General features: G+C 64.4%; 53 protein-coding genes and 3 pseudogenes (2 of these 56 cut by a window edge). 40 read left to right on the top strand and 16 right to left on the bottom strand.

Annotation, left to right across the window (positions count from 1 at the left end; genetic code table 11):
* Positions 1-146 carry the 5' portion of a type II toxin-antitoxin system RelE/ParE family toxin gene (locus AC13D8_RS05150; protein ID WP_482967937.1) on the bottom strand. 136 nt of this gene lie to the left of the window's left edge, so the window shows 146 of its 282 coding nt (coding positions 1-146); it begins with the start codon at positions 144-146; the stop codon falls past the left edge of the window.
* A gap of 83 nt (positions 147-229) precedes the next feature.
* Here AC13D8_RS05150 and AC13D8_RS05145 point away from each other — a divergent pair, with 83 nt between their 5' ends.
* Together AC13D8_RS05145 and AC13D8_RS05140 are read left to right on the top strand one after the other, a co-directional pair.
* Entirely contained in the window at positions 230-2,473 is a 2,244-nt protein-coding gene (locus tag AC13D8_RS05145; protein ID WP_482967936.1) for a phage tail tape measure protein, read from the top strand.
* Positions 2,466-3,659, top strand: coding sequence for a hypothetical protein (locus AC13D8_RS05140; RefSeq protein WP_482967935.1), 1,194 nt, complete (start codon positions 2,466-2,468; stop codon positions 3,657-3,659). The genes AC13D8_RS05145 and AC13D8_RS05140 overlap by 8 nt, the downstream gene beginning before the upstream one ends.
* Before the next feature lie 98 nt (positions 3,660-3,757).
* On the opposite strand, the gene AC13D8_RS05135 is transcribed toward AC13D8_RS05140, so the two are convergent.
* Positions 3,758-4,666 carry a pirin family protein gene (locus AC13D8_RS05135; protein WP_482967934.1) on the bottom strand — a complete coding sequence of 303 codons (909 nt, stop codon included), beginning with the start codon at positions 4,664-4,666 and terminating at the stop codon, positions 3,758-3,760.
* Positions 4,667-4,850: 184 nt separating this feature from the next.
* Here AC13D8_RS05135 and AC13D8_RS05130 point away from each other — a divergent pair, with 184 nt between their 5' ends.
* From AC13D8_RS05130 to AC13D8_RS05085, 10 genes and pseudogenes are all read left to right on the top strand, one after another.
* Positions 4,851-5,711, top strand: a complete 861-nt coding sequence (locus AC13D8_RS05130; RefSeq protein WP_482967933.1) for a phage BR0599 family protein — start codon at positions 4,851-4,853, stop codon at positions 5,709-5,711.
* A 100-nt stretch (positions 5,712-5,811) separates the two neighbouring features.
* A complete protein-coding gene (locus AC13D8_RS05125) occupies positions 5,812-6,060 on the top strand; it encodes a hypothetical protein (protein ID WP_336429224.1) in 249 nt (82 codons plus the stop codon).
* On the top strand, positions 6,057-6,317 hold the full coding sequence (locus AC13D8_RS05120; protein ID WP_482967932.1) for a hypothetical protein: 261 nt from the start codon (positions 6,057-6,059) through the stop codon (positions 6,315-6,317). The genes AC13D8_RS05125 and AC13D8_RS05120 overlap by 4 nt, the downstream gene beginning before the upstream one ends.
* Positions 6,304-9,435: a phage tail protein gene (locus tag AC13D8_RS05115; RefSeq protein ID WP_482967931.1), complete on the top strand. Its 3,132-nt coding sequence runs from the start codon at positions 6,304-6,306 to the stop codon at positions 9,433-9,435. The genes AC13D8_RS05120 and AC13D8_RS05115 overlap by 14 nt, the downstream gene beginning before the upstream one ends.
* Positions 9,436-9,457: 22 nt before the next feature.
* Positions 9,458-10,207 (top strand): DUF2793 domain-containing protein, encoded by a 750-nt coding sequence (locus AC13D8_RS05110; protein WP_482967930.1) that lies wholly within the window; start codon positions 9,458-9,460, stop codon positions 10,205-10,207.
* Positions 10,207-11,112, top strand: coding sequence for an SPRY domain-containing protein (locus tag AC13D8_RS05105; protein ID WP_482967929.1), 906 nt, complete (start codon positions 10,207-10,209; stop codon positions 11,110-11,112). Before AC13D8_RS05110 ends, AC13D8_RS05105 begins: the two co-directional genes overlap by 1 nt.
* Positions 11,113-11,115: 3 nt before the next feature.
* On the top strand, positions 11,116-12,114 hold the full coding sequence (locus tag AC13D8_RS05100) for an FscB (RefSeq protein ID WP_482967928.1): 999 nt from the start codon (positions 11,116-11,118) through the stop codon (positions 12,112-12,114).
* Entirely contained in the window at positions 12,111-12,524 is a 414-nt protein-coding gene (locus AC13D8_RS05095; RefSeq protein ID WP_482967927.1) for a hypothetical protein, read from the top strand. Before AC13D8_RS05100 ends, AC13D8_RS05095 begins: the two co-directional genes overlap by 4 nt.
* A gap of 78 nt (positions 12,525-12,602) precedes the next feature.
* Positions 12,603-13,274 (top strand): annotated as a pseudogene (locus tag AC13D8_RS05090) (YcbK family protein).
* A gap of 29 nt (positions 13,275-13,303) precedes the next feature.
* A pseudogene (locus tag AC13D8_RS05085) lies at positions 13,304-14,053 on the top strand (IS630 family transposase); the annotation flags it as partial.
* Between the two features lie 10 nt (positions 14,054-14,063).
* On the opposite strand, the gene AC13D8_RS05080 reads toward AC13D8_RS05085, so the two are convergent.
* Both AC13D8_RS05080 and AC13D8_RS05075 read right to left on the bottom strand, forming a co-directional pair.
* Positions 14,064-14,921, bottom strand: coding sequence for an alpha/beta fold hydrolase (locus AC13D8_RS05080; protein WP_482967926.1), 858 nt, complete (start codon positions 14,919-14,921; stop codon positions 14,064-14,066).
* 12 nt (positions 14,922-14,933) lie between these two features.
* A complete protein-coding gene (locus tag AC13D8_RS05075) occupies positions 14,934-16,412 on the bottom strand; it encodes an aldehyde dehydrogenase family protein (protein ID WP_482967925.1) in 1,479 nt (492 codons plus the stop codon).
* A 207-nt stretch (positions 16,413-16,619) separates the two neighbouring features.
* Between AC13D8_RS05075 and AC13D8_RS05070 the strand changes: the two genes are divergently transcribed.
* The 11 genes from AC13D8_RS05070 to tcuB all read left to right on the top strand — a co-directional run bounded on the left by AC13D8_RS05070 (position 16,620) and on the right by tcuB (position 29,488).
* Positions 16,620-17,777 carry an acyl-CoA dehydrogenase family protein gene (locus AC13D8_RS05070; protein WP_482967924.1) on the top strand — a complete coding sequence of 386 codons (1,158 nt, stop codon included), beginning with the start codon at positions 16,620-16,622 and terminating at the stop codon, positions 17,775-17,777.
* 1 nt (position 17,778) lies between these two features.
* On the top strand, positions 17,779-18,555 hold the full coding sequence (locus tag AC13D8_RS05065; RefSeq protein WP_482967923.1) for an enoyl-CoA hydratase-related protein: 777 nt from the start codon (positions 17,779-17,781) through the stop codon (positions 18,553-18,555).
* 32 nt (positions 18,556-18,587) lie between these two features.
* On the top strand, positions 18,588-20,624 hold the full coding sequence (locus AC13D8_RS05060; RefSeq protein ID WP_482967922.1) for a CaiB/BaiF CoA-transferase family protein: 2,037 nt from the start codon (positions 18,588-18,590) through the stop codon (positions 20,622-20,624).
* The gene (locus AC13D8_RS05055) at positions 20,621-21,412 is read left to right on the top strand and encodes an enoyl-CoA hydratase/isomerase family protein (protein ID WP_482967921.1); all 792 of its coding nucleotides are present in this window, start codon (positions 20,621-20,623) and stop codon (positions 21,410-21,412) included. The genes AC13D8_RS05060 and AC13D8_RS05055 overlap by 4 nt, the downstream gene beginning before the upstream one ends.
* 25 nt (positions 21,413-21,437) lie before the next feature.
* Positions 21,438-22,409 carry a TRAP transporter substrate-binding protein gene (locus tag AC13D8_RS05050; protein ID WP_482967920.1) on the top strand — a complete coding sequence of 324 codons (972 nt, stop codon included), beginning with the start codon at positions 21,438-21,440 and terminating at the stop codon, positions 22,407-22,409.
* A 21-nt stretch (positions 22,410-22,430) separates the two neighbouring features.
* Positions 22,431-23,012, top strand: coding sequence for a TRAP transporter small permease (locus AC13D8_RS05045; protein ID WP_482967919.1), 582 nt, complete (start codon positions 22,431-22,433; stop codon positions 23,010-23,012).
* Positions 23,002-24,303 carry a TRAP transporter large permease gene (locus AC13D8_RS05040; RefSeq protein ID WP_482967918.1) on the top strand — a complete coding sequence of 434 codons (1,302 nt, stop codon included), beginning with the start codon at positions 23,002-23,004 and terminating at the stop codon, positions 24,301-24,303. Before AC13D8_RS05045 ends, AC13D8_RS05040 begins: the two co-directional genes overlap by 11 nt.
* 14 nt (positions 24,304-24,317) lie before the next feature.
* Positions 24,318-25,490 (top strand): CaiB/BaiF CoA transferase family protein, encoded by a 1,173-nt coding sequence (locus AC13D8_RS05035; RefSeq protein ID WP_482967917.1) that lies wholly within the window; start codon positions 24,318-24,320, stop codon positions 25,488-25,490.
* A complete protein-coding gene (locus AC13D8_RS05030; protein WP_482967916.1) occupies positions 25,487-26,851 on the top strand; it encodes an MmgE/PrpD family protein in 1,365 nt (454 codons plus the stop codon). The genes AC13D8_RS05035 and AC13D8_RS05030 overlap by 4 nt, the downstream gene beginning before the upstream one ends.
* A 149-nt stretch (positions 26,852-27,000) precedes the next feature.
* A complete protein-coding gene (tcuA, locus tag AC13D8_RS05025) occupies positions 27,001-28,368 on the top strand; it encodes an FAD-dependent tricarballylate dehydrogenase TcuA (protein WP_482967915.1) in 1,368 nt (455 codons plus the stop codon).
* A complete protein-coding gene (gene tcuB / locus AC13D8_RS05020; RefSeq protein ID WP_482967914.1) occupies positions 28,355-29,488 on the top strand; it encodes a tricarballylate utilization 4Fe-4S protein TcuB in 1,134 nt (377 codons plus the stop codon). The genes tcuA and tcuB overlap by 14 nt, the downstream gene beginning before the upstream one ends.
* On the opposite strand, the gene AC13D8_RS05015 is transcribed toward tcuB, so the two are convergent.
* Positions 29,485-30,162, bottom strand: coding sequence for a GntR family transcriptional regulator (locus AC13D8_RS05015; RefSeq protein ID WP_482967913.1), 678 nt, complete (start codon positions 30,160-30,162; stop codon positions 29,485-29,487). The genes tcuB and AC13D8_RS05015 overlap by 4 nt on opposite strands.
* Before the next feature lie 211 nt (positions 30,163-30,373).
* Here AC13D8_RS05015 and AC13D8_RS05010 point away from each other — a divergent pair.
* Positions 30,374-30,604, top strand: a pseudogene (locus tag AC13D8_RS05010) (IS6 family transposase); the annotation flags it as partial.
* A gap of 438 nt (positions 30,605-31,042) precedes the next feature.
* Here AC13D8_RS05010 and AC13D8_RS05005 read toward each other — a convergent pair.
* The 8 genes from AC13D8_RS05005 to AC13D8_RS04970 all read right to left on the bottom strand — a co-directional run bounded on the left by AC13D8_RS05005 (position 31,043) and on the right by AC13D8_RS04970 (position 39,778).
* A complete protein-coding gene (locus AC13D8_RS05005; protein WP_482967912.1) occupies positions 31,043-33,643 on the bottom strand; it encodes a DEAD/DEAH box helicase in 2,601 nt (866 codons plus the stop codon).
* Positions 33,644-33,646: 3 nt separating this feature from the next.
* Positions 33,647-35,785 (bottom strand): site-specific DNA-methyltransferase, encoded by a 2,139-nt coding sequence (locus AC13D8_RS05000; protein ID WP_482967911.1) that lies wholly within the window; start codon positions 35,783-35,785, stop codon positions 33,647-33,649.
* A 338-nt stretch (positions 35,786-36,123) separates the two neighbouring features.
* Entirely contained in the window at positions 36,124-36,891 is a 768-nt protein-coding gene (locus AC13D8_RS04995; protein ID WP_482967910.1) for a hypothetical protein, read from the bottom strand.
* Positions 36,830-37,345 (bottom strand): DUF488 domain-containing protein, encoded by a 516-nt coding sequence (locus tag AC13D8_RS04990; RefSeq protein WP_482967909.1) that lies wholly within the window; start codon positions 37,343-37,345, stop codon positions 36,830-36,832. The genes AC13D8_RS04995 and AC13D8_RS04990 overlap by 62 nt, the downstream gene beginning before the upstream one ends.
* Before the next feature lie 57 nt (positions 37,346-37,402).
* Entirely contained in the window at positions 37,403-37,726 is a 324-nt protein-coding gene (locus AC13D8_RS04985) for a hypothetical protein (RefSeq protein ID WP_482967908.1), read from the bottom strand.
* Between the two features lie 83 nt (positions 37,727-37,809).
* Positions 37,810-39,135 (bottom strand): recombinase family protein, encoded by a 1,326-nt coding sequence (locus AC13D8_RS04980; protein ID WP_482967907.1) that lies wholly within the window; start codon positions 39,133-39,135, stop codon positions 37,810-37,812.
* A complete protein-coding gene (locus AC13D8_RS04975) occupies positions 39,132-39,587 on the bottom strand; it encodes a DUF2924 domain-containing protein (RefSeq protein WP_482967906.1) in 456 nt (151 codons plus the stop codon). The genes AC13D8_RS04980 and AC13D8_RS04975 overlap by 4 nt, the downstream gene beginning before the upstream one ends.
* A complete protein-coding gene (locus AC13D8_RS04970) occupies positions 39,584-39,778 on the bottom strand; it encodes a hypothetical protein (protein WP_482967905.1) in 195 nt (64 codons plus the stop codon). The genes AC13D8_RS04975 and AC13D8_RS04970 overlap by 4 nt, the downstream gene beginning before the upstream one ends.
* A gap of 95 nt (positions 39,779-39,873) precedes the next feature.
* Here AC13D8_RS04970 and AC13D8_RS04965 point away from each other — a divergent pair, with 95 nt between their 5' ends.
* From AC13D8_RS04965 to AC13D8_RS04940, 6 genes are all read left to right on the top strand, one after another.
* Positions 39,874-42,018 carry a hypothetical protein gene (locus AC13D8_RS04965; protein ID WP_482967904.1) on the top strand — a complete coding sequence of 715 codons (2,145 nt, stop codon included), beginning with the start codon at positions 39,874-39,876 and terminating at the stop codon, positions 42,016-42,018.
* An 86-nt stretch (positions 42,019-42,104) separates the two neighbouring features.
* Positions 42,105-42,338, top strand: coding sequence for a hypothetical protein (locus AC13D8_RS04960; protein ID WP_482967903.1), 234 nt, complete (start codon positions 42,105-42,107; stop codon positions 42,336-42,338).
* 92 nt (positions 42,339-42,430) lie between these two features.
* Positions 42,431-43,132, top strand: coding sequence for an RNA polymerase sigma factor (locus tag AC13D8_RS04955; protein ID WP_482967902.1), 702 nt, complete (start codon positions 42,431-42,433; stop codon positions 43,130-43,132).
* A 79-nt stretch (positions 43,133-43,211) separates the two neighbouring features.
* The gene (locus AC13D8_RS04950; protein WP_482967901.1) at positions 43,212-43,403 is read left to right on the top strand and encodes a hypothetical protein; all 192 of its coding nucleotides are present in this window, start codon (positions 43,212-43,214) and stop codon (positions 43,401-43,403) included.
* On the top strand, positions 43,396-43,623 hold the full coding sequence (locus AC13D8_RS04945; RefSeq protein WP_482967900.1) for a helix-turn-helix transcriptional regulator: 228 nt from the start codon (positions 43,396-43,398) through the stop codon (positions 43,621-43,623). Before AC13D8_RS04950 ends, AC13D8_RS04945 begins: the two co-directional genes overlap by 8 nt.
* Positions 43,620-45,929, top strand: coding sequence for a phage/plasmid primase, P4 family (locus tag AC13D8_RS04940; protein ID WP_482967899.1), 2,310 nt, complete (start codon positions 43,620-43,622; stop codon positions 45,927-45,929). The genes AC13D8_RS04945 and AC13D8_RS04940 overlap by 4 nt, the downstream gene beginning before the upstream one ends.
* A gap of 424 nt (positions 45,930-46,353) precedes the next feature.
* Here AC13D8_RS04940 and AC13D8_RS04935 read toward each other — a convergent pair whose 3' ends face one another.
* The gene (locus AC13D8_RS04935; RefSeq protein ID WP_482967898.1) at positions 46,354-46,695 is read right to left on the bottom strand and encodes a hypothetical protein; all 342 of its coding nucleotides are present in this window, start codon (positions 46,693-46,695) and stop codon (positions 46,354-46,356) included.
* 511 nt (positions 46,696-47,206) lie between these two features.
* Between AC13D8_RS04935 and AC13D8_RS04930 the strand changes: the two genes are divergently transcribed.
* From AC13D8_RS04930 to AC13D8_RS04900, 7 genes are all read left to right on the top strand, one after another.
* Positions 47,207-48,481 carry a site-specific DNA-methyltransferase gene (locus tag AC13D8_RS04930; RefSeq protein ID WP_482967897.1) on the top strand — a complete coding sequence of 425 codons (1,275 nt, stop codon included), beginning with the start codon at positions 47,207-47,209 and terminating at the stop codon, positions 48,479-48,481.
* Positions 48,478-48,798 (top strand): DUF7220 family protein, encoded by a 321-nt coding sequence (locus tag AC13D8_RS04925; RefSeq protein WP_482967896.1) that lies wholly within the window; start codon positions 48,478-48,480, stop codon positions 48,796-48,798. Before AC13D8_RS04930 ends, AC13D8_RS04925 begins: the two co-directional genes overlap by 4 nt.
* Before the next feature lie 14 nt (positions 48,799-48,812).
* The gene (locus AC13D8_RS04920; protein ID WP_482967895.1) at positions 48,813-49,295 is read left to right on the top strand and encodes a phage terminase small subunit P27 family; all 483 of its coding nucleotides are present in this window, start codon (positions 48,813-48,815) and stop codon (positions 49,293-49,295) included.
* Between the two features lie 9 nt (positions 49,296-49,304).
* Entirely contained in the window at positions 49,305-49,847 is a 543-nt protein-coding gene (locus AC13D8_RS04915; RefSeq protein ID WP_482967894.1) for a phage terminase small subunit P27 family, read from the top strand.
* A gap of 208 nt (positions 49,848-50,055) precedes the next feature.
* Positions 50,056-50,262 carry a cold-shock protein gene (locus tag AC13D8_RS04910; protein ID WP_482967893.1) on the top strand — a complete coding sequence of 69 codons (207 nt, stop codon included), beginning with the start codon at positions 50,056-50,058 and terminating at the stop codon, positions 50,260-50,262.
* Positions 50,263-50,504: 242 nt separating this feature from the next.
* Positions 50,505-51,203, top strand: a complete 699-nt coding sequence (locus AC13D8_RS04905; RefSeq protein ID WP_482967892.1) for a recombinase family protein — start codon at positions 50,505-50,507, stop codon at positions 51,201-51,203.
* Positions 51,204-51,249: 46 nt separating this feature from the next.
* Positions 51,250-51,387: a D-Ala-D-Ala carboxypeptidase family metallohydrolase gene (locus AC13D8_RS04900; protein WP_482967891.1), complete on the top strand. Its 138-nt coding sequence runs from the start codon at positions 51,250-51,252 to the stop codon at positions 51,385-51,387.
* Positions 51,388-51,431: 44 nt separating this feature from the next.
* Here AC13D8_RS04900 and AC13D8_RS04895 read toward each other — a convergent pair whose 3' ends face one another.
* Complete coding sequence (locus AC13D8_RS04895) at positions 51,432-52,604, bottom strand: thiolase (protein WP_482967890.1); 1,173 nt, start codon at positions 52,602-52,604, stop codon at positions 51,432-51,434.
* On the bottom strand, positions 52,604-52,978 hold the full coding sequence (locus AC13D8_RS04890; protein ID WP_482967889.1) for a Zn-ribbon domain-containing OB-fold protein: 375 nt from the start codon (positions 52,976-52,978) through the stop codon (positions 52,604-52,606). Before AC13D8_RS04890 ends, AC13D8_RS04895 begins: the two co-directional genes overlap by 1 nt.
* An 843-nt stretch (positions 52,979-53,821) precedes the next feature.
* Between AC13D8_RS04890 and AC13D8_RS04885 the strand changes: the two genes are divergently transcribed.
* From AC13D8_RS04885 to AC13D8_RS04875, 3 genes are all read left to right on the top strand, one after another.
* Positions 53,822-55,045 (top strand): TRAP transporter substrate-binding protein, encoded by a 1,224-nt coding sequence (locus tag AC13D8_RS04885; protein WP_482967888.1) that lies wholly within the window; start codon positions 53,822-53,824, stop codon positions 55,043-55,045.
* A 71-nt stretch (positions 55,046-55,116) separates the two neighbouring features.
* Entirely contained in the window at positions 55,117-55,707 is a 591-nt protein-coding gene (locus tag AC13D8_RS04880) for a TRAP transporter small permease (protein WP_482967887.1), read from the top strand.
* A protein-coding gene (locus tag AC13D8_RS04875) for a TRAP transporter large permease (protein WP_482967886.1) crosses the window boundary here: on the top strand, positions 55,704-56,806 show its 5' portion. 196 nt of this gene lie beyond the right edge of the window; the window shows 1,103 of its 1,299 coding nt (coding positions 1-1,103); its start codon is at positions 55,704-55,706; the stop codon falls past the right edge of the window. Before AC13D8_RS04880 ends, AC13D8_RS04875 begins: the two co-directional genes overlap by 4 nt.

Raw genomic sequence — 56,806 nt, 5'->3', positions numbered from 1 at the left:
GGAAACCGGAGATCCTCGAGGACCACGGCGGCATCGAGCGCCGACAGCATCGCCCGCGTTCGCTTGACCAGGTCGGCCGGGAAGCCCTTGCCGAACCGGTTTGCCACCGCGTTCGCCGCGCGCTTGCCCTTCGTGCTGACGATCATGAGGGCATGTATCACGCCGTGATACATAATTCAAGGGGGCGGTAAGCCGCTCTGAAGCCTGACATCATCTCGGGAGGACCGGAATGGCGGAAAAACGCGTCTCCGTGCGGCTTGCGGCCGTGGGCGGGCGGCAGGTCCGCCAGGCGCTGGAGGGGATCGGCACGGCCGGGCAGCGCGGGCTGGGGCGCGTCCGGCGCGAGATCGACGCGGCCAACAAGCGGCTGGACCGGTTCGGCCGCCAGCTGCAAAGGGTCGGGCGCATCGCGGCGGCGGCGCTCGGGGCGGCGGCCACGGCGATGGTGCGCTCGGGGCTGCAGACCGTCGACGCGCAGGCCAAGCTCGCGCAGTCGCTGGGCACGACGGTCGCCTCGATCCAGACGCTGGAACGGGCGGGCGAGCTGGCCGGCGTTGCGATGTCGGGCATCGAGCAGGCCACGAAAGACCTGACGCGGCGGCTGAGCCAGGCGGCGGCGGGTGGCGGTCCCGCGGCGCAGGCGCTCGAGCGGCTGGGCCTCTCGGCCTCGGAGCTACTGGCCCTGCCGCTGGATCAGCGCGTGGGCGCGATCAACGCCGCCATCGAGGATTTCGTGCCGGCGGCCGAGCGCGCGGCGGTCGCAGGCCAGCTCTTCGGCGAGGAAGGCTCCATCGCCATGAGCCGGATCGACAGCGCGATCCTGCGCCAGGCGACCGAGGACGTGCGCGCCTTCGGCGTGGTGGTCTCCGAACGGGACGCCGACCAGATCGAGCGGACCAACGACGCCCTCTCCCGGCTGGGGCTGGTGTGGCGGGGGCTGTCGAACCAGCTCGCGGTCGCGCTCGCCCCGGCGCTCGAGCGCATGGCCGGGTTCATGACGCTTCTTGCCGAGACCTCCGGCCCGCTCGGGCAGGCCATCGAGTGGCTCGGGCGCAACTTCGAGCGTGTGGCCGCCCATGCCGGCGCTTTCGCCAGCGTGATCGGGGCGCGCCTCCTTGGCCGGGTCGCGGCCTTTGCCCTCGGGCTGCGGGGGGCGGCTACGGCGCTGGTGGCGCTCAGGCGGGTGCTGGTGCGGCTGCCCTTCATCGGGCTTGTCGTCGCCGCGACCGAGCTTGCGCTGCAATTCCCCAGGCTGGTGCGTGGGGCGGGCAGCTTCGGGGAGGCGATGACGCTGCTGGGCGATCTCGCGGCCAGGGTATGGGAAGGCATCGGGACCGGGGCCAGCGCGCTCGGCCCGGCGCTCAAGGCGGTCTGGACACGCATCCAGGCGGGGTTTGCCGCGATGATCGCCGCGCTGCAACGCAGATGGGCGGGCTTTCTGCGCGACATGGCCGGGGCGGCGGGCAATATTCCCGGCATCGGTCAGGGGCTGCAGGAAAGCCTTCATGGCGCGGGCGTGCGGGCGCAATCGCGCAGCTACGAGACCGATCTCGCGGCCGAGGCCCTGCGCGGTAAGGCGGCAGCGCAGCGCGCCGAGGCCGGCAGGCGCCTTGTCGCCGGTGGTGCGGAGATCGCGGCGGCCTGGGAGCGGCTGCGCGCAACCGTTGCGGCGGGGGCGACGGCGGCCGAGGACGGGCTCGACGGTGCCGCCGAGGCGGCAAGGACGCTCAGGGACGCGATCGATCAGGCCGGCGGCCTCGGCACCGGCGATGGCCGGAAGGGTGGCACCGGCGGCCCGCTCGGCAAGCTGGGCGAGGCCGCGCGCGCGACGGGGGCTGCCATGTCGCAGGCCGCGGACCGGAGCAAGCAGTCCTGGCAGGACGCCATGCGCGAGATCGGGCGGCAGGCGGAGCGGCAGCGCGCGACGGCGCAGCGGCTCGCGGAAGACATCACCGGGCCGCTCAAGAACGCGCTTGCGTCGGGCGAACTGTCCTGGCGCAGCTTTTCCGACGCGGTCTCGCAGATCGCGCAGAGCCTGGCCACGCGGCTCATCAATCTTGCCTTCAAGCCGATCGAGACCGCGCTGCTGAACGCCTTTTCCGGCGGGGGTGCCGGGGGCGGTGGGGGCGGCTTCCTGGCCAACCTCTTCGGCTTTGCGCGCGGGGGCGTGTTCGACCGCGCGGGCGAGGTCCATGCCTTTGCCCGGGGTGGCGTGGTGGACCGGCCGACGCTCTTTCCGATGGCGCGCGGTGTGGGGCTGATGGGCGAGGCCGGGCCCGAGGCGGTGATGCCGCTGCGGCGCGGCCGCGGCGGCCGGCTGGGCGTCGAGGCGGGCGGTGCGGTGCGCGAGACCCCGACCCGCATCGTCAACGTGCTCGACCCTTCGGTGGTGGGCGACTACCTCGCCACACCCTCCGGCGAGCGGGCCATCCTGAATGTCATCCGCCGCAACCGGAACGCCCTGAATGCCTGAACTCTGGCCGTTTCCAGCGGCGCAGGATGTCACGGAAGTGCTGGAATGGCGCACCGATGTGCTGCAGGCCCAAGAGGGCGAACAGCGCATCGCGCTCCGGCCCCGGCCGCGCGAGATCGTCACGCTCCGCCACCGGCTGGGCGCGCTCGGCATGGCGCGCGCGGCGGAACTGGCGCGCGCCGGGTTTGCCGGCGCGTGGCTCCTGCCACTCTGGCACCTGGCGCTGCAGCCGGGGACCGATCTGGCGCAGGGGGCGACCGAGATCCCGCTCGACACCGGGCTGTCGGATTTCCGGGCGGGCGAGCTGGCCGCGATTGCGGTGGATGGCGGTGTGGCGATGCCGTTCGCCATCGCCAGCGTTCAATCCGACCGGCTGATCCTGGCCGAGCCGCTGGACGCGCAGCTGCCCGGCCCGTCCGTCGCCGCCGGGCGCATCGCGGTCACGCCCGTGCGCGACGGCCTGCTGACCGCGCCCGTCGATATCGCGCGGCGCAGGCAGGGCGACGGCACGGTCACGGCAAGCCTGCTGCTGCGGGATGCGCCGGAGATCGCACCGCTGGTGCTGCCCGTCTATCTCGGCCGCCCGGTCCAGACCGACCCGAGCCTTGTGCGCCGCCCGCTCACCGCCGGCCTGCGGCGGGTGGTGGAATACGTGGACAACGGCTTCGGGCCGGTCGTGGTGGAGCCCGTGCGCGATGTCTTCGAGCGCAGCGAGACGATCACGCTCAAGGCGCACGGACCAGCCGCAGGCTGGGCACAGCGCCGCTGGCTCTGGTCCCTGCGCGGTCGGCAGGCGAGCTTCTGGCTGCCGACCTGGGGGCACGAGCTGCAGCTGCAGAGTCCCATGAGTTCGGGATCGGTGCTGATGCGCGTGGCGCCGATCGCAACGCTCGAGGCGTATGTCGGGCGGCGGATCATGCTGGAGATGCCGGGGGCCTTGCGGTTCCGGACGATCACCGCGGCCATCGAGGAGGGGGCGAACCACAGGCTGACCTTGTCATCGCCCCCTGGCGAGCCGGTGCCGATAGGTACGAAGGTGCATTTCCTGACGGCGGTGCGATCGGCGGCCGACCGGATCGAGATCCAACATGGCCCGGTGGCGAGCGAGGTGACCGTGCCGGTGGTCGAGGTTGGGCATGCAGATGACGGGCAGAGCACCCCACCCGCTCCGGAGGCGCCGCAATGATCGCCCATTGCCTCCGGACTGTGCCTGCGGAGAGTGGCTGGTGCGCGGCGCAGGAATTTGGTGGCAGGATCGGGCGAAGCCGATCGACAGAATCCCGCTCAGCCCTGCCTGATGAATGTACCATTCTGCAGCTCACGAAAGGCGGCACGCAGCTCGTCCTGCGTATTCATGACGATCGGCCCGTGCCAGGCCACGGGTTCGCGGATCGGGTGCCCGATCATGAGCAGGAACCGGATGCCGTCATCGCCTGCCTGGACGGTGATTTCATCGCCTGCGCCAAAGCGCACCAGGGTCCGGTTGCCGCTCATGTCCCGGATGTTCAACTCCGTCCCGCGAAACTCCTTCTCGACCCTGATCCCCGTCGGGGCGCTCGAGTCGCGGAAGGAGCCGGAACCTGCGAACACGTAGGCGAGGGCGTTTGCCCGCGTATCCACCCCAAAGACCTTGCGCCGGCCGGGCGGGACCGAGATGTCCAGCAGCATCGGATCGGCGGCAATACCGTCCACGGGACCGGTTTTGCCCCAGAAGGAGCCGATGATGACTTTCACGATCGTGCCGTCGTCGTCGCCTTCCACCGGGATATCGCCTTGCGGGACATCCTGGTATCTCGGCGTTGTCATCTTCAGCATCCCGGGAAGATTGGCCCAGAGCTGGAAGCCGTGCATCCGGCCCTGAGCGTCGCCCGAGGGCATCTCCTGATGCACGATGCCCGACCCCGCCGTCATCCACTGCACGCTACCGGGGCCGAGCAGCCCCCGGTTGCCCAGGGAATCCGCGTGTTCGACCTGGCCCTCGAGGACATAGGTAATCGTCTCGATCCCGCGATGGGGATGCCAGGGAAAGCCGCGGGAATAGAGTCGCGGATCGTCGTTGCGGAAATCGTCCATCATCAGGAACGGATCGGTCAGCGCGGGATCGTCGAAGCCGAAGACGCGTTGCAGATGGACACCGGCTCCCTCGATCGCGGGTTGCGCCGTGGTGGTAGCAGCGACTGGTCTGAACGTCATTTGAAGCTCCATGCCTGTTGAATGCGTATATGGGCGATCCGGAGCCATCGGCAAAGACAGGCGTGCTCCGCATGAACTGTGCGCACGCGCACAGACAGGTCGCGCATGACGCCGCGGGCCTCGCAATCCTGACTTCGGGGATACCCGGGCGCCTTCTCATGAATCCTGTTCGGGAGCCCGCCCCATGACCTACGCCTCCATCGACTCCTCCGCGGCCAAGGGCCGCCCGTATTTCCTCTACCAGTTTGTCGAGGATGCGCAGATCTGGCGCTTCACCAGCCGCGCGCAGGCCTGGAGCAGCACGGGCAGCGGCGGGGAGACGTTTCCCTGGGAGCCCGCCGCGGTGGCCCATGGCGAGGTGGTGCAGACGAGCGAGATCGAGCGCGGGCGGCTGGAGCTGACCTGGCCGCTCTCGCACCCGTTCGCGCGGCGGTTCCTGGCGCCGATGGGCCCCACGCCCGTGACGCTGACCATATTCCGCGGCCACGAACAGGTGCCGGGCGAGACGGTGGCGCACTGGAAGGGCCGCGTGGTGGGCGCGGAGGTCGAGGGCCTGCGGATCCTGCTGCAGGCCGAGTCGGTGTTCAGCACGCTGCGCCGGGCAGGCGTGCGCGCGAAGTACCAGCGGCTGTGCCGGCACGCGCTTTACGGGCGCGGCTGCGGGCTCGATATCGCGCTCTACTGGCTGACCGGCACGGTGACAGAGGTTGTGGGCAACGCCGTCACGATCCCCACGGCGGCGGACCAGTCCGATGGCTGGTTCCGCGGCGGGGTGCTGCGGTTCGGGCCGCAACTCGGGTTCATCACCGGGCACGCAGGCGCCACGCTCATCCTGTCGCGTCCCATGCCGGAACTGGCCGCGGCACTGGCCACGCCGGAGGTCGACCCCGACACGGGCGATCCGCTGCCCGTCGCAGTCGAGATCGCACCGGGTTGCGACCTGCGCGCTACCACCTGCGCGGGCAAGTTCGGCAATCTCGCGAACTTCGGGGGGTTTCCCGAGATCCCCGGCCGCAACCCGCTGGGCGGCGGCTCCATCGTCTGACGCGCGCACCCGCACCCCCGCCCGCACCCTGCCTCCGGTGTCGCCTGCGGCCGCGCGGGTGGCCCGAGGCGGTCATACCCAAACGTAACGGCATATCCCCATGGCCTGGACCTTCATCGCGCGGCTCGTGCTCGGGCTGGTACTCTCGGCGGTGTCCTATGCGCTCGGGCCGCGGCCGAAGACCGACACGCCGCAGGCCGCGGGGCTCGACGATTTCACGCTGCCCACGGCGGAGGAAGGCCGGCCGATCCCGGTCGTCTTCGGCACCGTGCTCATCACCGGGCCCAACGTGGTCTGGGCCGGGGACCTGCGTGTCGATCCCATCCGCAAGAAAGGCGGCAAGAAGTGACGACGCCCGATCACAGCGCAGCGACGCCCCTCCGTGTCACCGTGCAGGACCTGCGCACGGCCCGCTACTGTATGGCCGGCGCGCGCCCGTGGTTTCGCCGCCACGGCTTTGACTGGCAGGCGTTTCTCGATCACGGCATCGCGGCCGAGCGTCTCAGGGCCGCCGATGCGACGCTCGCGCGCCCGGTGATCCGGGCGGCCGCCGCCCGTGCGGCCCGCGCGGCTGCTGGCAGGGAGGCCGACGATGGGCGGGCGTAGCAAGCGACAGACCGTCGGCTTCCGCTATTCGCTGGGCATGCACCTGGCGCTCTGCCACGGGCCCGTCGATGCCATCCGCGAGATCCTCGTCGATCGCCGCACCGCCTGGTCGGTAACCACGGGGGCCGGTATTGCGGGCACGGGCGCGGGCGTGGAGACGCGCCTCGGGGCAGTTGCTGGCATGGCGGCCACGGCGGCGCAGGCCGGCGAGACCGTCGCCACCGTCGCGTTTCCGGGCCGCCTTGCGGGCGTCCGCCTCGGGCAGGACTACCGGCTCCTGCTGGCCGACGGGGCGCGCCACACCGTCACCGTGCAGGGCATCGGCTATGACCCTGCGACGGATACCAGCTCCTGGTCCGTGCTGCCCGGCACGCTGAACTTTCCCGCACAGTCCGTCGAGGTGGTCGAGGGAAAAACAGCCGCCAGCACCGCCGGCGCGGGCGGCGGGCGCATCCGCATCGACAAGGCGGGGCTCTTCGGCGGCGAGAGCCGCGAGGGCGGGATCGTGGGCGATGTCGATGTGCTGATGGGCGGTCCCGGCCAGGGAGCGAACGATTACCTGGCCGCCCGCATGGGCGCGGAAGTGCCGGGGTTTCGCGGGCTCTGCAGCCTCGTGCTGCGGCAGGTCTATCTCGGCCTCAACCCCTACCTGAAGCCCTGGGCGGTGCGCGTCACGCGCGTGCTGGCGGGCGAGGCCGGCAGCCTGCAATGGTATCCCGCGACCGCGCCCATCGTGCCCGAGGCCAGCATCTCGGATGCGGCCATCTACATCGCCCTCGATGTCTCGGGCTCGATGTCGGGCACGCGCATGGCGGCGCAAAAGGCGGGCGTCGCGGCACTCATCCGCGAGATCGGCGCAGGTGCCGATCCCGACCGGCCCAACGACATGGCGCTCGTGCTCTGGAACTCTTCCGTGGCGGACATGATCGAGCGGCGCAACATGGGGTCCGCGGACTACGCCGCGCTCGAGGACTGGATGCTGGCGCTTTCCAACTCCACCGCGGGCGGCACCAGTTTCGACGCGGCCTTCGCGGCTGCCGGCGCCTTCTTCGCGGGCAGCGGCGAGAAGCGCCGGATCGTCATCTTCGTGACCGACGGGGAGCCCTCGCCGGTATCCTCCGTGGAGGCTGCGCTCGCGCGCATCGCCAGCCTGCCGCCCGCCGACATCTTCGGCTTCAACATCGCGCTGTCGGATACCACCCATACCGCGCGCCTCGACACCACGCCCGTCGACGGCGTGCCGGTCATCCCGCCCGGCGACAGCCAGGCGCTCGTGGCCTCGCTCCGGGGCGCGTTCGGCAACGGGCCGGACATGAACCCCGCCCATATCATCCGCGAATGCCTCACCAACCGCGACTGGGGCCTGGGGTATGCCGACATGGAGATCGGCGAGAGCTTCAGGGAGGCGGCGGACACGCTCTTTGCCGAAGGCTTCGGGCTGTCGCTGATCTGGCAGCAGGACAGCTCCATCGAAGAGTTCATCGTGAGCGTGCTCGACCACATCGACGCCACGCTCTTCATCGACCGGCGCACGGGGCTGTGGGAGCTCAGGCTCATCCGCGCGGATTACGACCCCGCCACGCTGCCGCTTTTTGATGAGACCAATGTGGTCGACTGGGGCCGTCTCGGGCGGCGCGCACCGTCGGACCTCGTCAACAGCGTCACCGTGCGCTTTACCGATGCCTGGACCGACGCGCCCGGCTCGGTCTCGGTGACCGACACCGCCCGCGTGCAGGACATGGGCCAGGTCATCGCCACCACGCTCGACTACAAGGGGCTCCGCTACCAGGGGCTGGCGGTGCGCGTGGCCGAGCGCGACCTGCGCGCGCTCTCGGTCCCGCTGCTCTCCGGCGAGATAGTGGTCAACCGCGCCGGCGCCGGGCTCGGGCCCGGCGACGTGATCCGGCTGCGCTCGGAGCGCCGCGGGCTCGACGATGTGGTCATGCGCATCTCCGAGATCGGCCAGGGCGACGGGCGCGACAACGGCATCCGGCTGAAGATCGCCGAGGATGTCTTCGCTCTGGGCGCCACCGCCATCGCCGGCGGGCGCATGCCCACGGGATCGGGCATCGCCGCCCCGCCGCGCGCGCTCGCGCACCGCATGGTCACGGAGGCCCCCTACTGGCTTCTGGTGCGCGAGCTGGGCCACAGCGAGGCCGACCGCATCCTCGCGGAGGACCCGGACGCGGGCGCGCTCATCGCCACCGGCGAGCGCCCGAGCGCCGATGCGCTCGCGGCCGAGCTCTGGATCGATCCCGGCACCGGGCCGGTGCAGGACGGGGCGGTGGATTTTGCGCCCTCGGCGGTTCTGGCCGCGGACATGCCCGACGATCCGGAGGCGCGGACCGTCGCGGTCAACGACTGGCGCGGCCTCGGTGAGGTCGGCATCGGCACGCTGGCCGATATCGGCGGGGAGCTCGTGCGCATCGACGGGATCATGGCGGACACGATCACCCTGGGCCGGGGCTGTCTCGACACGGTGCCGCTCGCCCATCCTGCCGGCACGCCCGTCCTCTTCTTCGACGACAGCGCCCGGATCACCGACGGCGCCTATGCGGCGGGCGAGACCCTCGCCGTCCGGCTGCTGCCCGAGACCGGGCGCGGGACGCTGGCCTTCGCGCTCGCGCCCGAGGACAGCGTGACGCTCGCGGGCCGCGCCATCCGGCCCCTGCCGCCCGGGCGGGCGATGGCCAATGGCGGCTACGGCATCGACAGGGAGGCGCTTCTCGCGGGCGACGTGACGCTGAGCTGGGCGCATCGCGACCGGCTCGCGCAGACCGGGCCGGTGCTCGACGACTACACCGCCGGCGATATCGGCCCCGAGCCGGGCGTGACTTACGTCGTCGACATCCGCTGGGTGGACCCGGCAACGGGTGCGGCCATGGCGCCGGTTGCGGCGCGCATCCCTGCCGGCACGGGAACCAGCCACACGATCACGCGCGCCGAGATTCCGGTCGGGGACGCGCCGCCGGCCGTCTCCGAAGTCGAGATCCGCGTGCTCGCATTGCGCGACGTGGATGGCAGCCCGCGCGACAGTCGCACGGGGCGGGCCTTTCGCCTCGCCTTCCTCTCCGGCTGGGGTGCGGCCTGGGGCGAGGACTGGGGCGCGCCTTCCTGATCAGACAGCAACGAGGTAGCACATGCCAGAGCGCATCATGCCGGGGCTCGGGCTCCGGTCCTTCTACGATCCCGGCCAGAGCGACTGGGGGACCAGCGTCAGCGAGGACCTGCGCCGCCTCTCCGCGCTCGTCCAGCTTGTCGCCAGGTCGCGCAGCACCGCGCTGCCCGCCACCGGCAGTGCCGGGGATATCCATATCGTGCCCGAAGGTGCCCCCTCGAACGCGAATGCCATCGCACTCTGGGACGGGCCCGCGGGCGCGGAGGACTGGGTCCATCTCACGCCGGCCGCCGGCTGGGAGGCGTGGATCGCGGATACGGGCGAGCGGGTGCGCTTCGACGGCACCGCCTGGCAGGTCGTCCTGCCGGGCCTCGCCGGCAAGGCCGGCCGCCTGCTGGGCGTCAACGCGGGCGAAGACGCGCTCGCCTTCCTGCCGCCGCCCGCAGAGGGCGCGGCGGAAGTGGTCGCGGATGGCGCGACGACGCGCATGCTCACGCTCGCCGACAAGGGCGCGATCGTGGAGATGACCGCCGGTGGTGCCAACACGGTGACGATCCCCGCCGAGGCGAGCGTCGCCTTCCCGCTGGGCAGCCTCATCAACATCACCCAGGCCGGCGCCGGCCCCACGACCATCGCCGCCGCCGCGGGCGTGGCGCTCAACAACGTCCCGGCCGGTTCCTGCACCATTGATGCGCGCTGGTCCGGCGCGGCGCTCTACAAGCGCGGCCCCGATGCCTGGGTCGTGCAGGGCGCGATCTCCGAGGTGGCGTGATGACGGGACTCTACCTCGCGCGCGCCGGCCTGCTCATGGGCGGGGCCAGCGGCGGCGGCTCCGGCGGGGACGGCTCCGACGGGGACGGCTCCGGCGGCATCGGTGTCCGGCTCGACGCGGCGAAGGCCGGGGCCGGGCACACGCTCTCCGAGGATGACCGGACGCTCATCAACACCGGCGGCGGGTCCGACTATCGCCACTGGGTGCCGGCCCTGAAGCAGCTCCCCGGCACGCATCCCGCCCCCTTCTACTGGGAGATCGCCTGCGCGCCGGGCGGGCCGGCGCAGTTCGATGGCTATGCGGGCGTCGTGTCGCAGGCGCAGCTGGACGACCCGGGCCGGACCTTCGACAGCGGCGAGAACCCGGTCCATGCCGGCTCGATCTGCTACCGCGGCAATGGCGACGTGTGGGGCAACACCGCGTCGCGGCTCGGCTCCTACAGCGCCTATGGCGCCGGCGACATCGTGATGCTCGCCTTCGACCCCGTCTCCGGCGGGCTCTGGATCGGCGTGAATGGCGCGTGGCAGAGCGATCCCGCCACCGATCCGGCCACCGAGGTGAGCGAGGCGGCGGGCGGCGACTTCCGGCCCGTCCTGCAGGGGCGCGAGCCGGGCGAGGGCGGCACGCTGCGCTCGCTGCCCGGCCAGTTCTCCTACCCCGTGCCGGGCAACTGCATCGCGCTGGGGCACAGTCTCGGCATCGCCGATGGCGTGGCCGTGCAGGCGGCCTCGCACTGGATCGAGATGGGCGGCACGGCCGCGCTGAGCCTGGCCTCGGTCGATATCTGGCACGAGATGGGTGGCGGCACGGCACTCGGCCTGCCGACCGGCGAACTCTGGCACGAGATCGGCGGCGGAGAGGCCGCCTCCGCCGCCGCGCATGAACTCTGGATCGAAAGGAGCTGACCCATGACCATCCTCCATCTCGGCCATCAGCCGGCCGATCTCGGCGGGATCGAGCCCGCGCTGATGAGCACGGACCCCGCGGGGTTCGACGCGGATCTCGACGTGAACGCCGTGAAGTTCACGGGTGGCAGGTCCCACAGCTCGGCCTTCAGCCTCGCCTTCCCGCCGCCTGCGGGCGATCTGTGGCTCCAGGTCCGTCTCCGCGCGCCGAGTACGTCCTCCGCGGATTTCTACTACAAGGACGTCTCCGTCCTCGCGTTCCGGGATGCCTCGGGAAACACCGTGGCAGAACTGCGCGGTCGAAAGAGCACGCCCACGATCTTCGCGCGGGCAAGCGGCGACACGGTCGTCGATGGCGCGAACGGCCTCGACAAGGGCACGGGCACCGTTCACTGGATCAATGTGCGCGTCGCCGTCGGCGCCGATATCACCATCGAGCTCTACGACGGCGCGGGCCTGATGAGCAGCACCACGGCGGCCAACACCGGAGGCAAGGGCAAGCCGGTCTCCGCCGTGTTCGGCAATACCAACATGCACAGCCATTTTGGTGACGCGACCTGGTATTACGCCCATATCGCGGTGCTCGACGGCACCCCGACCATCGGCCGGCGCTTCGCCCGGCAGGTGCCGGACATGGCCGGCGCCCACAGCCAGTGGGCCGGCACGCTCGCCGCCCTCGGGGACGGCAACATCGCCACGCGCATGTCGAGCGACACCGCCGGCCAGCGCCAGAGCGCGACGCTCGCCGGGCCGACGGGGCCGTCGGGCGCTTCCATCGCCGCCGTGCACATCAAGGCCGTGGCCCAGGCCGGCACCAGCGGGCCGGGCAGCCTCGCGGGGTTCCTGCGCCTCGGCGGGGTCGATCATGACGCGAGCGCCGCAGCACTGTCCAGCGCGGTGCCCGAACAGGCGATCTTCTCCTGGCCGCAGAACCCGGGCAACGGCGCGGTCTGGACGGACGCCACGCTGCCTGACGAGATCGGATTGCTGAGCGCGCCATGACGGATCGCCCCACACTCATCGCCCAGATCGCCGAGGCCCTGCGCGAGAACGGTCTCACCGCCGCCATCGGGGCGCTCGCCACCGCTCTCGTGGGGCTCGCCGTGGCGGTCACGCGCAAGGCATTTACCAACGAGGCCGTGGTGCAACGGCTCGAACAGGAGCTCAAAGCCGAGAGCGCGCGCGCCGAGGCCGCCCGCGCGGCGGAGATCCGGCGCCTCGAGGCCCAGCGCGCCGAGGACAGGGCCTCCGAGCAGGCCCATCGCGCGCGCCTCGAGCAGGACCTCTACCAGATGCGCCAGCTGCTCTTCACCGTCTTCCAGCACGCCCCGCCGCAGGTCGTCGATCCGCCGCCGTCTGCAAACCCGCCTGCAAACCCGTCGGCCAACCCGCCGCAACCGCCCGACGAGTGAGTTCCCGTCGGACGACACACCGCCGCACCACCCATCCGGCCCGCCTCGGCGGGCCTTTTACGTTCCAAGGAGACACCGATGCCCCGGTTCTACACGCACCATGACGATGTCGCGCCCGATGACTGGCGCTGGCCCGACTTCTCCCCCGCCGAGATCGCCTGCCGCGGCACCGGCACGCTGCTCGTCCACGAGGGCGCGCTCGATGCGCTCCAGGCGCTGCGCGACCGGCTCGGCAAGCCGATGATCGTCCGCTCGGGATATCGCAGCCCCGGGCACAACCGCGCCGTGGGCGGCGCGCCGGCCTCGAAACACATGGAGGGCACGGCCTTCGATATCTCCATGGCGAACCACGACCCCGAAGCCTTCGAGCGGGAGGCGCGGGAGATGGGTTTCCTCGGCTTCGGCTCCTAACCGCGCTCGGGGTTCATGCACATCGATCTTGGCCCCTCGCGCCAGTGGGGTGAGCGGTTCCCGGCACGGGCGGCGCCGTTTGCAGAGGAAACGCCGCCTGCGCGCGAGGTGCTGGCGGACAGCCGGACGCTCAGGGGCACCGGGGCGGCGGGCGTCGCCACAATCGGGGCCGGCGGGGTCGAGGTTGCGCAGGAGCTGCTGGCGGAGGCTCAAGGGGCCGTCCTGCCGCTGGTGCCGTATCTCGATACCCTGCGCTGGGTGTTCATCGCGCTGGCGCTCGGCGGGATCGCGGTGGCGGTCTGGGCAAGGCTCGATGACTGGAAGCGGGGGCGGCGGTGATGTGGGGCGGTATGCTGGTGGGGTTGCTGTCGCGCCCATGGGCGCGGCGGGTGTCGCATACGACAGTCCGGCGCATCTGGGCCGCCTTCGGCCTTCAGCCGCATCGGAGCGAGACCTTCAAACTCTCGACCGATCCTCTGTTCGTCGACAAGGTGCAGGACATCGTTGGCCTTTACATGTCGCCGCCGAACCGGGCTATCGTGCTGTGTGTAGACGAAAAATCACAGATCCAGGCGCTGGACCGCGAACAGCCGGTGCTGCCGATGGCGCCGGGTGTCGCCGAACGCAGAACCCACACATACATTCGCCACGGCACGACCTCGCTTTTTGCCGCGCTCGACATCGCCACGGGAGCGGTGATCGGCAAATGCTACAAACGGCATCGGGCGACCGAGTTCCTCGACTTCCTCAAAAAGATCGACGCTGCCATGCCGGACGGGCCGGAGGTGCATCTGGTGATGGACAACTACGCCACGCACAAGACGCCGCGCGTCAAGGCGTGGCTGGCGCGCCGCCCGCACTGGCATGTGCATTTCACGCCCACTTCGGCCAGCTGGATCAACCAGGTGGAACGCTGGTTCGCCGAGTTGACACGCAAGCAACTGCAACGGGGCGTCCACCGATCCACCGCCGAACTGGAGGCCGACATTACTGCCTTCATCGAGGCGCACAACGAGAACCCCAAGCCATACCGATGGGTCAAATCAGCTGACGAAATCCTCGCATCCGTCAAGCGGTTCTGCCAGCGGACACAGCGAAACTTATGTGCCGAACTTTAGATTCGGGTGACTAGCTTTCGCGCGTGAGCAGTTCGTCCAATGCGGCATTGAATTTGTCCGGCCGCTCATAGCTGACCCAATGTCCCGCGCCCGGTATGATACGGATACGGCTCGGTCGTTCGAGATCCTTCATGAGGTCATGCCGATCATCCATGTAGGGGCCGATCGTGGCGTCTCGGTCGCCCCAGATGCCGGAGATCGGACACCTAAGGCGGAACAGGATGTCGCGAAGAGGGTGCGATGCCGTGATCGGACGTGTATCGAGCCTCGCGTGCGGCGCGTTCGTGGCCTGGATGTGGATCGCGAGGGGGTCGATCGACGAGGGGTCTGCCAGCATCATGATGCCGAGATTGTTCGCATGGGCTTCCCGGCGGGCCTGTTCGCTCTCGGCCTTGCGCCAGCTCGCGAAGCGTGGAATTTCCTGCCGCCGAGCGCCGATTTGACCGGCGGAAACCACGATCAGCTGGGCTGTATCGGTGCCAAGGTTCTCGGCCATCGCTCCGGCAATTGTGCTGCCCAATGAAAAGCCGACGACGATCGGTCTTCCCGGCATCCCGAGCGCCCGGTACGAGTTCGCCATAAGCGATCCGAACCCATCGGCGTCGATCCCGTCCGGCGGCAGGGGAGACTCGCCGAAACCCGGAATGTCGGGGGTCAGGACTTGATAACCACAGTCGGCGAAATGCTCGATGTTTCGCACCCAGTGCGACCAGCTTCCGAAGTTTCCGTGCAGCAGAACCAACGGCGCGCCTTGGCCCCAAAGGCGCCAGACCACGCGTGATTCCCGCTCGACCACGACGCGGCGTGAGCGACTGTCCAGCCGGTCCAGCTCAGCCTGCGGGTCGTCGAGTGCGTTCGGAAAGTGCATCGGCGCGGCCTTTCACAGCCTCATGTAGACGGCTTTATGTTCAAGGAATGCGTCAATTCCTTCGGGACCGCCTTCTCGGCCCCATCCGCTTTCCTTGTAGCCGCCGAATGGCAATGCCTTGTCGGAACCACCGTAAAAGTTGACCCAGACGTTGCCGGTCTTGATTCGGCTGGCGAGCTTGTGCGCCACCGAGAGGTTCTGTGTGAATATCCCGGCGCCAAGCCCATAGCGCGTGTCGTTTGCGAGGGCGGCCGCGTGGTCCGGATCGGAGAACGGCATCGCGGCGAGAACCGGACCGAAGATTTCCTCGCTGACGAGCGGCGTGTCTGGGCTGACATGGGAAAACACCGTAGGTTGCACGAAGTGACCCGGCCCATCCGGCCGCGCGCCGCCCGCAAGGAGTTCTACCCCGGACTGTCGTGCCGTATCGATATAGGACATGACCCGGTCGGCCTGCCGCGCTGAAATCAGCGGCCCCATCTGGGTCGTCTCCGCGAAACCGTCACCCAATTGAGTAGTCGCGGCGATCTTTGCGATGCCGTCCAAGACCTCGTCATAACACTCTTCGTGCACGAACAGCCGCGAGCCCGCGTAGCAGACCTGCCCTGCATTCGCGAAGATCGCCGCAGCGGCCCTCGGGATCGCCTTGCGCATGTCGGCGTCGGGAAAGACGAATACGGGCGATTTGCCGCCAAGTTCCAGGCTCAATCGTTTCAGGTTTCCTGCAGATGCCCGGACGAGTTCCTTTCCGACCGTCGTCGAACCGGTGAACGAGACCTTGTCGACGTCGTGATGGTTCGCCAGCGCGGCACCGGCATGCACACCAAAGCCCGTGACCACGTTCAAGACGCCGGGTGGCAACCCGGCATCCAGAGCGATCTGGCCCAGCCGAAGGGCCGTTAACGGAGTCTGCTCGGCGGGTTTCAGAACCGCGCTGCAGCCGCTTGCGAGAGCTGGCGCGACCTTGTTCAGGGCCGCCGAAAGCGGGGAATTCCACGGAACGATCAAACCCGCGACACCGACCGGCTCAACCTGCGAATAGGCGTGGAATTCCGCCCGTTGGCCCGAGATGTCAACCGTGCGTCCGGATATCTTGGTACACATGCCGGCGTAGTATCGAAAACCGTCGATGGCCCGTTCTATCGCACGTAGGGCGACCCCGTTCGGCATGCCGCAGTCGATGGTTTCGATGCGTGCCAGTTCTTCTCTCTGGGCCCATAGCAGATCGGACATTCGCCACATGATCCGCTCGCGCTGGACCGCGGTATTGCGACGCCAGACGCCGGCTTCAAAACTCTCGCGCGCGGCTTTGACGGCGCGGTCGATGTCGTCCGCCTCTCCGGCAGGAACGGTCGCTACACATTCTTCGGTCGCCGGGTTTTCGACGTCGAAACGGCCCCCGCCGCTGGCATCGATCCAATCCGCGCCGATCAGCATTTTCGCGTCTTTCTCGATACTTGCGGGAAGCGTGGCAGTTGCGGATCGTTCCATGAAATCCTCCTGTTTAGCTCTAGGCCGGTCCTTTCAGTTCTGGAAAGCCTAGAAAGGGGTTCATAAAAACACAAGTGTATACTAGTGTATTTTTTATATTGACTCTTCACACTGTGGTTGATCTTTTCAACGGTAATCGAAGCTTTGCCCGAAGCTGGATGATGAGATGAAGCCGGGGATACTCGCCGGCGGGGAGAGACGAAGAGAATGGATTTCAAACTCACGAGCGAGCAGGTGATGATTCAGGATTCGGCCCGACAGATGGTCGAGCGTGACATCGCGCCGATCATGAAGGCCCACGACCCGGACGAGCCGTTGCCGCGCGAGGCGATGCTCAAAATTTTCGCGACCTGTGCCGCCCAGGGACTGACCTCCGCCCGTATTCCCGAAAGCGCCGGCGGTGCCGAGATGACCGCTCTGACGATGGGGCTGATCTATGAACAGTTGCCTCCGGCCATCGCGCTGGCCGTCATCGCGCACGAAGGCACCGGGGCACGGCTTTACTTGTCCTCAACGCGCGAGCAGCAGGAACGTTTCCTGCCCGATATCATCGAGGCGAAGCGCATCGCCTGCACGGGCAATACCGAGCCCGGGGTCGGATCAGACCCGCGCAGCATCACCACAAAGGCCGAGGAGAGCGGCGATGGTTGGCTGGTCAACGGGCGTAAGATGTGGATCACCAATGCGTCGATCTGCGACCTCATGAACGTCACCGTTTCGACCGGGAAGGACGACAAGGGGCTCAGCAAGCTCATGCGCCTGGTCATTGACCGTGAAGAAAGTGAGTTCACAGCACGAGAAATCCCCACGCTGGGCTTGCGGCAGGGGCATCTCGCCGAGGTGTATCTCGACGATTGCAGGGTGCCGAAAGCCAATGCCCTGGGCAAGGCGGGCGATGCCGCGAAGATCCTGACGCTCACGTGGCTCGCAAACCGTCCGATCTTCGGCCTCTTCGCTGTGCATCTCGCGCAGAAGGCGCTCGACAGCGCCATCCAATTCGCCTCGGACCGCACTCAGTTCGGGCGCACGATCGGGGGCTTCCAGCTCATTCAGGAACTGCTGGCCGAGGCGTTTGCCGAGGTCACCACGGCACGGCTCTTGTGCTACTACGCCCTGAACTGCATCGACAACGGCGAGCGGGCGAACCACGTTTCGGCGATGGCGAAGCGCAGGGCGATCACGGGCAGCCAAAGGGCGATTTCGCTCGCGATGGAAGTGCACGGCGCCATGGGGCTGAGCCGTGAAATGGGGCTCGAGGAGTTCTACCGTGACGCCCGCATGTTGACTGTGCCGGATGGCACGAACCAGATCCTGACCCTCATCGAGGGTCGCGAGATCACTGGCACAGCAGCCATCCGTGCCTGACATGACCGACTCCCGCGATATCCTTTACGACGCGCGCGATGGTGTCGCCCGGATCACGCTGAACCGGCCCGATAGCTTGAACGCATTGCGCGTGGGAATGTACGACGAGTTGCTCGAGGCCTTGCACATTGCCGGATGGGACCGTTCGGTCGGCGTCATCGTCCTGGCAGGCGCCGGCGAGCGAGCGTTCTGCGTCGGCGGCGATACGTCCGACACGAAATCCGAGCGCGCGGGACGCGGCGTGATCGGCGTTCCTCTCGAAATGATACACGGGGCCATCCGCGACGTTCCGAAACCGGTGATTGCGCGCGTTCAGGGCTATGCCATCGGGGGCGGCAATGCGCTCGCAACAATCTGCGACCTGACCATCGCCTCGGAGAGCGCTCAGTTCGGGCAGGTCGGGCCGAAAGTCGGTTCCGTCGATCCGGGGTTCGGGACAGCGTATCTCTCGCGCATCGTCGGCGAAAAGAAGGCACGCGAGATGTGGTACCTGTGTCGCCGGTACTCGGCCCGGGAAGCGCTCGAAATGGGTCTCGTGAACGCGGTCGTGCCGGACGATGCGCTCGATGCCGAGGTCGACCGCTGGTGCGAGGAAATCCTCGCCCGGAGTCCGAAAGCGCTCGCGATAGCCAAGGCCAGTTTCAACGCCGACAGCGAGCACATTCGCGGCATCGGCCAGATGGGCTATCACGCGGTCTCGCTTTACTACGGCACGGACGAAGCGAAAGAGGCGGGTGCCGCATTCCGTGAAAAACGGACCCCCAAGTTTCGCGGATGAACGCGACGTCACATACCGCCCTAGAGGAACTCTTGGTCGTCGAGACCGGCGCGCGCATCGGGGCTGCCACTTGTGGCTCGGTGCTTGCCCAGCTCGGCGCGGACGTGATCTTCGTCACCCCGGATGGGTGCCCGTTGACTAGTCACAAGGGTCGGCACCTCCGGCTCATGTCGGCCGGGAAACGGATCCTCTCTCCGAACGCGGAGCCGGATCGCCTCGCGAGACTGATTGAAACCGCCGATATCGTGATCTCCTCCTCGGATGACGGGATCAGCCAAGTGCGGTCGCACGAGAGCCGGATCGCCTGTGATATTACTGCGTTCGGCGCGTCAGGTCCGCTTGCAGGCGAACCCTGGCTGGATCCTCAGATACAGGCGCTGACGGGCATGGCGCAGACAACTGGCCTGGCGGAGGCTCCGCCACTTGCCACAAGCCTGCCGATCGTTGAATACCTTGCCGGCCTGAATGCAACGGTCGCCTGCCTCGCCGCGTTGCGGGCGCGCCGGCTCGGGCGCGGGGGCCAGTCGCTCGACATAGCGCTCTACGACAGCGCGGTCGTCGCAACCTCGTCTTTCCTCGCCCGTATCATCGCCGCGGAGGATCCGCCCCCGCTCGGGCGGATCGGGAACGCTCATCCGCTCTCGGCACCGTGGAACGCCTATAAGGCACAGGATGGCTGGGTGCTGCTCTGCACGGGAAGCGACGAGCAGTGGCGCAGGCTCTGCACGGTCATCGATCGACCCGACCTGGCCGAAGCCGACGGTTACCGCGTCTCGGCGGACCGCGTGGCCGGAATGGATGCGGTCGATGCGCTGATGCAGGCGTGGATCGGCGCGCGCGCGGTAGCCGACTGCGTGTCGCGGCTATCCGAAGCCGGTATCGCCATCGGGCCGATCGCGCCTATCGACGGCTATCCCCGCGAAGACAACCTCATGCACCGCGACATGGTACGGAAAGTTGGCGACGCATGGTTGCCGGGATCGCCGTTCCTGATGTCACGCACCCCGGGGCGCGCACTCGACCCCGCCGGCCGCGCGGCCCCCGGTTCCGACATCGATGCCCTGATCGCGCGTGCCGGGAACAGGCCTGCTCATGGCGGAGCGAAGTCAGCGGGTGGTGTGCTCGAGGGCCTCAAGGTGATCGAGATCGGTCACTACACGACAGCCCCCGTCTCGGCCCGGGTCATGGCCGCGCTCGGTGCCGACGTGATCAAGGTCGAGCCGCCGGCCGGGGAAGCCGCCCGGGGTTGGGCGCCAAACCTGCACGGGCAAAGCCTGTTCTACACGATCAGTAATTCCGACAAGCGCACGGTCTGCCTCGATCTGCGGGTGGAGGAGGACCGAGCGCATCTGACCCGGCTGCTGGCCGATGCCGATGTGCTGATCGAGAACCTCAAGCCCGATGCGCTGGCTCGTCGTGGGTTCGACGCAAAGACGCTGGCGCGGATCAACCCGGGCCTCGTGACCTGCGCAATTTCGGGGTTCGGCGCCGACAGCCTCTACCCGGGACGTCCGGCGTTCGACACCGTGGTTCAGGCCATGTCCGGCCTAATGGACCAGGTCCGTAGCAACGACGTTCCAGTCAAGACCGGGATTTCGCTCGCCGACGTGATGGGAGCCGCCATCGCCTCCGTCGCCGTGCTCGCCGCACTCGAGTGGCGCGACAGGGGCGGCACCGGCCAGGCGATCGACCTGTCGATGCAGGACATCGTCGCCTGGGCAACGGCGCCGGCATGGAACGACGAGGCGGATCAGCTTCCGAAGTTCACAATCAGCGGCGACGACCACGACGGCTACGAGCTGACCCTTGCCGACCCCGGGCCGAGCCCGGCGCGGGTTCCGGTCTGCCTTCCCATCGACATGCTGCGCAGCGCCCAGACCAGCGCCCGTGAACTGGTTTTCGAGGTCGAGGACGAACGCGGCCGCTGGCCCGCTCTCGCGACGGCAATCAACCTGACCGACACCCCAGCCCGCGTGCGCACTCCCGGCCCTGCCGTGGACCGACATACGAGGGACATCCTCGGGGCTACGCACGCTTCAGAAAAAATCTCGGGAGATGTGATCACATGAGTACGAGCACCTACGACACCATTCTCGTCGAACAGGACGGTCCGGCCCTAGTCATTACCTTCGACCGGCCTGAGCGCCGCAATGCGCTGTCGCTCCAGTTGATGGACGAGGTGGCCACGGCCGTCGATGCCGCTGCCGAAAACAAAAGCGTAAGTGCGATCATCTTTTCGGGTGGACAGGATTTCTTTTCGGCCGGGGCCGACCTCAACGAAGCGTTGGAGGTCAAGACGGTGAGCGACGGCGACGCCTTCTTCGGCCGCGCCAACCGGTTGAATGCCAAGCTGGAAGCTTGTCCGAAACCCGTCCTCGCCGCGATCGAGGGGTTCTGCATGACCGGTGGGCTGGAACTGGCCATGGCCTGCGATATCCGCATCGGCGCTCAAGGTTCGAAATATGCGATCACAAGCGCCCGGATCGGCACGGTGGCCGGTTTCGGAGGCACGCAGCGTCTGCCCCGCCTGATCGGGCCGGGCCGGGCGATGGACATGCTATTCGCGGCAAATCCGATCGAGGCCGACGAGGCGTTCCGGATCGGACTGATTGACCGGACGCCCGCCAAGGGCGGTGCTCTGGAGGAGGCCAGGTCGATGGCAGCGGTCTATGCCGACCGTGGACCGATCAGCCTTGAATACGCCAAGCGGGCCGTTCGCACCGGCATGCAGATGGACCTGTCATCGGCCATCGATCTTGAGTTCGCACTCGTGACTTCGATTTACACGACGGACGACAAGCGGGAGGGAATATCCGCGTTTTTGGAGAAGAGAAAGGCCGAGTTCAACGGCACTTAACGTAATGAAAACAAAGGAGGAAAAGATGAAGAGGACTATCAGCGCAACGCTGGCCTGCGGGCTGGCGATCGGCACCGCCGTGCCCGCTTGGGCCGAGACGTGGAACATGGCGACAGGTTTTGCTGACGACAATTTCCAGACAGAGAACGTCAAGTTCTTCGCCGAGGAAGTCGCAGAACGGTCGGAGGGCGAACTGGACATCACGGTCCACTCCGCGCAGTCGCTTTACAAGCAGCCCGAGATCAAGCGAGCGATTTCGTCCGGCCAGATCCAGGCGGGCGAGATTCTGCTGTCCGCCTACGGCAACGAAAACCCGCTGTTCGAAGTGGACTCGATCCCGTTCCTTGCGCGGGGCTACGACGAAGCCCGCGCGCTGTACGAAGCGCAGCGACCGCTGCTCGAGGAAGCGCTCGCCGAAGAAGGGTTGAAGCTTCTCTATTCGGTCGCCTGGCCTTGCACGGCGATCTATTCCAAGGAGCCGATCGAGAGCCTCGAAGACCTCGAGGGCGTGAAGTTCCGGGCCTACAACTCGGTGACCACCAGGCTCGCCGAAAAGCTCGGCGCGTCGCCGACGACCGTGCAGGCGGTGGAAGTTCCGCAGGCCTTCGCGACTGGTGTCATCAGCGCGATGATCACCTCGCCGATCACGGGTATGAACACGCAGTCGTGGGACTTCATCGACGTCTACACCGACACCTGCGCGTGGCATAACAAGAACTTCGTGATCGTCAGCCAGCGCGCGTTCGATCGTCTCGACGAAAGCACGCAGGATGCCATCCTCGCAGCGGCCGAAGCCGCCGAGGAACGCGGATGGGAGATGAGTCAGAAGATCGGCAAGGAGGCCGTTTCGACGATCGAAAGCAATGGCGTGGCGATCGTGGAGCCTTCGGAGGCGCTGAACGAAGACCTCGCCCGCATCGGCAAGGAAATGGCCGATGAATGGCTCGAAGCCGCTGGTGAGAACGGCCAGAAGCTCCTCGACGCTTACCTTCAGTAACCAAAGGGACTGGTGGCAGTCATGAGAAAAAGTCTCGACAGGTTCTACGGGGTATGCGTGACCATCGCTGCGATATGCATGGTGGCCATCCTGGTGACTGTCACTGCCCAGATTCTCGGGCGCCTCGTCGGGGTCATCGTACCCTCGGCGCCCGAGATCGCGGGGTTCAGCATGGCCGGGTCGTCGTTCATGGCGCTGGCCTACACCTTGCGTAACGGCGGCCATATCCGGGTCTCGCTTCTGATCATCAATCTGGGTGCCCGGGCGCGCATCGTGGTCGAGTGCCTGGCGCTCTTCATGGCCTTGGGCATCACGATATTCTTCACGACCTACATCGTGCGGCTGGTCATGGAGTCGATCCATTACGGCGACGTGTCTTCGGGCATTCTGGCGATCCCGCTCTACATTCCGCAGAGCTTCCTCGCTTTCGGCCTCTTCGCCCTTGCGGTGGCTCTCGCCGACAGCCTCGTGTCAGCCCTGCGCGGCTCTATGCCGGCTCATGCGATCAACGAACAACACGCTGAATACAGCGCGACTGACCACGCAGCCGCACCGGCGTCGGACGGCCAGAAAGCCGGAATGGAGGTGGCCCGTGGGACTTGACGCTTTTTGGTCGATCGGCCTCATCGTCCTTCTTTTCGCCCTGCTTTTCGGCGGTCTTTGGGTGGCCTTTTCTCTCATGGGTGTCGCGATTGCAACCCTCCTCATCTTCGGGGACCCGAGCACCATCGGGCTGGTCATGGCAACGTCCGGCTGGAGCGAGAGCGCGAGTTGGACGCTGACCTCGCTGCCGCTCTTCATCTGGATGGGCGAGATCCTCTTGCGCACCCGGTTGAGCGAGGATCTGTTTCACGGTCTCGCCCCTTGGATCGGGCGGCTGCCCGGCGGCCTGTTGCATGTTAACGTGGCCGGAAGCGCGATCTTCGCCGCAGTCTCGGGGTCGTCGACCGCGACCTGCGCGACGGTGGGCAAGATCTCGTTGAAGGAGCTGAACACGCGCGGCTATCCACACGGCCTGACGATCGGGTCGCTCGCTGCCTCCGGAACGCTGGGGCTGCTGATCCCGCCCTCGATCATCATGATCGTCTACGGGTCCGCAGCCGAGGTTTCGATCGCGCGGCTTTTCGTGGCGGGTCTCATCCCGGGGATCATCATCGCCGCTATGTTCTCGGGCTACCTGATGTTTCTCGGATTGGTGGCACCGAAGCGGTTCCCGAAGGTGGTCGAGCGATACACGTTGTTGGAAAAGATCAAGACCGGGCGTCGCATGATCCCGGTGGTCCTGCTGATCGTCAGCGTGATCGGATCGATATACGGCGGGATCGCCACGCCGACCGAAGCCGCCGCGCTGGGCGTGCTCGGCTCGCTCGGTCTGTCCGCTGTCTTCGGCTCGCTGAACTGGGACGGTTTCCGCAAATCATTGCTGGGCGCAACCGTCACGTCCTGCATGATCGCGTTCATTCTCTGCGGCGCGGCGTTTCTGACGATCGCGATGGGCTTCGCCGGCATCCCGCGGGCGGTTGCGGGGGGGCTGACGGCGCTCGAGCTTTCGCCTTACCTGTTTCTCGCTGGTCTGACCGTGGTCTTCCTGATCATGGGCTGCTTTCTGGATGGCATCTCGATCGTGTTGCTGACCGTCGCAGTGATACTGCCGGCCGTTCGGTCCTTCGGGTTCGATCCGATCTGGTTCGGGGTCTACCTCGTCATCGTCGTCGAGCTCTCGATGCTAACGCCGCCCGTGGGGTTCAACCTTTTCGTGTTGCAGGCGATGACCGGCCGCAATCTGTTTTGGATCAGCAAGGCGACCCTGCCGTTTTTCATGCTGCTCCTGGTGGGCGCCGTGCTGCTTGCCGTCTTTCCGTCGCTGGCCACCTACCTGCCAAGCCAAATGTAAGGATCGCTTAGTCCATGGATACTTCCACAAATCGCAAAGGCGCTCTCGACGGGATCAAGGTCGTCGATTTCAGCCGGATGCTTCCGGGGCCCTGGTGCACCCAGATGCTGGCCGATCTCGGAGCCGAGGTAATCAAGATCGAACAGCCCGGCGTCGGCGATCTGGGGCGTTACAATCCGCCGAGTTTCGGCAAGGACAGCACGTATTTCCATACGGTCAACCTTGGGAAGACATCGGTTTCACTCGACCTGACCGACCCGGATGACCGGGCAGAGGCGCAGGCGCTCGTGGCCGGGGCCGACGTCGTGGTGGAAAGCTTCCGGAGGGGCGTCGCCGACCGTCTGGGGATAGGTTACGAGGCATGCCGGGCCCTGCGTGACGATATCATATATTGTTCGGTCAGCGGGTTCGGACAGGATGGCCCCTTCGCAGCCATGCCGGGCCACGATCTTGTCGTTCAGTCCGTGACCGGGGTGATGACCGTCATGGACGAGCCTGACCGGTCGCCTCCGATGCCCGCGTTCCAAGCCGCCGATTACGCGGCAGCGAACTACGCCGTCACCGGCATTCTGTCGGCGCTCTTCAGAAGACAGGCCGAAGGCGGCGGATGTTACCTAGACATCTCGATGTTCGACTCGCTCCTGAGCATGACCAACGTGATTTCGGGGGCCGCCCTGTTGCGCCAGGCTGGTGGGGAACCGGAGGCGATCATGGAACTGTGGGGTGAAAACCCTCGGTATGCCACCTACCGGACGAAGGACGGCAAAGGCGTGGCCGTGTCTTTGCTTGAAACCCGGATCTGGAATGCGTTTTGCACGCTGATCGGACGGGAGGATCTGATCAACGAGCACGAGACGCCCGCTGACCGCCATACGGTGCATGGTGAACGTGCACAGGCGTATCGTGAGGCGATTACCGGGTTCGTGGCGGAGAGGAACCGCGATGACCTGAGCGACTGGGCCCGTGCGCATGACGTGCCGATCCTGCCGGTGCTCAGCTGCGACGAAGCATTGGCGAGCGACCATGTTGCGGCACGCGGCCTCGTCGAATGGGTCGATCACCCGCAAGACGGGCGGATCCCGGTTCTCGCCAATCCGCTGGAGCGCAGCGGACTGACAGCGACACCGCGCCGGGCGGCGCCGGAGCTACAGCAGGCCGGTGATCGAAAAAGAAGGGCGGCATCGTGACGGCCCTCGCCACACCTGAACCGAATGCGACGCGTATCGTCGCGTTCGCGCGGAGCGTCGCGCGGGCGGACATCCCGGCCCCTGCGCTGGACGCCGCTCGCATGGCCGTCGCTGATTGGTACGGCGTCGCGCTTGGTGCGACCGGCGAACCGGCTGTGGCAGCACTGCACCGCGCAGTTGCCCTTTGGGCAGCACCGGGACGCGCGCCAGTCCTGACCGGTGGGAAGCTGGCCGCCGCTCCGGCAGCGCTGCTGAACGGCACCGCAGCCCATTGCCTTGACTTCGACGACACACACGTCGGGTCCATCGCTCATCTGAGCGGTCCGGCATGGGCCGCGGCCTGGGCGGTCGGTACCGAGACGGGTGCATCTGCCGAGGCCTGCTTGCGGGCCTATCTGGCCGGGTTCGAAACCGGGGCGCGGCTTGGAAACGGGGGGTTCGGTGTCGCGGTCAACGAACGCCGCACGCATTCGACGGGCGTGTTCGGCTGTTTCGCGGCCGCGACCGCCGCTGCGGTTCTCCTCGACCTGTCGGATGCACAGTTCGAAAGCGCGCTCGGATTGGCCGCGACGCAGGTCGGTGGCCTGACTGAAAGTTTCGGCACGCCAGCCAAGCCGTTTCATGCGGGCAAGGCCGCCTTTAACGGGGTGTTCTCGGCCCAGATGGCCCAAGAGGGGTTCGAAGGTGCGCCCGCTCTGATTGACCCGGACGGCGGCCTCGCCCGCGCACTCGTTCAGGACGGCGCGCACCGACCACTCGAATTCGACGGGTCTACAGAGCTCTGGGAAATCAGGCAAAACACGCTCAAGCCCTACGCCGCGTGCCTGCTCACCCATCCGACGATAGATGCCTGCCGGTCCTTGCACGACCGATACGCCAACAGTCTTCGGCAGGCTTCGGACGTCGAGCTTCGCGTCAATCCGCTTGCGATACAGATCGCCGGTATCGAACACCCCGCAACGCCCTATCAGGGCAAGTTCAGTCTTGCGTTCTGCGCGGCACTCGGTCTGACGGGGCACGTTGCGCGGCAGCAGGATTTCAACCCGGATACGCTGGGCGACGAGACCATTCGTCACCTCGTCGCGGTCACACGCCTTGCGCCCGATCCGGAGATGGATCTGCGCGCCTCGACGGTGCGTGTCGATGCGGGCGAGGCCGGCCTGATCGAAGTGCACACGCCCCTTGCACTCGGCAACCCCGGCAATCCGATGAGCTGGTCCGACATGGAAGACAAGTTCACCTCGCTCGCGACGCCGGCGGTCGGGGAGGCCGCCGCCCCGCTTTTCACACTCTTGCGCCAGCTTGGCACCGGTGACGGACCTTTGCCCGCGCCGCCCGACCCCGCCGCGACTGCGGCTTGATCCACCGTACCGAAAGGTCACGAGAGCAGGACCCCGAGACACAGTTGATGAACAGACCCGAACCTTTGCCCCGGCCGGATCTCCGGAACGGACCGGATCCCCTTTCGCTCGAGACTGCGCGGCGCGCCCTCGCTCGGGACTACGATGTCGTGGTCGCTGGTGGTGGCAACGCGGCGCTCTGTGCTGCGATCTCGGCAAGCGAGGGCGGCGCGAGCGTCATCGTGATCGAAGCAGCACCGAAGTTCTACCGCGGCGGCAATACCCGCCATACGCGGAACATGCGGTGCGCCCACGACGAAGGGAACGCTGTCCTGGCCGGTCCCTACGCGGAAGAAGAATTCTGGGAAGATCTCTTGCGTGTCACCGGGGGCGATACCGACGAACAGCTTGCCCGCTTCACGATCACGCAATCCAAGGACCTGTGGGATTACCTTACGCGTCAGGGCGTTCGGTTCCAGAAGCCCCTCGGTGGCACGCTCAGCCTCGGTCGCACGAACGCGTTTTTCCTGGGAGGCGGGCGAACGATGCTGAACACTCTGTACGCGCGCGCCGCATCGCTCGGCGTGACCGTGATCTATGACGCGGAAATCACCGGCGTCGATATCGAGGAGGGGCGGTTCAAGTCGGCCGAAGTGACCTGCGGAGGTGAGGTTTTCGAAGCGCGCGCCGGGGCGTTCGTCGCGGCGGCCGGCGGGTTCGAGGCCAATATAGAGTGGCTGAAATCCGCATGGGGGCCCCAGGCCGAGAATTTCCTGATCCGCGGCACGCCCTATAACCGGGGATCGCTGCTCCGTGCTCTGTTCGAAAACGGCGTCCAGCCCATAGGCGACGCCCAGCAATGCCATGCTGTCGCCATCGACGCCCGCGCGCCCCGGTTCGACGGAGGGATCGCGACACGGCTTGACTGCGTCGTGTTCGGCATCGTCGTCAATCGGAATGCCGAACGGTTCTATGACGAAGGCGAGGATTTCTGGCCGAAACGCTATGCGATCTGGGGACGTCTGGTCGCCGCGCAACCCGACCAGATCGGATACGCGATCATCGACAGCCGTTCGATTGATCGGTTCATGCCGTCGATCTTTCCCCCGATCCAGGCGGACACCCTCGAGGATCTTGCGCGGCAACTGGAGCTCGATCCGGCGAAACTTCAGGCAACCGTGGAAGGCTTCAACGCGGCCTGCCAGCCGGGGACCTTCGACCACGAAGTCCTGGACGACTGCCGCACCGAAGGGCTCGAGATCGCCAAGACCCATTGGGCGCGTCCTATCAAGACGCCCCCCTACTACGCCTATCCGCTTCGTCCGGGGATCACATTCACCTACCTCGGAACCAAGGTCGATCGGCATGCACGCATTCAGATGGCGGACGGCGCGCCCTCGGCCAACATGTTCGCGGCTGGCGAGATCATGGCGGGCAACGTGCTCGGCCGGGGCTATCTCGCCGGGATCGGCATGACCATCGGAAGCGTTTTCGGAAACATTGCAGGACGGGAGGCCGCAGCTCATGTCCGACCATGACACATTGGACGAGGCAGACCGTATCATGCGGATCTGCAATTCGTGCCGCTATTGCGAAGGGCTTTGTGCCGTTTTCCCCGCGATGGAACTTCGTCGCAGCTTCGCGGACGGCGACCTCAGGCACCTGGCCAATCTGTGCCATTCCTGCGGGGCCTGTCAGTCCGCCTGCCAATATGCCGCCCCGCACGAATTCGATGTGAACGTGCCCCGGACGTTGGCTCGCCTCCGGCATGAATCCTATGAAACCTACGCCTGGCCTGCCGCGCTGACGCCGGTCTTTCGGCGAAACGGCTTCTGGATCGCAATGCTGCTGTCCCTCTCGGTGGCAGTCTTCATCGCTGGTTTCGTTCTCGTTTCCGATCCGGCGACGCTGTTTGCCAGCGGGGCGGAAGAGGGCGCTTTCTATCGTATCATGCCGCATAACGCGATGGTGGCGCTGTTCGGTGGCATCTTCCTGTATTCCATTTTCGCCATAGGAATGGGCCTGCGCAATTTCTGGCGCGATGTAGCAGCGGATCAGCCTGCCGCCCGGGTTTCGGACATCTGGAAGGCGATGCGGGATGCGGGGCAACTGCGCTATCTCGACGGGGGCGGCGGTGGATGCGACGGAAATGACGACCCGGCGCCGGACCGTCGCAAGCTGTATCACCATCTCACATTCTACGGCTTCCTCGCGTGTCTCGCCTCGACGACGGTCGCGACGGGGATGCATTACCTGTTGGGGCTGGAAGCGCCCTATCCGTGGTTTTCCGCACCCGTCATCCTGGGGACCGTCGGCGGGATCGGTATCGTGGTCGGCCCGGTCGGGCTGTTGGTCGAGAAGGGCAAACGCGCACCAATCCTCAAGGACGAATCCAGCCGTGGCATGGATGTTGCATTCATAGTCACCCTGTTCCTCGTCGGTGTGACGGGCCTGGTGCTCATGTTGTTGCGTGAAACCCCCGCGATGGGCCTGCTCCTGGCCATTCATCTGGGCATGGTGTTCGGTTTCTTTCTGTCCATGCCCTATGGCAAGTTCGTGCACGGCCTGTACCGATACGCCGCGCTCGTCCATTACGCCCGTTCGATGCGTCTGGAAGACGAGGGATACACCCCGCAGGCATCACCCACCGTCTCCTAGGGTTCGCCGACCCGCGCGCTGCGCGCCTCGACCCAATCTCGCCGCATGAGTTTGAGGCGCGCACGTTGAGCATTCCGGATGTGGATGCTCGCCGCTTTGGCGGCTGCGTCGGCGTGGCGTGCCTTGATCGCTTCCACGATTTCCAGATGCTCCTCATGTGCCGAGTCCTGCCGCCCCTCGACCTTGAGCGACGTGCCCCCGAGGAGGAGCATCGAGTCCCGCAGGGCAAGCAGGGATCGCTCGAGGAACCGGTTGTGCGCTGCGCGATAAAGGACTTCGTGGAATACGCGGTTCAGATCGGCCAGCTTCAACGGGTCGTCGAGGATCGCCGTCTCGGACGTAATGAGTTCTTCGAGTTCCTCGATCTCGGCAGCGGAGGCATGCTGTGCCGCGAACCGGGCCGAGGCTCCCTCGAGCACTTCGCGCGCGTCGTAGAGCTCCATCGTCTGTTGATGGTCGAGGCTTGATATGACCGCACCGTGACGCGGGACGAACGAGACGAGCCCGTCGATCTCCAGCCGCCGGATCGCTTCACGTGCGGGGGTGCGGCTGATGCCGAACTGTTCGGCGATATCGACCTCGCGCACGCGATGCCCAGGTCGCAACGTGCCATCCTGCAGGGCCAGTTTCAGCTGTTGATACGCGTTTTCGCTACGTGAGGCGTCCTGATTCATTCGAGCACCCAATTCGTTACTCTGCCATATTAGCCGGGCCATCTTCGCAGGCAAAGCGTTTCGGGGAGCGGCCACCTTTCGGTCACCATTAATCCAAATGCCACTGCTGGGTCTTGTCAGAGAAACTCGGCTTGAGCCGGGGCAGGTTGGTGACTAGCGTCCAAACATGACGTAACGCTCTCCCGTCAAGTACTTCAAAACTAGCCCCGAGATCATTCGCTTGGCGGTGATGCTGTACATTCGCTTTCTTCTCTCGCTCCGCGACGTGGTGGATCTGCTGCACGAACGCGGTGTCGATGTCAGCCACGAAACGATCCGGTACTGGTAGCACAGGTTCGGTCCTATGTTCGCCTCCGAGATCCGGAAGCGCCGGATCAAGGGCATGCGATCCAGCCGGTGGCGCTGGCACCTCGACGAGATGTTCGTGAAGATCAATGGCGAGATTTGCCATATTTAACCTGAGATTTATCATGCGTGGAAAGCACCGGCCGATCCGGTTGGTTGCCAGTCGCGTTTGACGCGGTTGGCATTTCAACCAAGAATAACGAAAGCAATATCAGGGGCTTAGGAGTCAGAGAACATTCGACCCCTGTCCCGTTCCCTCCGCCACTTGCCCTCGCGAAAGCGTTCTCCCGATCCGGCCGCGGCCGAATTTTCTCGTTGTTTTCGAGGGTTATGCGTGAGGGGCTGTTAACCGGCAGAGCCCAAGAGCGCCGGGTCTGGCGTCTCTATGTTCCCGGTTTCTCCCGACCTCTTAACCGCGCCCCGGCGGTTAAGAGCCTCAAGCACCTGATTTTGCTTCGCATTTCCGCAGTCGCGGGATCGGCTGGTTCGAATGAGCCGTCTCTCTGCGTTCGCGACCGAGAACGAACCCGTGGGCTCACACGGCGTAGTCATCCGCGACGGCACTCTGGTATAGCGCCTTGACGGATGTCGCACTCTCCACGGCGGCTCGCACCGCCTCTTCCTTAAGATCCAGAACGCGAAAACTCTCGCCCACCTTCGCGACCGCATCTATCCGGCGGAAAGTCTCGCCGTAGGTCGCAGCGTATTTCGCAAGCCCTTTCAGCTTTGGGATCGAGTCACCGAACTGCGTCCCGTGCGGGTCGACGATGTCGGAGGCGATTGACCCATCTGCCAGCTTCGCGAAGAAGATAAAGTCGGGTCGCACGATCTTGACGTCCCCGCCGTCCTCGTAGGTCACCCCGAGGGAGTCCTGACTGGCGCGAGACGGATTTCGATACCACGCGATCGTTCCCGCGCGCTTCAGCTCTGCGGACACAACGTCTCCTTCCCACGAGTTAAAGTCCTCCGGGAACATGCCATCTGCGGCGCACAACAGGTGCTGTTCGAAGCGTGGCAAAGGGATCTCCGACCCATCCGCTTCTCGCACGGTAGTGGGTTGCATCCATGAAGCTGGCTTGGCCAGATCGACATCCAGAGGATGAGCGCTCATCTCCCGGATCTGGCGATAGACCTCCTGGCGCTCGTCCGAGAGACTCTTAATCTCGACCCGGTACCTCGTAAGCCACTTGTTCGCGAGGCTCTCTGCCTCTGTTTCGAGGTACTCCTTCACTTCCGGTACCAGCCCGAGCGCTGCTACCATGACGCGCGCCTCGATCAACGCGGCTTCAAGATCGTCATCGTCATCGTCGCCCTCGGCCTTCGCGAGAGCTTCACTGTAGGACGTTGCAAGATCCGGGCTGATGGTACGCCCTGCACGGCGGTATGCATCATCGATCACCGCGAAATCCGCAGCCTCGAGGAAGTCATCGAACGACATCTCTCGGGTTTCCAGATTGGTCTTGAGGCTCTTGCCCTCGACCGTCATCACGGTCTTGCGCGCCTTCGCGATCTCCGACTTGTAGCGCTCTCGCGCAGCGTTCAGCACCTTGTGCATCTCGGAATGGGCCTTCTTGCCGGCTTCCGGCAGGAGCCCGTCAGCAGCGAGTTCGTGGGCCAGCGAAGTCAGGCGCTTCACGGGCTTGGCCTGGCGCTTCGGCAGCGACTGCGACGGGAGCGAGAGCAGCTTGTCCCAGACCGCCTCCGGAATGGCCGTGTTCGGCTTCATCTCGTCGGGATTGACCAGCACGCGCCGGCCCGGGAGCTCTTCGCCCCCGTCACCGCCGGACATCAGCGCCTTGGCGACATCCTTCACGGACTGCGCGTCGAAGAACGGCAATAGGCAGTCAACGGCGTTGAGCCGCTCGTTGCCCGGGATCCTTCTCGCAAGCGGTGTGCGGACCATGCGGCCGAGCAGCTGGGTGATGTGCGTTCTGTCCTTGGCGGGACGAAACGACACCATCACCTCCGCCCTCGGGCAGTCCCAACCGGTGCTGATCGCGTCTTTGGCGATCAGAACGCGCACCCACATCGACTCCTGCACACGCTCCGGGGAGATGTAGGGGATCGAGTGGCTCCCGAAGGTCTGGGTCGTGTGGTCCCCGAACACATGCGCGACGGCGTCGTCACCGAGCTCGGGCCAACGCTCGTAGATCGTATCGAGCGCGCGCCCGATGTCATTGGGGTCCGGTGAATTCGGCACCTGCAGGACCATCAGCGGCGCGACGGTGTCGGCACCGTCCTGCTGCTTGGCGTACTCCTCCCAGGCGGCCGTGATCTCCTTCAGCTTGTCGGTGCCTCGCCGGACCAGCACGGTGTCGAACTGGCCGACTTCGTTGGGAACGTCGAGAATGATCGTGTCCTTCAGCAGGCCCGAGGCCTGTACCTTGCCGGAGTCGACCACAACATTGGGGAGCGTGGCCCGGCCCTGCATGTCGGCCATGGCGGCGTTGAACCGCTCGACCGTCGCCGAGATGCCGAGGACGGTCGGGATTCCGGGCACCGAGCCGAATCCGTTGATGAGCCGCTTCACGATGGTGGGCTTCTCGCCGCCGCCATTCCCACCCGATGCCTTCATGCCCCGGTGCGCCTCGTCGAGGACGAGGTACAGGGTCAGGTCCGGATCTTCGATGGTGTTCTGGATCGTGTCCCAGATCGTGAAGGCGCGCATGTCAGGCATGACGGTCTGACGGCCATCCGTCTCGACGTCCGGATCATCCTGGTCATGCCCGCGCACCAGTAGACTCGACTTGCTCAGCTTCTGCGTGTTCAGAAAATAGACCTTCCCCGCCTCGAGCTTCTCGCGGTTGAACGTGTTCTGCACGATCATAAGGTCTGACAGTGTCAGCCGGTCCGACGCCTCACGCAGACGGAAATGCGTCTGAGCGTTCAGCGCGGGATCGTCGCTGAACCAGATCACGACGGCGCCGGGATCGGACTCGAAGTCGAAATTGTCATCGCCATGAAACAGCGCCTCGAACACGGCCGCGGCCATCACGGTCTTGCCGGCGCCGGTGGTTGCGGTGAGCGAAAAGGCGTGCCGGTCCCCCTCCTCGTGCCAGCGCTTCGCGGCCTTGCCGAGGTTGGTGAGCACGTCCTTGACGGCATCTTCCTGGTAATCTTTGAGCGTGAACTTCATGGATTAGCGGCCCATCGAAAAGCGGAAATTGGAAAGGTACGACTCGTAGAGCCGGACCGGCTCGACCGAGTCCGGCAACCTGCGCGCGACGGACTGGAAGCGCCGGTCGTCGTCGGTGACGATGTAGGCGATGCGCAGCCCCTCGTGGGCATCGACGGCGTCGCAGAACTCCGCCGAACGGTCCAGGTCGACCAAGAGGCCATAGGTGTCGGCGACGGCCCAGCCCTGATCCGGTAGCGCATCGGTGCGGCGTCCCTCTGCACCAGCGCGCATCCAGAGGAGCGGCGCGATGCGCTGGAAGGCGAGGTTATGATGCACCGCGACCGGCGTCTCGTAGGTCAGCGTGAAGAACTCGGCGTTCTCCTCGAATCCTTCGGCCATCGGGAACTCGTCGGTGAACTTGTAGTCGCCGTCGATGTCATTGCCCTCGGGTGTCTTGCCGGTGATCGCTGCTCTGATCCGCGGCTTCGTGATGTAATCGCAGATGCCCCACGTCTCCCAATCAGGATCACCAGGTCGAGAGCCCGACTTTCGAAGCGCCGCCTGCTCGACTGCGGCAACCTCGTTGTTGGTCACCGAGATGCACTGGCGTCTGCCACCGTCCTGGTGGTTGAGGCGCATGACGGCGTGAGCGGTTGTGCCGGATCCGCTGAAGAAGTCGAGTATCAGGGCTGAGGGCTTATCGCCAGTTGCGATCCGCACCGCATCTTCCACAGCATACAAACTCTTTGGAAATGGAAACTTCCTGCCTCCGGTAAGGCGCCGGACAAGCATGGAACCATATTCTCCGGCCTTATGGCTCCCGCGGTTCCATACCGTTTTCGGTGTTCTGCGAACGCTTTGTTCTCCAAAGTCAACGATCTTTGATCCGTCATCGCGCAGGCCCGTGACGATCAACTCACCGGAGTCGATCCTGCGCAATTGAGATGGTCCGAGGTATAGGATCGACCATCGATCTCTCTTCTCATCGTATGCACCGACACGCGCAAATCCCTCCGAAACAAGTTTACGAAGAGAAGCCGGAGATTTTTGCCAAGTTGCTTCTTCGTCACGCCCCGCACGGATTGGCCATACCGTTACAAGTCCAGGCTTATCCGGAACGGTCGTTCGATCAACTTCCAGCGCAATCGTTTCGCCGATCTCAGCAATCGTTCGGGTCTTTGGGTCAATGTAAATTGGAAAGAACAAGTTTGGCCTATCTTCGCGGCGGGAATTGTTCCCACCGCGCAAAAGCCACTCCCACCTCACTTTCGTTCTTTTGTTTCCTGACAGGCTTTCAGTATCAAGCAAGCTGTCGACTACTAGAGACGGTCCCGCCTCACCAAAAAATAAGAAGAAAGCATACTCTTCGACCCGCGCAAGCTCTTTCCCGCGTGCGACGCCATTTGGATTGATCACGATTGTGACCATCTGCTGCTCTGCTTCTGGAAACATTTGCTCAAGAAGAAGGCCGAGGCGCAAATACTCCTTCTCATCGACCGTAACAATCAAAACCGAGTCATTCGGATTGAGTAGGGTCTTTGCGACGAATAGTCTCCGCTCCATCATGGCGAGCCACTTGGAGTGTCGGTATAGGTCCTCCAATTCGACGTAATTGTTGTTGTACTTCCAGTCGTGCGCACCGGTGTTGTATGGAGGATCGATGTATATCGCATCAATCTTTCCCCGATGCGTGAATGTCAGCGCCTCCAGAACATGGAAGTTTTCTCCGTTGATCACAGTGTGATACGGCTTATCGCCGCCGCGCTCGACCTTCCCGGTGCTGACCAGCCCCGGATAGATGTAGTCGCGGAACTCCGCGACCACGACCAGGTCGTCGGTTGCGACATCGGCAGTCTCGGGCTCGGTGGCGCCAATCAGCAAGACATGCGCCATGCGCTTGCCGTCGGCTTCGTCGATGCGGAGCACCTTCCACAGCCGCGGGTCGCCCTTGGCCGTGGACCCGCGCGGCGGCAGAATGCGCACCTTGTCCCCCCGGCGGATCGGTCGCCCTGGTAGCTCCACGCTCTCGGGCCGGTGACGCTCGAAGTTGAGACCGAAGGCACGCCGTGACGCCAGCGCCTTGAATTCACGCTCCAGCTCGTCTCCAAGAGCTCGATCTTTCGCCTTCGCCCGTGCGATCAGATCCGTCAGTCGCGACACGCTGAAACCTCTTCTTTCTCAATACTTGCTGACCAGGATGCCCACCTTGCGCTCCAACACCAACCGATCCGTGGCGCCCCGGCGCGCGGAGATGCTTGGGCTGGTTGGCCCAAGATCGGACGAGGCTGGAGGGAACGCGCGCATGGCGGTCATCGTGGTCGCTCTCATTTCCCAACAGGCGGCGGCATTGCCGGACGCCCCGGATTTGAGCTGACATTCCCGCCGTTTACGTCGACAGACTAAGCCGCGCTGGCCTCCTTCCGCAAGTCGAATGCCCATTCGAAGCCTCTGCGGAGCCGATGACGTCGCGCATTTCGGCTAAGTTGGTGCTCTCACCGCTACAGGGGAAGCGCGTCCTGGCCTGTGTCGTCCACCCGCAGGACGCCCAGCAGCTGCCATGTGTGCGGGCGCTTCGCCATGTTGCCAACGCAGAAGAGCATGCCCTTCTTCGGGTATTCGTCGTTGAACGTCTTGCTCATCCACTTGAGCGCTGCGCGCTCTGACCCCTCGCGACGTTTTCCGAAGAAGAACATCGCGTGGGCTTCCCAGTCACCGTTCGCGTAATCGTGCGGACCGGTGCCGTCCTCGAACTTGAACCGAAACTCGTAGGGGCTTGGTTTCAACGCGGCAAGCTGCCTGTCGAAGATCTCTCCCTGACTGGCAGCCTGTTCATAGGTTTGGCGCTCCTTCTCGATCTGCTCGTCGCTTTTTGGCTTGAAATAGAACTGCGTATTGCGGGGGCGGATCAACGCCAGAGATTTTCCCGCTGCGGCTGCCTCCGCCACCGACGCTGAAACGAGCGGGTTGAGGAAATCGGCTTGATCCCTATCGGGCATTCGACCCGACAGGCGGATCGTGTCTTCCATAACGTGACAGCTTTCTGCCCGGCGGTCGCTGGTGGGCGGTCGGTATTTGAAATCGACCCAGTCCCAACGCTTGAATGTTGATTCATCAGACAAGTGACGGAATCGCACTGGATACAGGCGCTTGAACTCACCGAGGGCGGTCACCCCGGCGCAGCAGACTGTTTCCCCTTTGGCGGTACTACGCTGCGGTAGCGCCTTCACCAGAATGGAAACGCGGCAGCTTTTCAGCGTTACGGACATAGCGATCAGGATCGTCAGCGAACAGGTTAAAAATGTCGAATCCAACCTCATCCGAAATCTCGTGCGCGACAATCGTCCTGTGGCACGTCTCGGGGTCGCGCTCGAAGCACAGGAGACAGGTCGGCGCCGCCTGCACCGTGTCGGTGAGGTCGCGCAAAGCGTCCTGCGCTGGCTCGGTTTGTATGTGGGCACCATAGATCGACCGGAACAGGTCGAACTCGCCGGCGCGGGCAGCATCCCGGCCCGGCTTGGGGTCCCCGAGAGAGACGAAATGGAAGTACTCGATCCCTTCTTCAGAGAGGCGGGCCGCCAGCTTCTTCTTCGAGAACCCGGCCTTGCGGGACACGGGTACCGCGCGAACGTCGGCCAACCGCCGCACCCCAGCCGCCTTCAGCGTCCTGACAAACCGATCGATGTCGGTTCCCTCGTAGCCAACTGTGAAAAGTACGCTCATACCTGCCTCGTTTTTTCGCACCGTAACACGGTGACTAAGGCGCGTGAATCCCTTGATTCACTTGCCCTTGCCGCAGTGACCATCGGACGACAACACCTCCCTCTGCTTTGACCAACTGGTCGGCAAGGGCTTGCGCAGCATCTCGAGCGACAGGTTGCTGGGCTGGCGCCCATCAATAATCGCTTCCACCAGATCCGGGGCGAGAAAGGCCAGCCGGAGCGTTCGGGTTAGGTACGGCGCAGCGATGCGCTCATGTTCAGCGACATCGGCGATCGTGGCGAACTCGCCCGAGTCCAGCATGCGCCTCCAGCGGAACGCCCGAGCCAGCGCCTTCACAAGGGTGCTGTCTGTCCGGCGCGGCTGCGCGGCGCCTTCCGGCATCTGCATCTCCTTCCGCCCGCCACGCTTCACGATCCTGAATGGGACGTGGAGCGTGACCGTCTCGGGGATCGGTGATCCGCGTGTCATGCTGCCGCCTCGATATCGCCGGCCAGCATCTCGCGGGCGAGGCCGCCGAGGCCGTCCACGCGGAGCCGGACGTTCAGCCCGTCCGGGTCGATGTCCACGCGCTCCACCAACAGCGCCACGATGCGGGCCTGCTCGGCGGGGAACAGTTCGTCCCACAGCGGATCGAGTTGCTGCAGCGCCGAGCGAGCGTCGGCTTCGCTTATGTCGTCGGCGTGGGCGCGCGCTGCTTTCCACGTCCCCGCCACGATCTCGGGCTGGCGGAACACGGCTCGGAGTTGATCGATGACGGTCGCTTCGATCTCGCCCGCGGGCACGCGACCCACCGGGCACGACCCGGCACCGTGTTTCAGTACCGTCTGGCTGACGTAGTAGCGGTAGAGCCGGCCGCCCTTGCGGGTGTGCGTCGGCGAGAAGGCCGCGCCATCGGGCCCGAACAGCAGCCCCTTCAGCAGTGCGGGCGTCTCGGCACGGGTGCGGGCGGCGCGCTTGCGGGGGCTTTCCTGCAGGATCGCATGGACACGGTCCCACGTCTCTCGGTCGATGATGGCGTCGTGCTCGCCGGGGTAGCTTTCGCCCTTGTGAACCGCCTCGCCGATGTAGGCGCGGTTGTTGAGCATCCGGTAGAGATACTTCTTGTCGATCCGGTTGCCGCGGGGCGTGCGGATGCCGCGCTTGCCCACCTCGCGCGCCAGTTCCGTGCCCGAGCCGATTTCAAGGAAGCGGGCGAAGATCCAGCGGACGTGCTCGGCATGCTCGTCATCGATCACCAGTTTCCGGTTCTCGACACGGTAGCCGTAGGGCGGCACGCCCCCCATCCACATCCCCTTCTTGCGGCTGGCGGCGACCTTGTCGCGGATCCTCTCCGCCGTCACCTCGCGCTCGAACTGGGCGAAGGACAGCAGGATGTTCAGCGTCAGCCGACCCATTGACGTCGTCGTGTTGAACGACTGCGTGACCGAGACGAAGGTCACGCCGTTGCGGTCGAACACCTCGACCAGCTTGGCGAAGTCGGCCAACGAGCGGCTGAGGCGGTCGATCTTGTAGACCACGACCACGTCGACCAGCCCGTCCTCGATGTCCTCCAGCAATCGCTGCAGGCCGGGCCGGTCCAGAGTGCCGCCCGATATCCCACCGTCATCATACTGATCGCGGACCAGCACCCATCCCTCGGACCGCTGGCTCGCGATGAAGGCCTCGCAGGCCTCGCGTTGGGCGTGGAGCGAATTGAACTCTTGGCTTAGCCCTTCCTCGGAGGACTTGCGCGTATAGATCGCGCAGCGCTGCTTGCGGATCATTCCTGATTGCGTGGGGGCCTTCGTCATGTCCGCGCCCTCCGGTTCTTCAGACCGAAGAACACCCAGCCGTTCCAGCGGGTGCCGGTGATCGCGCGGGCGATGGCCGACAGCGACTTGTAGGGCCGCCCCTGCCACTCAAACCCGTCCGCGGTGACGGTGACGACATGCTCGACGCCCTGCCACTCGCGGATCAGCCGAGTGCCGGCAATCGGGCGATCCCTGTCGGCGCGGAGGCCGCTTCTCTTGCGATCACCGCCGTCGAGTTGCTCGCCCAGCCGCTCCAGCCGCCGGATCGTCTCGGGCTTTAGCCCGCCATAGGCCAATTCCTGAATCCGGTAGGCCAGCCGGCTCTCCAGATAGCGGCGGTTGAACGGCGGCGGCTCGCTGTCGAACAGGTCGCGCCACTGCTGCTTCAGGTCAGGCGTCGTGGCGGTCTTGAGCGCGGCCAGGCGCATGGGGATGGGGTCATGGGTCGTCATGCGGTCTCCTTCCGAGTTGGAGTTGCATGACCGCTCCGGTCGGCCGGATTGTGTAGCGGAAAGTCTCCATCTTCTTCAGAAACCTGACTTGCGTTGCGCATATGAAGGCGGACCAGGGCGAGGGCGAGGATTTTGCAGAGCGCAGCGCGGCGCTCAAACGGGGTCATCTGGTTGGGATCAAGTGCGTTCATACCCCTCTAAAGCCAACTCGGAGCATCCTTTTGGGACATGCCGCGTTTGCGCTGTAGACGCTTCGCTATTAGCCTTTCCCCGTTCGGGAGGGAGTATGGGACGGCGAGACAAGGCTATTGGAACGAACACGCGGGAGGTCCTGGAAGACATTCCGGCCCATCTGGCGGCGCGGTTCCTGGACAAGGTAATTGATGCTGTTGAGGGAAATGACGCCGTTCCGTCATTCACAGACGGGGTCACTACTGATCGCAATGCGCGCTTGAGGTTAGAGCAGCTTCGTCCCCTTGGCCCTGAGTTGCTGTCGGAGATCGAGACTCAAAGCCAACGCGTCACCGAAATGGGCTGCGCGAAGGGCGCCGAGTCCTTGAAGACGGTCATCAACGAAACCGGCTCCCACGAAGAGTGCGCCATTTTTGATGAGCAGCTCGACGAGCTTTGCAAGAGCTGTTGGGCCTTCACCGAGCTGCCGGTCATTTTCCAGAATGCCGAGAGCTTCCATCATGCGCGAAAGGATCGAGATCGCGGTAAAATCCATTCGGCATTTACCCTTGATCTGGACGAAAGCGTCCCGGCGAAAGCAGCCTCGGTAAATTTGCCGGCCCTGACCAGCAAGCTCGATCAGGTGCTTGGCCTCGGAAGAGCGCCGAAACTGTCCGCGATCGATCTCCCGGAAACGGAAACCTATCCTGCGTCGGTGATGTTGATCGTGCGCCACGGCGCGGATTTGTCCTCGGTCTACGAGCACCGGGACGATGGAACCCGGCAGGCGCTGTACTTTCGGCCGCAGGACGAGATCGTGCTGATCTACACTCCACTGAACCAGCGGATCGAAGTCCTCGGGCGGAGTTTCGGCCAAAGACATGACGTGTCGAATGCGTTCGCGGAGATCGTGCTTGGACACAACATTTCCGAGAAACCTTTGTCCGAGAAGGTCTATGACCTCGGTCGGTTTGCATCCTCGTTTGAACTGGATATCCCCGAGATCGAGGGTGTTGATGTTCAATCCGCCGTCGTCACCGAGTGCGAGTTGCTGCTTGGCAGTTTCGGCAGGCGTGCATTGCTCAAGGTCACGCGCGAAGATGACATCGACGACATGTTGAAACGGTACCTTTCCGGAGCCCATCGGTTCAGGGGACCTGCCGGCATCAATCGTATCGCGATCTCGGTGGAGTATCGTCGTGAGGGAGAACGGCGAAACAGGTCGTTGAACATCACTCTGCGCGGCACGAATGGCTCGAATGTCCAGAGCCACAAGGACCGCGCCACGCGCGAACTGGGGGCGCGCTTGCTGGAGGCCTGGGGCATTACGCGCAAGCTGCGTCCGCTCGACGATGAGGAGACGGCCGACTTGCTTCCGCCTCTGATGCGGCTGTTCGACCTCGGCGAGACCGTCGTTACCGGATTGAGGTTGTCGGAGCTGGGGTTACCTATCCAAACACTTCGGGACGCGCGCCTCATTTCTCAGAAGAAGCGCCAGAGCCTCACCCTGGTCGAAGATGATGAAGATGATGTTGTCGAGGCTGACACGTCCTCCGTGATCCCCGAGCGCGGTCACTCGGTGCTGGACTACACTGAGTTCAAGGTCGCCGAGGCGTGGCTTCGCGAGACTCTGGTCCGGTCGCTCGCGCGTAATCTCTCCGCGAGAAAGTTCGAGCAGATCAGCGACGACCTCGTTCGCGTGGGAGACATTACCACCGCGAATGGCTCCGCTCCCGTTTACCTGGCACGCGGGCTTGGAGAGCCGAAGGTCATCTTCAAGTTGGAGGAGGACCTGCGATCGCGCGCGAGCACCGGCGACGGGTTGGTCCTTTGCGCCGGGCAGGAAGCGCCGAGGTTTCTGGCGAACAACGTTGCCATGCCGGTCCAGGACGTGTGGCAAAGCGGCTCCGCTTCGCCCGGGCTCTTGGTCGACCACATGCTCGATCGCTTGAACTCCGAGCACCGACTGATTTCTGAGAACACGCGGGCGCGCGTGGTTCGGGGCGGTCCACACACTGGGAGCCTGATCATGCCTCGCAAGGAGGCTTTGCCGCTGTCCAGCCCGGTGCAACTGCAGTTCTTCGAGAAGCTCGCGAAGGCCTACAATAGCGGCGCGCCGGAGGTTCATTCCAGTTTCCTTCTGGAGGGAACTTCTGCCAGAACACCCAGAGAGCTATTCACCGGAAAGATGCGTGAACGCGTGTTCACGTCATATGTCGGCAAAGGCAGCGGAAAAGGGATGTGGCGGCTGATGGATTAAGGCCTCCAGACTTCCTCCATACACGCGCGTGGGACGCTCCACACTTCGTTCGGCCATCAAGCCTCCATCAACCGAAGGAGGCCGACATGGCACGATACGAGCAGACGCAAACCACACACGGCATTCCGATCCTGCGGCGTCAAACGCGACCTCGTGGAGAAGACTGGCTGTGCAAATGCTGCGGCAAGCTGTTGGGCGTGATCCACGGACATGACGTCCACATCCGCTTCCAGCGCCGCCATGAATACGTCGCGACCCTGCCTGCATCGGCGACCTGCAAGGGATGCGGATCGCTGAACAAGCGAACCGCCAAGTCGTAGACCTTACCAGCTCGAGAATTCGCAGAGGCGCACGACGCCCAAACCCGGCCCGATGAGAGGCGCGAGATGCCCGGCCCCAGCCCAGGCGTCTCGTGTCTTCATCCTGGTCTGCGCTTCACGCGCAGCTCGTCCGGTCGGTTCACCGGCATTCCGCACTGACCACGTTTTCCACACTTCTTCCGCAGAAGGACCGGATCGGCCGTTTCCGCGAGCCGGCACAATTGCTTGGCTGGCTGCACGGCAAGGACCCTGACCCCGAGAGCAAGAACAAGGTGCTGTCGCGCTTGATGCGCAAGGCCTGCGGTGATCCGCCCGGCAGCGATCTCGCCGTCGAGCTCCTCGTCCTGGCGCTCTGGCCGGGTCTCTGCACGCTGCGCCACCGGCTGCGCGACCTCGCCCCGGTTGGAGCGCTCGACGCCGATCTCATCAGCCAGCTGACCATCGGCATCCGATCCGCAAACCCTGAGCGGATCGGGCGCGTGGCGGCCACGTTGCTGCGCAACCTGGAGCGCGATCTGCGGCGGGCGTATCTCCGTGATGCCAACAGGCGTAACACCACATGCGATTGCGAAGGGCTCGATGCCGCGGATGAAGATGAGCAGATGGACCGACCCGAGGCGATCGCGGCAGCCGCGGCATCGGCGCTCGGCGAGGACGGTGTTCTGCTGACCGCCGTGCATATCGCGGGGTTTTCCCAGAAGGAAGCTGCGACGCTTCTGGGCATCAGCCACGACGCGGCCCGCAAGCGCTGCCAGCGCGCCCTGCGGCGGCTGACGGAGCTCGACGGCGCCTGACCTGTCCCGATCCGGGCTCCCGACCGGCTTTTCCCATGTGAGCGCGCAATTCGGCGCGCCCGACATGGAGAGCAGTTCAATGACCATAAGGATCACGACGCAGGACGAATACGAGCGACTGCCGGGCCTCTATCACGCATGGGACTTCGCCATGCTGCTGGAAGAGGGGCGCAGCTATCTCATCGAGGAGGGCGGCCGCTCCGAGGACGGCCAGGCGCTTTTCCTGGTGTTTCAGCGGCCCCGGAATCGCGGGGAGGGCCGGGATGACTGAAGACCGGGTCTATCTCACGCAGCGCGAACTGGCTGCGCGCTGGCGTCTCAGCGGGCGTACGCTGGAGCGGTGGAGGGCGGAGCCTTACGGCCCCGCCTGGGTCAATATTGGTGGCTCGATCCGCTACCCCATGAGGGACATCGAAGAGTTCGAACAGCGCAATCGCAACACGGCGGGTCGGACGAGCGGTGCCGTTACTTATCGGGGAGGTTCGGAATGAACAGAGTGCTTCACATCCCGATGCGCCTTGATGCAGCCATCTCCTACGCCGAACGGGGGTGGTATGTATTTCCAATCACGCAAGGCACCAAGGGTCGTGACGCCGACGGCACCTCCACACATCTGTTGAAGAACGGTCATGTCGGGGCATCGAATGACCCGGGTGTCGTTCGCGACTGGTGGACCCGGTGGCCCGATGCCAATATCGGCGTTCACCTCGCAGCCTCCGGCCTCGTGGCTGTCGATGTGGACTCATACAAGGCGGATTGCGGCTGGAGCGCATTTGTTCACGGTCGCGAGGTTCCGCAAACGCTTGTTCAGCGCAGCCCCCGCGGCGGCCACCACTATATCTTCACTGCACACAGCGACGATCGTTTCGCAGGCCAGCTTTGCGCGGGCGTCGAAATCAAGCATCGAGGCTACATCCTGCTCGAGCCCTCCGAGTTCGAAGGCGGGCGCTACTGCTTCGAGACGGATGATGAGCCTGCCCCGGTGCCTGCATGGGTTCCCAGGAAAATGCCAGCAGGGAATTCTGCTTCGCAGCGATCCGGGATGCTCCGGACAGGTGATTTTGATCGCTTCGGGAAACCCGATTGCAAGGCACCGGTGGAAGAGGTCGAAGACCTCCTGTCCTGGATCGATCCGGACGCAGGAGGCTACGATGCGTGGCTCGAGGTTCTGCAGGCTCTGCATGATCACTTCGCAGGCAGTACCGAAGGCTTGCGCCTGGCGGAGGACTGGTCCTCCCAGGGGGACAAGTTCAAACCGGGAGAGGTCGCGTCCAAATGGCAAGGCTTTCAGGTTGGCGGTGGCGTGACCCTGAGCTCCATCGCGAAGCGCGCGCGTACAGCCGGTGCCGATCTCTCCGAGATTGCCCGGCGGTATCGTGGGCATGGGGAGCAAACCGCCGGACCAGGACAACGCTCCGAGGACAGCTGCGATCTGTCCCACGACGCCCTTGCGTTGGAACTCGGTCGGCGAAGCTGGGATAGCGACGCACGGTTCGTCGCCCTCTGGGGCAAGTGGCTCTTCTGGAGCGGAACGCACTGGCAGCGCGACGAGACCCTGGCGCACATGTCACGGACACGCAGTTTCCTGCGCGAGCGGGCAAACGAAGTCCGCGTCTGGGCGGAGAACAAAGCTGCCGATCTGAACGCTGCGGGTGACAGGGCCGAAGCACGGAAAATCCATAAGTGGGCCCGCGATCAAGCGCGGTCGCTCGGCAGCAGTGCCACCGTGGCCGCCGTTTCAGGTCTCGCCCGGGCCAACCCCGCTTCGGCCACGACGCATGAAGCGTTCGATGCCGACAGGTTCCTGGTCGGCACGCCGGAAGGGACGGTCGATCTTCGAACCGGGAACCTGCGACCGGCGCAGCGAGAAGACCTGATCAGCCACCGCCTCGCGTGCGCGCCAGCCGATCGCGGGGTTCGCCCCGAACTCTGGCTTCGCTTTCTGGGAGACATCTTCGAGCAGGACGAGGAAACCATCGACTTCCTGCAGCGCGCAGCAGGTTATGCCCTCACGGGCTCTGTGCAGGAACACAAGCTGCTCTTCCTTCACGGGTCCGGTCGTAACGGTAAATCCGTGTTCATGAACACATTGCTGGATATATGGGGCGACTACGGGCGCCGGGTTGCCGCCACGACCTTCCTGAACTCGCAGACCGAACGTCACCCGACCGATATCGCCGGCCTGCACGGCGCGCGGCTGGCCATTGCCTCGGAGTTGCCCCGCGGCAAGACCTGGGATGAGGCGGTGATCAAGGACCTGACCGGCGGGGATCGGATGACGGCGCGTTTCATGCGCCAGGACTTCTTCGACTTCGATCCGCAGATGACCCTGATGATCGCGGGAAACACGCAGCCGTCCTTCAAGGGTGTTGACGAGGCGATCCGCAGCCGTGTCGTGCTGGTGCCGTTCGCGGTCACCATCCCGCCCGAGCGACGCGATGGCAGTCTGCCCGACCGGCTCAAATCGGAACACCCGGCAATCCTTCGCTGGTGCATCGATGGCGCGCTGGCCTGGCAGGAACGGGGGCTCGATGTGCCGGTTTCCATCGCCGCGGCTTCCGCTGCCTATTTCGACGAGGAAGATACCGTGGGGCAGTTCCTGCAGGACGAGACCAGTGAGGACCCAGGCGGCTTTGTTGCCTCGGACGATTTGATCGTGCGCTTCAACTTCTGGTGCGACCAGCAAGGGCTTGGAGGCTGGACCAAGCGTTCGCTCATCAAGGAACTGCGGCAGCGTGGTTTTGAGGATCAACGCAGCAGTCGCCATCGAGGGTTGCGCGGCCTCCGGCTGAAGTGAGCGTGACAAAAGTGACAAAACACAGACTATCGGACGTATGGAAAATCCGACGTCCCTATACGTGGGATAATGGGGAAACTGTCACTTTTGTCACGGCGGCTGCTGCTGACCTGGCTGTGACGCGGCAGCACCGGGGCGCTTCTTCGCGCGTCTGGACGTCGTCGCGATCGAAAGCCCGGTCGACGAGCAGCGCTGCATCCGGCGCTGTTTGACAGTGAAAAGCAGTCGCAGAAGGAATTCGAGCGGGTCGGATTTAAGGGGCAAATCCCGAATAGTTCTTATAGGGAAATGTCCCTTAAAACGGCTGCCTACCGCCGTCCCGGGCGCGGCCGCGCCGATGAAGCTGCCAAATCGGCTGGAAGCGCCGTCCCGAGGCTCAACATGGAGATAGAGTGACGATATGCGTTGGCGGGACCCGCCTGCGTTATTCCATGCCTTCTATGATCAAATCGGCACACGAATCAGCCACTTCCGACTGATACTTTTCGCTCACATTGTCGACCCAACCAGCCTCGACCACGAAGTTGTCACGCTGATAGCTCCGTTCGTCCTTCAACAAGGCGATCTGTTCCGGCTCTTGCTCGGCCTTGGCGACGCAGAGGGGTGTGAAGGCCTGAACGACGGCTGATTCCGCACTGGCGGATTGCATCTCGGATGCTGTTCCACCAGTCACCCATCCGCCCCAGGCAAATCCGATCACGATCGCGACGATGGCGCCACCGATGGCACCCCACACTGCGGGTTTGGTAGCTTCGGGAATATTCATTGCTGATCCTTTTTCTGTGAGCTCCCGCCCATGGAGGAACTGCCTGCAAAGACGGGATTCTTGAGCAATAACGCTTTTTACTCTCTGACGTGATCAAAGAGGATCATAAAAAAAACGCGAGCACACGACTGTTAATGACGTTTCTGATGTCCACGCGCGCGAGGTGTGCGTCGCACGATCCCAAGCCTGCTGGGGGCGTAGATGAAACGACGGACCCGGCCAAGCGTCAACATCCTGCTCAAGGAAGACCCCCAACCGCGACAATTCGGTTCGGTCCGCTTTCGAGGATGTCGGGTTTGGAAAGGCCCGATTTATCAGCCCATGACATTAGCGACAGCTCGTCTGTCGATCTCTCCGTCGGGCATCCAGCAGAAGCGCAACGCCGACCCGCACAGTGGTGTCTGTTCCTGTCGGCGCCTGTCAATTAATGTCATGATTACAATGGAATAGCTCCCGTGCTATATTGCGGGTGAGGCAGGCACAGACGAACGGACAATTCCGGGGCGGGGTCATGGCGAAGCGGGCAGCGGATAATTTCGAGGCAGACACGCAGCCCGGCGCGCGCGCCATCGAGCAGCGCGCGGTCGCCGATCTCGTCCCCTATGCCAAAAACGCACGCACGCATTCCGAGGCGCAGGTGGCGCAGATTGCCGGCTCGATCCGGGAGTTCGGGTTCAACAACCCGGTGCTGGTCGATGGCGCGAATGGCATCATCGCGGGGCATGGCCGGGTGCTGGCGGCGCGGCAGCTGGGTCTGCGCGCGGTGCCGGTGATCGAACTGGCGCACCTGAGCGAGGCGCAAAAGCGGGCCTACATCCTCGCCGACAACCGCCTGGCCGAGCAGGCGGGCTGGGACCGGGAGCTGCTGTCGCTGGAACTGGGCGAGCTTTCGGAGCTCGGGGTGGACCTGGAGGGGCTGGGCTTCGCGGCCGGGGAGCTCGACGAGCTGCTTGCGCTCGACAAGGCCGACCCGCGGGAGGAGGACACCCCTGAGCCGCCCGCGCAGCCGGTGTCGCGTCCTGGCGATCTGTGGTGCCTCGGCCCGCACCGGCTCTTGTGCGGCGACGCGACGTCGGAGGCCAACGTGACCCGGTTGCTGGGGGATGTGCACCCGCATCTGATGGTGACGGACCCGCCCTATGGCGTGGACTACGACCCGGACTGGCGCAACCGGGCCGGCGCGTCGGAGACGAAGCGCACCGGCAAGGTGATGAACGATGACCGCGCGGACTGGCGGGATGCCTGGGCGCTCTTTCCGGGCGACGTGGCCTATGTCTGGCACGGGGCCCTGCATGCCACGACGGTGGCCGACAGCCTTGGCGCCTGCGGGTTCGACATCCGCAGCCAGATCATCTGGGCCAAGGACCGGCATGTGCTCTCGCGCGGGCACTACCACTGGCAGCATGAACCGGCGTGGTATTGCGTGCGCGGCAAGGGCCACTGGTCGGGTGATCGCCGGCAATCGACGCTGTGGTCGATCCCGAACCGGGATCAGGATGCCGAGACGGTCCACGGCACGCAAAAGCCGGTGGAGTGCATGCGGCGCCCGATCCTGAACAACTCCAGCGCGGGGCAAGCGGTCTACGAGCCGTTCTGCGGATCGGGCACCACGCTGATTGCCGCCGAGAGCACGCAGCGGGCCTGTCATGCCATGGAGCTTGATCCGGCTTACGTGGATGTGGCCGTGCGGCGCTGGGAGGTGTTCACCGGGCAGAGCGCCACGCTCGACGGGGATGGGCGCGGCCTTGGCGAGATCGCAGCCGAGCGGCTGGAGCGCGCGGCATGACGCAGGGGCGAATGACATCAGCCCTGGAAGCCCTCGCCAACCTCGTCGTTGGCTGGATCGTGGCGCTTGCCACGCAGCTTCTTGTCTTTCCCGTGATGGGCCTTTCGGTCACCGTTGCACAGCACCTCGGGATCGGCACGGCCTTCACGATCGTGTCGTTCCTGAGAAGCTTTTGCCTGCGGCGTCTCTTCGAGCGGTTGGCACGTCGGGGCACACCCCCGGGGGAGGGTCAATCTCTACGACCTTTGCCACGGGACCGGCGGGGGCAGGCATTTTCTTTCACGGCCAGAATTCGGACCGGGGGTCGGAAAGGGTAAAGGGGAGGTGAGGCATGCGCGGACGCAAACCGAAGCCGACGAAGCTGAAACTCCTGTCGGGGACGGCCCGCAAACACCGTCTCAACGAACATGAGCCGACGCCGGACCTGGCGCGGCCGGAGCCGCCCGAGCATCTGACCGGGGCCGCGCGGCTGGAGTGGGAGCGGGTGATCGAAGAGATCGTGCAGCTTGGCATCATGAGCAATCTGGACCGCGCCCCGCTGGCGGCCTATTGTCAGGCCCATGGCCGGTGGGTCGCCGCGGAGGCGGCGCTCGCACGCATGGCCGAGAAGGATGCGGTCACGGAAGGGCTCATCATCCGCACCAAGGCCGGCAACGTGATCCACAACCCGCTGGTTGGTGCGGCGAACAAGGCGATGGCGGACATGGTGCGCTACGCGGCCGAGTTCGGCTTCACCCCGTCGTCGCGCTCGCAGGTTTCCGCCGCCGACACGCCCGAGGAGGACAATCCTTTCCTTCTGCTGGACAGGGCATAGGAGGTCCCGATGCGCGGCCGCAAGCCTACACCGAAGGCCGGAACGCTGGCCAACACGCCGATGGGCGCACTGCCACGGTGCCCGGCGCATCTGAGCGACACGGCCCGCAGGGAATGGCGGCGGCTCGCGACGCCCCTGCATGACGCAGGCATTCTCACGCTGGCAGATCGCGCGGCGCTCGCGGCCTATTGCCAGGCCTATGCCCGCTGGGTGGAGGCCGAGGAGAAACTGGCGGAGACGCCCACTCTGCTAAAGACGCCCAACGGCCACGTCCAGCAATCGCCCTGGCTGTCGGTGGCCAACAAGCAGCTGGAGCTGATGGGGCGCTACATGTCGGAACTCGGGCTCACACCATCCGCGCGCACGCGGCTTGGCCTCGAGGGGGCAGGCCCCGAGGCCGATCAGGTCACGAAGATCGAGTTCGTCACGGTGTTCCGGGATGACGACGGCAACCTGGTGCAGCGACCGGTCAACATGCTGGGCAGCGCGGGGCGCAAGGAGAGAACGGATTGCGACGCTGCCCGACCCGAGGTGATGGCTGCGGATGAGTGAAAGTTCTGGCTTGTCGGAGCGGCAAGCGGTTTCACCGATGCGATTGTCTCTCGACACCGCGAGTGTAACCTGTCATGTGTCCGTCGCTACGTTACCGCTATCGATCCCCTGCTTTTCCCCAAACGGACTTCAGCGAATTCGATTTTGGCCAACCGCGCCACGCTGTTGCACTTCCGCGAACAGGTTGAAAGATACAGGAGATATCACGATGGCCAATGGCACCGTGAAATGGTTCAACGCTACAAAAGGCTTCGGCTTTATTGCCCCGGAATCCGGCGGCAAGGACGTCTTTGTCCACATTTCTGCCGTCGAGCGCGCAGGTCTGACTTCTCTGAAGGATGATCAGGCCGTTACCTTCGACGTCGAGGCCGGTCGTGATGGCCGGGAATCCGCAGGCAACCTTCAGCTCGCCTGAACGGTACATCCGGATTTGGATCTGGGCGCCCTCGGGCGCCCTTTTTCGTTATAGGCTCTTCAGAGCGTGGAATTGGTTTGCGCGCTCGATAACCTGGTTGTTCACTTGGCAATCACGCTTTTTCGACCGCTTCTCATCTCAGACGCCTGTTTAAGCACGGCATTCCTGCTGTTCTGACTACACTCCTATGCGCTTCAGAGCGATGTACACATCTGCGCAACCAACGTTACGCAGGTTTGTACATGGTCAGGGAAGCTGCCCCATCGCCCAAGCTCGTGGCCTATGAGCGGGTCTCGACGGCCCGGCAGGGCCGGTCTGGGCTCGGGCTCGAGGCGCAGCGCAAGGCCATCGACGCGTTTGCAGCCTCGAAGGAGGCCCGGGTGCTTGGCCGCTTCACCGAGGTCGAGAGCGGGCGCAAGAATGACCGGCCGGAACTCGAGAAGGCCCTCGACCTCGCGCGCCTCACCGGGGCCACGCTGGTCATCGCCAAGCTGGACCGGCTCTCACGAAACGCGGCGTTTCTCCTGACGCTGCAAGCCAGCGGCGTGCGCTTCGTGGCCTGTGACATGCCCGAGGCTAACGATCTGACCGTCGGCATCATGGCACTGGTGGCCCAGCAGGAGCGCGAGGCGATTTCACGGCGCACGAAGGAGGCGCTGGCGGCAGCCAAAGCGCGCGGCGTCAGGCTGGGCAATCCGAACGGGGCCGCGGCGCTGAGGCGGGCCGGGCAAGGCGGTGCACCGCTCCGAAGGTCCGTGGTCTCGAACGCGGACGCGTTCGCGCAGACCCTGACGCCGGTGTTGGCCAGCCTCCGGAGCGAGGGACACACCACCCTTCGCGCCATCGCTGAGCAACTCAACACACGCGGCATCCGGACACGGCGTGGTGGGCGCTGGCATGTGTCGAATGTGCGGAACCTGCTCAACCGGTTAACGGGCTGAGCTATGGCAGAACATTCAGCGGATCGCCGATCTTGGCATCTTCAAGTTGCTGATCAACGAAACTACGCTCAAGATACTGCAGGCGCTTCGCCACCGGCTCGGCAAGCCGCTGATCGTCCGCTCGGCCTATCGCAGCCCCGAGCACAACCGCACGGTGGGTGGGGAAAGTCCACAATCGGAGTAGTAGGATATGTTGATCTTCTTCTATTTCAAGTTCGATTACAGCCGCTACCACAGCGTTGATTCCGCACCGAGAATGGCGGTCGATTGACTAGACAGGCTGCCGCCGTTCCCGTGCACCAGCGCCAGTTCCGCACCGTCGATTTGTCCGTCGCCGCGATGCCCGCGCAGTTGCCTGACGGCTTCGATGGTGATGAATATCCCGTACATTCCCGGATGGATGCAGGACAGACCGCCGCCATTGGTATTGACGGGCAGATCGCCACCGGGCGCGATCATGCCATCTGATACGAAACGACCGCCTTCTCCCTTGGGGCAGAAGCCAAGATCCTCAAGAAAGAGGATCGTGTTGATGGAAAAGGCATCATAAAGTTCGGCGACGTCGATATCGCTTGGCGTGACACCGGCCATCTCAAAGGCTCGTTCGCCCGAAACCTTCGCTGCCGTTTCAGTCAGCGACGGCAACGAAGAGCCCTGTCGCCCCCAGACATGGGTTGCAGCGCCAAGTACATATGCCGGCTTTTGGGGCAGGTCCACCGCACGATCCGCTCGCACCATCACGTAAGCCCCTGCACCATCATTGACCAAGCAGCAATCGGCCACGGTTAGAGGGTCCGAAATCATCTTGGACTCTTCGACCTCGGCCCGGCTTAGCGGCTGGCGCCGCAATGCGTCGGGGTTGCGTTGGGCCCAGGAGCGGGCGGCCAGAACGACATCGGTCAACTGGTCACGCGTCGTGCCGTATTCATGCATGTGTCGCGCGGCCGCGAGGGCATAGGTGCTAAGCGGGCTAAGCGGATTATAGGGATACTCGTAAGGCTGTGGATCGAAACTCCGGCGCACCTCGGCTATCGTGGCGCGGTTCACGCTGGAGGTCCGCTGTGTACTCCCGTAGCAGACGAGTACCGCGTTACATTGACCGGATTGGAGTGCGTGAATCGCGGGGAGCATATGCGCGACGAAACTCGACCCCCCGAGCATTGTGGAATCGATGAAACTGGTGTTCAGGCCCAGATATTCGATCACCGGCATCGCCCACATCGGGGCGGTCACGCTGGCCGTGGTGATCCCGTCGATATCCGACATCTTCAGCCCGGCGTCGGCAACCGCCAGTCTGGCCGCCTCGGCCAGGATCTCCACTTCGCTGAAACCTTCTGCCTTGCCCAATCCCGCCTGACCGATGCCGACAATCGCCGTCTTGCCCCGAAGCTCCTTGACCATTACGCGTTCCCTGTCGGTTGAAAGTAGACTGCATCATGCGTTTCGGTGTCGATCGAATGAAATTCAACCTCCATCCCGATCTTCACCTGGTCCGGCTCAATCCCCCTGATGCTTGTCATCATTCGTGGCCCTTCGACCAGATCGACGAGCGCCACGTTGTAATCGCCGCCTTTTTCGCGATCTCGCCGCACGACGGTAGTCGAATAAACGGTTGCCCTGCCCTCGGGCTTGAACCAGTAAAGCCGATCCGAGCCGCAATAGGGGCAGACCACACGGGGGTAAAAAACGCAGGCCCCGCAAGATTCGCACCCTTGAATCTGGAAACGACCCTCTGCAAGCAAGGAAAAGTATTTGTTCTGCGGTCCAGTGTCCATCTCGTCGTCCTTGCCCTTTCATAATCAGCCAGCCATGATCGCTCGATATAGCTTGCCGCCCTCTTTCCAGGAAGCGCACGGTGTCCATCGTCAATGATAATTGTGCGTCAGAGCGGATTGAGCCATGGAGATACTGCCTCTCTGGCAGACCTGATTATGCGGCTTACGCCCGGTGTTGCAAGGGGCGTTGTCCCATTGCCGATGTTCTAATCTTCTTCCATTTCCGCGTCCGAGAATACGCACCTGCTGACCTTGCGAAGCGTGATTTACGGCTTGATCGGGTCTCACGATCCTGTCGTCTGGCTGAAAGGCCGATGAGCCGTCGCTTTTCAGGCTTGCCGCGCGGAGGGCCGTAATCGGGGCATCCTGCGGCGGACGGGGAGCAATCTCGCTGCCGTAGGGCGCTAAAGGCCGGGACGCGCCTGCGGAACACAGTCGGCAAAAGACGTCTGCAATCGCTGGAAGCGATGGGGCGACAAGGGTGTCTGTGCTCGAATCAGGGCGGGCCTGGCGATCGGGCATCGAAGAAAAGACCGTGATGATCGACGCGTGACCCTCCTCTGTGGTGGGGCCTTGCAGACCCACACTCGCACATCGATGCCGTCGGGAGGCGGTCAGGTTATCAAGGCGCTGCGGACGTCGGCTGTTGGAACGTTTTCCGGTATCCCGTGATGGCGATGACATCGTGACGCTTAGTAATGTAAGCGTAAGTTACGAAACATGTAATTTATTGTAGTTTTGTAAAAATATTACTTATACTTTATGCTCGGCTCACCAAACACAATCGTCAGAAAGAAGAAGGTTCAAACTGGCGGGTAAAGCGACAATGAAAGCGGGGGAAAAATGTTCAATGAAAGCAAACGGCCGAGAGGCAGAGTCTCACGCAGAGATTTTATGCGTGTCGGTTCAGCCTTCGGAATGAGTTCAGCGCTTGCTGCGGCGGCATTGCTTGGGCCGGGTTATTCATTGCCAGCTCTGGCTCAGACAGCCGGGCGTCTGGGGGAGAAAAGAGACGCCGCCAAGGCCAAGCATGTCTTCAAGTTGGGAATGGTCTACGGCGATGCGCAACATGACATCCAGCGGGTCGGCGTGTGGGATTTTGTCCGCGACATCGAAGCGCGCACTGATGGTGCCATTATGATCGATGTCGTCGATGCCGGTGGGCTGTGCGCCGAAACGAAATGCGTTCAGCAAACCATGCAAGGGGTTATCGATATCGGGGTCAGTTCGACTCAGAACGGGGCCAGTATTGCCCCGTGGATGAATGCTCTCGACTATCCGTTCATGTTTCAGTCCGCCGCGCAGATTTACGATTTCCTCTATAACCCTGAGTCGGAAAAGGTCTTCCGCAGCGTCTTGCGCGACCGGCACAACATGGAGCTTCTGTTCAGCACCGCGGAGCTTCGCGGGATTTTCATGGGGGCCAGCTTCAAGGATAAGCCCGCGATTGCCCAAATGTCCGATTTGAAGGGCGCCAGGATAAGGGCCACCGGTACACAGTTTGGGCAGACTGCGTTGACCCTCATGGGGATGAATCCGCTTCCCGTAGCTTGGGCTGAAACGCCTGATGCCATGCGCTCGGGGCTGGTCGACGGCATGGAAACCTGGGGCGCGGCCGCGGCAGCCTTCAATCTCGCTCCGGTCGTCAGCCAGTATTTGAAACTGGGTTTCATTCCGGGAACGGAGGCGACGATGATCCGAAGCGAAAGCCTGGACAAGTTGACGCCGGAGTTGCGCGACGCGCTGATGGAATCTGCGTACCAGACCCAGCAGGTCATCATGTACAACCTGGCTTTCGCCCAGGAGAACATCATCGGTGATGTAAGCGACCCGAAGCCCGACACCATCTATGGCAAAGCAGGGACCGAAGTGATCATCCCCAACGAAGATATGGTGAGCGAGGCCCAAAGCATGGCCGACCCCCAGCAAGAGCCCTATGCCCAATTGAGGGGGCGGCTCGATAAAATGGCAGGTTTTGACGCCTATGCAGCGATCAAGCCATTGGCCCAGCGCATCGACCGGTCGGTGAGGGCAGTTGACGTCGTGCCACGGCGTTGGTGGCTCTGACGCATCTGCCACGTTTCAGAGCGGGGTGACTGGTCGTCCCGCTCGATCCGCACTTCTATCGGGAGGAATTCATGGGCCAGACGCAGGGCCCCCGTTTGCTGCCCAGCGGGCGGTGGGGGCGTTTCAAGGCCGGAGCGTATCGTACACTTCGGTATGTGGACGCGCATCTCGAGAAGGGCATCATCCTTGTGGCCTACACCGCCTGCGCTGGCATCATTGCCTTCGAGGTCGGGCGTCGGTTCCTGCTGGACGAGCAAGTTTCCTGGAGCACGACCGTGCCGGCCTACATGTTTGTCTGGCTGACATGGCCGGGTGCAGCCCTGGCCGTCCGAATGCGGTCACATCTTGCCTTCAATGGAGTTCGGCAGAACCTGTCGCGCTGGGGGCAATATGCATCCATGCAGATCGACTATGTTCTCTACCTGACTTTTGCGTTTGTTGCGGTCTACTACTCTTTCGAGCTGGTGCAGATGCACCAGAACAATTTCTCCAGCGTTCCGGGCACCGTCGATCTTCCCTCCTGGTGGTTTTATCTGGCGACGCCGGTTGGCTGGTCGCTTCTGGTGCTTCGGGTATTCCAGAACGCCTGGGAAGATTTCAGGGCGGTCCGGTCAGGGAGTGACCTGCGCATGGCCGCGGGCTTTGGGAGCCTTGACGGATGAATGCCATTTTCGATCCCAGCACACAGCTTTTTCTCTTATCCGGACTGGCGGCGGCCCTGTTCGTGCTGGGCACACCCCTTTTCCTGTTGATGGGAGTTTGGGTGCTCGGGGCGCAGCTCATAATTGACTTCCCCCTGGCAAGCATCGGCTCGGGTCTGTTCGAAGGGCTCAACAGCTTTGCCTTGCTGGCCGCACCCCTGTTCATTCTGACCGGCGATCTGATTTCAAAAGGCGGGATCGCCCGCCGGATGACCGAGTTCTCGATGTCCCTGCTGGGATGGGTTCGGGGCGGGTTGGGCATGTCAACGATCGCAACCTGTTCCATGTTCGCGGCCATCAGCGGTTCAAACTCTGCCACGACCGCTACGATTGGCTCGATCACATATCCGTCGCTGCGCGATCAGGGATATCCAAGCTCCTTCGCCGCGGCGACATCGGCGGCGGGAGGCGTGGTCGGGATCATCATACCGCCGAGTATTCTCTTCATCGTCTATGGTCATCTGACTGCGACCCCGATCTCCGAATTGTTCCTTGCCGGCATCATTCCCGGCCTGTTGATGTCTTTGGTAATGCTTGTGACCGTCTACGTTGTCAGCCGGCGGCGGGGTTATGGTCAACTCCACCCGTTCCGCGTGGGCCGTGTCGCACAAACGTTTCCGGGCGTTTCGATCGCTCTGGCGGCGGGGTTGATTGTGCTGGGCGGCATCTACTCGGGAGCGTTTTCACCGACGGAAGCTGCGGCGGTCACAGTTGTCTATTGCCTGCTCGCCGGTTTTCTCATGACCCGTGAACTCAGCTTGCGGAGCCTGCCCAATGTCATCCTGCGCAGCGGTATGATCGTCGGGATCATCATGCCGCTTGTGGCTATGTCCTTGCTGATGCAGCAGGTTTTTGCGGTGATTGGGTTTGGTGACTGGCTTGGCGAATTCATTAGCTCACTCGGTGGATACTACACGGTGCTTTTTGTCAGCATGATGATCGTCCTGATCGCCGGCACATTGCTCGAATCGGTTCCCAATACCGTCATCCTGGCCCCCATCCTGGCCCCGGTAGCGTTCAAGGCGGGGGTGGATCCTTTCCATTTCGCGGTTGTCTTCAT

The organism is Roseovarius sp. B-10, assembly GCF_056859295.1.
The sequence above is the reverse complement of the archived record's forward strand: the minus strand, read 5'-3'. Positions and strand labels throughout refer to the sequence as shown.

Coding starts and splice junctions, on each gene's coding strand:
- AC13D8_RS05145 (WP_482967936.1), top strand. CDS start 230: ATGGCGGAAAAACGCGTCTCCGTGCGGCTTGCGGCCGTGGGCGGGCGG.
- AC13D8_RS05140 (WP_482967935.1), top strand. CDS start 2,466: ATGCCTGAACTCTGGCCGTTTCCAGCGGCGCAGGATGTCACGGAAGTG.
- AC13D8_RS05135 (WP_482967934.1), bottom strand. CDS start 4,666: ATGACGTTCAGACCAGTCGCTGCTACCACCACGGCGCAACCCGCGATC.
- AC13D8_RS05130 (WP_482967933.1), top strand. CDS start 4,851: ATGACCTACGCCTCCATCGACTCCTCCGCGGCCAAGGGCCGCCCGTAT.
- AC13D8_RS05125 (WP_336429224.1), top strand. CDS start 5,812: ATGGCCTGGACCTTCATCGCGCGGCTCGTGCTCGGGCTGGTACTCTCG.
- AC13D8_RS05115 (WP_482967931.1), top strand. CDS start 6,304: ATGGGCGGGCGTAGCAAGCGACAGACCGTCGGCTTCCGCTATTCGCTG.
- AC13D8_RS05110 (WP_482967930.1), top strand. CDS start 9,458: ATGCCAGAGCGCATCATGCCGGGGCTCGGGCTCCGGTCCTTCTACGAT.
- AC13D8_RS05105 (WP_482967929.1), top strand. CDS start 10,207: ATGACGGGACTCTACCTCGCGCGCGCCGGCCTGCTCATGGGCGGGGCC.
- AC13D8_RS05100 (WP_482967928.1), top strand. CDS start 11,116: ATGACCATCCTCCATCTCGGCCATCAGCCGGCCGATCTCGGCGGGATC.
- AC13D8_RS05095 (WP_482967927.1), top strand. CDS start 12,111: ATGACGGATCGCCCCACACTCATCGCCCAGATCGCCGAGGCCCTGCGC.
- AC13D8_RS05080 (WP_482967926.1), bottom strand. CDS start 14,921: ATGCACTTTCCGAACGCACTCGACGACCCGCAGGCTGAGCTGGACCGG.
- AC13D8_RS05075 (WP_482967925.1), bottom strand. CDS start 16,412: ATGGAACGATCCGCAACTGCCACGCTTCCCGCAAGTATCGAGAAAGAC.
- AC13D8_RS05070 (WP_482967924.1), top strand. CDS start 16,620: ATGGATTTCAAACTCACGAGCGAGCAGGTGATGATTCAGGATTCGGCC.
- AC13D8_RS05065 (WP_482967923.1), top strand. CDS start 17,779: ATGACCGACTCCCGCGATATCCTTTACGACGCGCGCGATGGTGTCGCC.
- AC13D8_RS05055 (WP_482967921.1), top strand. CDS start 20,621: ATGAGTACGAGCACCTACGACACCATTCTCGTCGAACAGGACGGTCCG.
- AC13D8_RS05050 (WP_482967920.1), top strand. CDS start 21,438: ATGAAGAGGACTATCAGCGCAACGCTGGCCTGCGGGCTGGCGATCGGC.
- AC13D8_RS05045 (WP_482967919.1), top strand. CDS start 22,431: ATGAGAAAAAGTCTCGACAGGTTCTACGGGGTATGCGTGACCATCGCT.
- AC13D8_RS05035 (WP_482967917.1), top strand. CDS start 24,318: ATGGATACTTCCACAAATCGCAAAGGCGCTCTCGACGGGATCAAGGTC.
- tcuB (WP_482967914.1), top strand. CDS start 28,355: ATGTCCGACCATGACACATTGGACGAGGCAGACCGTATCATGCGGATC.
- AC13D8_RS05015 (WP_482967913.1), bottom strand. CDS start 30,162: ATGAATCAGGACGCCTCACGTAGCGAAAACGCGTATCAACAGCTGAAA.
- AC13D8_RS05005 (WP_482967912.1), bottom strand. CDS start 33,643: ATGAAGTTCACGCTCAAAGATTACCAGGAAGATGCCGTCAAGGACGTG.
- AC13D8_RS04995 (WP_482967910.1), bottom strand. CDS start 36,891: ATGTCCGTAACGCTGAAAAGCTGCCGCGTTTCCATTCTGGTGAAGGCG.
- AC13D8_RS04990 (WP_482967909.1), bottom strand. CDS start 37,345: ATGAGCGTACTTTTCACAGTTGGCTACGAGGGAACCGACATCGATCGG.
- AC13D8_RS04985 (WP_482967908.1), bottom strand. CDS start 37,726: ATGCCGGAAGGCGCCGCGCAGCCGCGCCGGACAGACAGCACCCTTGTG.
- AC13D8_RS04980 (WP_482967907.1), bottom strand. CDS start 39,135: ATGACGAAGGCCCCCACGCAATCAGGAATGATCCGCAAGCAGCGCTGC.
- AC13D8_RS04975 (WP_482967906.1), bottom strand. CDS start 39,587: ATGACGACCCATGACCCCATCCCCATGCGCCTGGCCGCGCTCAAGACC.
- AC13D8_RS04970 (WP_482967905.1), bottom strand. CDS start 39,778: ATGAACGCACTTGATCCCAACCAGATGACCCCGTTTGAGCGCCGCGCT.
- AC13D8_RS04965 (WP_482967904.1), top strand. CDS start 39,874: ATGGGACGGCGAGACAAGGCTATTGGAACGAACACGCGGGAGGTCCTG.
- AC13D8_RS04960 (WP_482967903.1), top strand. CDS start 42,105: ATGGCACGATACGAGCAGACGCAAACCACACACGGCATTCCGATCCTG.
- AC13D8_RS04950 (WP_482967901.1), top strand. CDS start 43,212: ATGACCATAAGGATCACGACGCAGGACGAATACGAGCGACTGCCGGGC.
- AC13D8_RS04945 (WP_482967900.1), top strand. CDS start 43,396: ATGACTGAAGACCGGGTCTATCTCACGCAGCGCGAACTGGCTGCGCGC.
- AC13D8_RS04940 (WP_482967899.1), top strand. CDS start 43,620: ATGAACAGAGTGCTTCACATCCCGATGCGCCTTGATGCAGCCATCTCC.
- AC13D8_RS04935 (WP_482967898.1), bottom strand. CDS start 46,695: ATGAATATTCCCGAAGCTACCAAACCCGCAGTGTGGGGTGCCATCGGT.
- AC13D8_RS04930 (WP_482967897.1), top strand. CDS start 47,207: ATGGCGAAGCGGGCAGCGGATAATTTCGAGGCAGACACGCAGCCCGGC.
- AC13D8_RS04925 (WP_482967896.1), top strand. CDS start 48,478: ATGACGCAGGGGCGAATGACATCAGCCCTGGAAGCCCTCGCCAACCTC.
- AC13D8_RS04920 (WP_482967895.1), top strand. CDS start 48,813: ATGCGCGGACGCAAACCGAAGCCGACGAAGCTGAAACTCCTGTCGGGG.
- AC13D8_RS04915 (WP_482967894.1), top strand. CDS start 49,305: ATGCGCGGCCGCAAGCCTACACCGAAGGCCGGAACGCTGGCCAACACG.
- AC13D8_RS04910 (WP_482967893.1), top strand. CDS start 50,056: ATGGCCAATGGCACCGTGAAATGGTTCAACGCTACAAAAGGCTTCGGC.
- AC13D8_RS04905 (WP_482967892.1), top strand. CDS start 50,505: ATGGTCAGGGAAGCTGCCCCATCGCCCAAGCTCGTGGCCTATGAGCGG.
- AC13D8_RS04895 (WP_482967890.1), bottom strand. CDS start 52,604: ATGGTCAAGGAGCTTCGGGGCAAGACGGCGATTGTCGGCATCGGTCAG.
- AC13D8_RS04890 (WP_482967889.1), bottom strand. CDS start 52,978: ATGGACACTGGACCGCAGAACAAATACTTTTCCTTGCTTGCAGAGGGT.
- AC13D8_RS04885 (WP_482967888.1), top strand. CDS start 53,822: ATGTTCAATGAAAGCAAACGGCCGAGAGGCAGAGTCTCACGCAGAGAT.
- AC13D8_RS04880 (WP_482967887.1), top strand. CDS start 55,117: ATGGGCCAGACGCAGGGCCCCCGTTTGCTGCCCAGCGGGCGGTGGGGG.